Origin of the sequence: Luteibacter sp. 22Crub2.1 (genome assembly GCF_900167995.1) — a bacterium.
In the GTDB taxonomy this organism is placed as follows: Bacteria; Pseudomonadota; Gammaproteobacteria; order Xanthomonadales; family Rhodanobacteraceae; genus Luteibacter; species Luteibacter mycovicinus.
In genome coordinates, this window is the sequence record NZ_FUYT01000005.1 from 169,528 (window position 1) to 225,117 (window position 55,590).

A 55,590-nucleotide genomic window follows, 5' to 3' on the forward strand; every position below is an offset into this window, starting at 1 on the left:
TTCGAGGCTCGCACCGGTTAACAAATGGCTAACGAGCGGGAAATACCCGGCTGATATATTCCGGCCTCCCCGCCCGACAGTCCATCGCCCGGGCGGCCATTTTCTGGGAGTTCGCCCGATGCATTGGGTTCCCGTCGCGGCTCTGAGCGACAACTACATCTGGCTGGTCGCCGATGACGAGGGCAATGCCTTCGTCGTGGATCCCGGTGAAGCCGCCCCCGTCGAAGCCGCGCTGAAAGAGCGAGGCTGGACGCTGACGGCCATCCTGCTGACCCACCACCATAACGATCACATCGGCGGCGTATCGGACCTCGTGCGCAATCACGACGTGGACGTGTACGCCACGGCGGATCCTCGCATCCAGCCGAAGAACCACTTCGTGGAAGACGGCGACACCATCACTCTGGATGCGCCGAAGGCGACCTTCAAGGTCATCGCCGTGCCGGGACACACCAGCTCGCACGTGGCGTATTTCGGTGAGGGCTTTCTGTTCTGTGGCGACACCCTCTTCAGCGTCGGCTGCGGCCGACTGTTCGAAGGCACGCCGGAACAGATGCTCGCGTCGCTGGACAAGTTCGCCGATCTGCCGCCGGAGACCCTGGTCTGCTGCGCGCATGAGTACACCGCGTCCAATATTCGTTTCGCCCTCACGGTGGAACCGGACAACACACCCTTGCGCCGCCGTCGTGACGAGGTAGCGCGCCTGCGCGAGGAAGGCCGGCCGAGTGTGCCGAGCCGCCTCGCCGACGAGTACGCCACCAATCCCTTCCTGCGCGTGGACAGCGAGGCCGTCGCCCGCTGGTCCGAAGCGCAAGGTGGGGCCCACGCCACACGGATAGAGCGGTTCGCCGCTCTGAGACGTGCCAAGGACAGCTTCTGAGCATGAATTCCCTACGCCGGCGCCTGTTACCTTCGCTCATGCCCTTGTTCCTCACGGCATGCGCATCGACCATGACGCCGCGTGTGCCGACCACGCCACTGGCGGCGGCACCGCAGACGGCGCCGGTGAACGACGTGACGATGTCGCCGAAGCTGATGCGCCCCGCCCCGCCCGCGGACTTCTGGGGCAGCATGCGCGACAGCTTCGCCATGCCCGGCTGTGAAGCGGACCCGCAGGTGATGGCCTGGGCTCGCACGTATACGAAAATGCCCAACCGCTTCGAGCAGCAGGTCAACGAAGTGCTGCCGCTGATCGTATACGCGCACAAGTCGGCGATGCAACACAGCGTGGCCGGCGAGTTCGCGCTGCTGCCCTGGGTCGAGAGCCAGTATCGCCACGTGCCCGGCGCGAAGAACCGCCCGGCTGGCATGTGGCAGATCATGCCGCAGACGGCGCATACGCTGGGCCTGCGCGTGGACAAGAATTACGACGAGCGACTGGACATCACCAAGTCCACCGAGTCGGTGATGTCGATGATGCGCCGCTACTACGACGACCTGGGCGACTGGCGTCTCGTGGATGTCGCTTACAACGCCGGCGAGTTCGGTCTGAAGAGGACCATCGACAAGCACGGCGGCCCGAGCGATGACGACGGTATCCCCGACGTCCCGATGAAGGCGAACACGCGCGAGCATCTGGTCAAGCTGATGGCGATCGCGTGCATCGTGCGTGACCCGGCGCGCTTCAACGTGCAGTTGCCCAGGCAGGACAACCAGGACAGCTTGCAGGTCGTCCAGGTATCGAACCCGCAATCCCTCGCGCAGGCGGCGAAGCAGTCCGGGCTGTCGATGGGCGATCTGCGCGACTTCAATCCGGCGTTCCGCACGACGAAGGCTACGGTGTCGTCGTCGCTGCTGCTGCCGAAATCGGCGGCGGATCAGTACAAGCTAGGCCCGGTGGATCCGGTGGCCGATGTGCCGGACCCGACAGCGGATGACGCGGACGTGGCTGCGGCGGATGTGCCGGCGAAGAGCTCGCGCAAGGGCAAGGCGGCGGCGAAGGTGTCGAAAACGGCTACGGCGAAGGCTTCGAAGAACACGAAGACGAAGGCACCGTCCGATGCATCCGCAAAGAACGATGTCGTGATCCACAAAGTGGATAACGGCGAGTCGCTCTGGACGATCGCGCGCCGTCATCAGGTGAGCGTCGACCAGCTGATGAAGTGGAACGGGCTGCAGACGCAGGCCGTGAAGCCGGGCCAGGTGTTGCGGCTTACGGCTTCCAAATAAGCCGGACGGAGAGGGGACCTCGGACACGCCCGAGGTCCCGGCCAGACCTCAAAGCTGCACGACATCCCACTGCACGTCCGGATGGGTCTCGGCGTCGTAATCGACACCCTTCACCTCGAAGCCGAACAGCTTGATGAAGTCGTGCTTGTAACCGGCATAGTCGGTCACCTCACGCAGATTCTCGGTCGTGACGTTCGGCCAGAGCGCCTTGCACTCGGTCTGCACGTCATCGCGCAGTTCCCAGTCGTCCAGACGCAGACGACCCTCGGCATCCGTCTCCGCCGCCTGACCATCCGCGCGGTACAGACGGTCGTGAAACAGACGGTTGATCTGTTCGATCGTGCCTTCGTGAATGCCCTTCGCCTTCATGATCTTGAAGACCATCGACACGTAGAGCGGAATCACCGGAATCGCCGAGCTCGCCTGCGTTACCACCGACTTCATCACACCGACGTACGAGCGCAGCCCCTTCGACGCATAGCGCGTGCCGAGCTCCTTCGCCGTGCGATCGAGATGCTGCTTGGCCTGACCCAGCGTGCCGTGCCAGTAGATCGGCCAGGTGATCTCGGTGCCCACATAGCTGTATGCCACCGTGGTGGCGTTGTCGGCGAGCACGCCGGCTTCGCTCAGTGCATCGATCCAGAGCGCCCAGTCCTCGCCACCCATGACGGTGACCGTGTCCTTGATCTCCTGCTCGGTGGCGGGCTCGACGGATGCCTGGATCACGGCGTCCTTATTCGTATCCACGGACGAGGCGGTGAACGTCTCGCCGATGGTCTTCAACGCGGAGCGCACCACTTCACCGGTCTTCGGCAGCTTGCGCACGGGCGACGCGAGCGAATAGACGACGAGGTCGACGGTGCCGCCCATCTCGGCCCGGATCAGCTCGATGACCTTCGCGCGGGTTTCGTCAGCGAAGGCGTCACCGTTGACCGAGCGGCTGTAAAGGCCTGCATCGGCGGCGAGCTTGTCGAACGCGGCCGAGTTGTACCAGCCGGCGGTGCCGGTCTTGGTGTCGCTCGACGGCTTTTCGAAAAACACACCCAGCGTGGCGGCGCCATGACCGAAGGCCGCGGTGATCCGCGAGGCCAGGCCATAACCGGTGGAAGCACCGATGACCAGCACACGCTTCGGGCCGTCGGCGAACGCGCCGCTGGCCCTGGTGATGGCGATTTGCTCTTCCACATTCTTTGCACAGCCGACCGGGTGGGCGGTAGTGCAGATGAAGCCACGAACCTTGGGTTGAATGATCACGGGTTGTCCCTTTGACGCGATAAGGCGCCCATTGTAAATCGGGCGGCCCACCATGCGCTTCCGCATGGACGGCAGCCAGCCCGGTCGGCGAGAAACAAAAAAAAGGCCTCTCCGGAGAGAGGCCTTCCTTGGGATAGCCGTAAGCGTTACATCCGGTCGGCGGCGACCTTGATCTCGCCCTTCGCCTTCAGGGCGTCGATGTATTCGATCGTGGCGGCCTGAGCCATCGCGTCCATCATCTGACCGCGCAGCGCGACGCGCTGTGCCTTCTCGACCTTGGACGGGTCGCCATCGGTGACCTTGTCGACCGCCACGAGCGCGTAGGTACCGTTACCGGTCGCCACGCTGCTCCAGGCGCTCTTGCCATCGACCGGATGCGGCAGCGAAAACGCCTGCTGCAGGACGGCCGGCGGCGCGTCCTTGATCGTCGCGAGCTTGCTGCGCTCCAGCCCGGTCAGGGTCTGCACCGGTGCCTTCACGAGGCTGGCGACATCGCCACCCTTGCTCAGCTGCGCGGCGAGGTCATCGGCCTGCTTCTTCGCGGCGGCATCGACGCGCTCGTCGAGGATGCGCTGACGCACCGCATCGGTCACTTCGGCCAGCGCCCTGGGCGCCGCTGCCGCATGCTTGTCCAGATGCATGACGACCGCATCGCCCTGCTGCACCTGTACCAGCGAGGAGTTGTTGCCCTGGTTCACCACGTCGTCGCCGAAGGCGGCCGTGACGAACTTCGGGTCCGCGGCGACGCCTTCACCACCCTGGCGACCGAACATCGGGGTCGTCTTGATCTCGACGCCGAGTTCCTTCGCGGCGGGCTCGAGCGAACCCGGGTTGCGCTCAGCCAGATCGGCCAGCTTACCGGCGCGCTCGTTGTAGAGGCGCTCGCCTTCGCTCTTGGCCCAGTCGCCGGCCAGCTGCCCGCGAACCTCGGCGAACGGCTTGGCATCACCCTCGCGCGCATCGCGCACCCAGATGATGTGATAGCCCTCTTCCGGCGAGAGAATCGGCTCTTTGGTGATCTCGCCCTTCTTCAGGCCGAACAGGGCGGTATCGAACGCCGCGTTGGCGACGCCCTTTTCCAGCCAGCCCAGATCGCCACCGGTGCGCTTCGAGCCCAGATCGTCCGAGTTCTCTGCGGCAAGCCTGGCGAAGTTTTCCGGGGTGGCTTCGGCGGCGATCTTTTTCGCCTTGTCGAGCGCGGCCTTCTGCTGCTCGGGCGTGGCGTTCTTCGGAACGTCGATGAGAATGTGCGACGCTTCGCGCTGCTCCGGCTGCGCGTAACGCTGCTTGTTCTTGTCGTACTGCTCGTGAAGCTGCTCGTCGGTCGGCTCGCCGATCTTGAGGTCGGCCTGCTTCACTTCGATGTACTGCACCGAGACCTGCTCGGGCGTGGTGTAGTCGGCGATGTGCGACTTGTAGAACGCGTCGATGTCCGCATCCGCGACGGTGGCGTCGGTCAGGGACGGACGCGGCAGCACGGCGTAGCGCAGATCGCGCTGCTGGCCGTGCAGACGGAAGAAGTTGTCGACGTCGGCTTCGCTGACGATCGTGGTTGCCGAAATCGCTTCCGGGATCATCTGCGTGGCGAGCGACGTACGGACCTTGGTCTCGTACATGGCGGGGCTCATGCCCTGCATGGAGAGGATCGCGCGATAGGCTTCGGGACTGAACTGCCCGTTGACCTGAAAGCCGGGATCGGTGGCGATGGTGGTGCGCACGGCGGCGTCGGAGACGGTCAGACCGAGATCGGTGTTGGCCTGCTGCAGCAGCGCCTGACTGATCATGCCGTCGAGCACCTTCTGCTTGAGCTCGGGCTTCTCGAGATCCGCTGCGGTGAACGGCGAGTTCGGATCCTGTGCGGCCTGCTGGCGAAGACCATTGAGGCGGTCCTGCCACTCCTGCTGCGAGATCTCGTGGTCACCGACCTTCGCGACGTACGTATCGACGCGCGAGACGAAGTACGACTCGATACCGAAGAACGCGACGGCGAAGACGCAGACACCGAGGACGATGGCGGCGGGCCAGCCATGGATCTTGTTACGCAGGGCTTGCAGCATGATGCGACTCGCAAGGTTTACGCCGGAAAAGTCCTCACCGGCGGATAGATAAAGCAAAGGCGCCACGCGGGCGCCTTTGCGGACAATGGCGGAGTGGACGGGACTCGAACCCGCGACCTCCGGCGTGACAGGCCAGCATTCTAACCGACTGAACTACCACTCCACTTCCCGTTGGTGGGTGCTGAGGGGATCGAACCCCCGACCAGCGCCGTGTAAAGGCGACGCTCTACCGCTGAGCTAAGCACCCCTTTACGGGGAAGACTGCTTAGTTTACGTGATCCTTGAGCGCCTTGCCAGCGGTGAAGGCCGGGACCTTCGACGCCGGGATCTTGATCTCTTCGTTCGTGCGCGGGTTGCGGCCCGTGCGGGCGGCGCGGCTGCGCAGCTTGAAGGTGCCGAAGCCGACGAGGGCAACGTCTTCACCCTTCTTGAGGGTGTCCTTCACCGCTTCGATCAGGCCTTCGAGCGCCTTGCCGGCGTCGGCCTTCGACAGTTCAGCCTTTTCAGCAATGGCGGCGATCAGGTCGGTTTTATTCATTACGTAACTCCCTTCAAAGGTAATTCGAATCGCCGGACGGCGATCCTTGGCGAGAAGACGTCAGGTTACGAATCTCACCATGTGGCATGACTCAGCAACCCCGCGATCCAGGGCGCCCTTGCGGCGCGGGCGATGGCGGAGCGGACTTTATACCAGTGCCCTACCCCTACCGCAATACGAGCAATACCAACGCTTTCAGCGGGTATGCATAAAAAAGATTATCGCGAAGCGATCGTGACAGGACGACGAAAAAGAAAAGGGAGCACGGTGACCCGCGCCCCCTTTTCGTATGCGATGAAACACTCAGGCGATCAGTGAGTAAGCGACGGCGAACCCTTGCCCTTACCCTTGCGACCCGGCGCGGGCGCCACGTCGACACCGGCCTCGCCCGCGCCCTTCTTGCTGGGCCCGATCGGACGCTCGAGTGCGAGATCGAGCACTTCGTCGATCCACTTGACGGCGTGGATGTCCAGCGAGCTCGTGATGTTCTCCGGCAGGTCGACAAGATCTTTCTTGTTCTCGTCCGGAATGATCACGGTGGTGATGCCGCCGCGATGCGCCGCAAGCAGCTTCTCCTTGAGTCCACCGATGGGCAGCACGCGACCGCGCAGCGTGATCTCACCGGTCATCGCCACTTCGGAGCGCACCGGCACCTTGGTCAGGGCCGACACGAGCGACGTGGCCATGGCGATACCCGCACTCGGACCGTCCTTGGGCGTCGCGCCTTCGGGAACGTGGATGTGGATGTCGAGCTTCTCGTGGAAGTCGGGCTCGATACCCAGACCCGCGACGCGTGCGCGTACGACGCTGAGCGCCGCCTGGATCGATTCCTTCATCACGTCACCGAGCTGACCGGTATGGACCAGACGGCCCTTACCCGGCACCACGGATGCTTCGATGCTGAGCAGGTCGCCGCCGACCTGGGTCCAGGCCAGACCCGTGACCAGGCCGACTTCGTTCTGCTGTTCGGCGCGACCGAAGTCGAAGCGACGCACACCGAGGTAATGGTCGAGGTTTTCGGCATCGACGCGGACCAGATCCGGCGCGAGGGCCTTGCCTTTCGCCGCCTTGCCGGCCGCCTTCTGCACCTTGGCCTTCGCCTTGGCCGGGACCGTACCCAGCGCGATTTCCTTCACCACCTTGCGGCAGATCTTGGAGATCTCTCTCTCCAGATTACGCACGCCCGACTCGCGCGTGTAGTAACGCACGATGCCGCGCAATGCGCTTTCATCGATACCCAGCTCCTCGGACTTCAGGCCGTTCGCCTTCAGCTGCTTCGGCAGCAGGTACTTCTGCGCTATGTTGAGCTTCTCGTCTTCGGTGTAACCGGGAATACGGATCACCTCCATACGATCGAGCAGCGGGCCCGGGATATTCAGCGAGTTCGCGGTCGCGATCCACATGACTTCCGAAAGGTCGAGATCGACTTCGAGGTAGTGATCGTTGAACGCGCTGTTCTGCTCCGGATCGAGCACTTCGAGCAACGCCGACGACGGATCGCCGCGGAAGTCCATCGACATCTTGTCGATTTCGTCGAGGACGAACAGCGGATTCTTCGTGCCGACCTTGTTGAGGTTCTGCACGATGCGCCCCGGCATCGAACCGATGTACGTACGACGATGGCCGCGAATCTCGGCTTCGTCACGAACGCCACCCAGGCTCATGCGGACGAACTTGCGGTTCGTGGCCTTGGCGATGGACTGGCCGAGCGAGGTCTTGCCAACGCCGGGCGGACCGACGAGACAGAGAATCGGGCCCTTCATCGTGTTCACGCGCTGCTGCACCGCGAGATACTCGAGGATGCGGTCCTTGACCTTCTCCAGACCGAAGTGATCGGCGTCGAGCGTTTCCTGCGCGAGCGCCAGATCCTTGAGCACCTTGCTGCGCTTCTTCCACGGCACGCCCACCACCCAGTCGAGGTAGTTGCGCACCACGGTGGCCTCGGCCGACATCGGCGACATTTGTTTGAGCTTGTTGAATTCCTGGCGCGCTTTCGCGAGCACGGCCTTGGGCATGCCCGCCGCGTCGATCTTCTTCTGCAGCTCTTCGATTTCGTTGACGCCCTCGTCGCCTTCACCCAGTTCCTTCTGGATGGCCTTCATCTGTTCGTTGAGGTAGTACTCGCGCTGGCTCTTTTCCATCTGCGACTTGACGCGGCCGCGGATGCGTTTTTCGACCTGCTGCAAGTCCATCTCGCCATCGACGAGGCCGATGAGCAACTCGAGACGCTCACCGACATCGGAGGTTTCGAGCACACGCTGCTTGTCCGCCATGCGCACGGAAAGATGCGCGGCGATGGAGTCGGCCAGACGCGACGGATCGTCGATGCCCGAGAGCGTCGCCAGAATCTCCGGCGGCAGCTTGCGGCTCTGTTTGACCAGCTGTTCGAACAGCGAGACCAGCGAGCGCGACACGACGTCGAGCTCGCGCTCGTTCTTGCTGTAGATCGGCTCGATGACGCGGGCGCGGCCGCTCATCATCCCGGCCTCGTCCTCGAAGGCGTCGATCTGCACGCGCGACTGCCCTTCGACCAGCACCTTCACGGTGCCGTCGGGGAGCTTCAGCAGCTGCAGGACGCCCGCGAGCGTACCGACCTGATGCAGGTCGCCGATCGAGGGATCGTCGATGTCGGGGCTCTTCTGGGCGACGAGCAGGATCTGCCGCTCGCCTTCCATTGCCCGCTCGAGCGCACGCATCGATTTGTCGCGTCCCACGAAGAGCGGGATGACCATGTGCGGGTAGACGACAACGTCACGCAATGGCAGGACCGGCAATAGGTCCAGCTCGGATCCGCTCGTGGTCTGGTTGCGATTCTTCGCCATGTGCTTAGGGTTTCCCTCAGAGTTTTTTGGGCTCGCCCCGACACTGCGCCGGAGCCGCCATACACGTCAAGTGGTGGTTCGCGAAGGACCGATCAAGAGCGGCACGCCGAAAGAAAAACGGCCCCGGCGTCAGTGACGCCGGGGCCGTCGGTGTACGTAACGCCCGTTACGTCAGGCGGCGTCGCCACCCTCGCCCGCGATCCTCTGCTGCTGCAGGTTCCCGCGGTAGATAAGGTACGGCTCGGCCTGGCCAGCGACCACCGCGCAGGCGACCACAACCGCGCTGACCGCCTCCAGCAACGGAACGGCAAACAGAAACCCAACCAAAACCTAGTCGAGAATGCCACGCACGACACCGGCCCCCAGCACGCCCGGGAGCGCGCCACCCACAACGAAGGACAAGGCTTCCCCGCGGAACGCGAGAACCCCGCCCGCCACACCGAACACAACGAGGAACCACATGCGGACCGCCATCTCAGCCCCGATCAGAAACGCAACCAGGGCAAACGCATAGACGACCAAGAGCACCACCACGAACGGCAAGCCACCGACCAACGCACGAAGCAGACCGAAACGCACCAGAGACAACGGCGAGACCACCCACAACGACGGCCACACCGGCTCGATCCGGTCCAGCGACCGCAACGCGCCCGACAAGCACAGAACCGCGGACTCCGAACACGACTGGATCAACCCGACCAGCACGGCAAAAGCGACACCACAAACGAAAACGACAGCCCGAGCGACGACAACAACGAACACATACACCGCATCCGGACCAACACCCACCGCCACAACCAACGCGACCACACCCACCAGGACATCCAGCAGAGCCTGCTCAACGCCCGCAACCAACACGCCGAGGAGGAGCCACCCCATCACGACCACACCAGACAGCCCGCCGACGGAGAACACCCAGACCACGACGACCTGCGCCAATTCGACCACGGAGTCGAACACCACCAAGACCCCCTCCACGAGGGGGTCGACAACCGCACCGACACAAACGGCATCCACCAGCACCGCGGCAACAACGACGCCGAACAACACAACAACCAACCCAACCAGAGCGAACACCACCAGCAGCAAACCCGAACCCGCAACACCGACCAGGAGAACCTTCGACCGGACCACCACAACAACGCCGTCCTCCGCGACAGAAACCACGCGCGCGAAGTGGCGATAGACCACGACGAAGACACCGTCCACGCCGCCCGGAGCGCACAACACGCACCCGGAAAACGATCCCAGGAGACCCCGCGGCAGGCGAAGCGGGCGCCAACCCAAACACCCCGCTCCTGACAGAGCCCCCCCAATGAGAGCGGCGCAAAGACCAACGCACTCCGCGCAGACGAACACACCGGAACCAGCGACCAACGTGCCCAAGGCATGCAGGCTCCGACCACAGAAACAAAAATAAAGAATCGCTCCCCCGCCGCTCCAACAGCCCTGACGCGAGCCGCCCACCCCCAGAGCACGACTGAAAAGCCAAGCGCCCCGTCACAAAAGCACACCACTCAACCCAACCAAGCAGGGACGAAAGACCGCCTGACGCAAAAGAATAAAGGCAAATCAAGCCGAACACACCCACCCGACGGTACGCCGAGCAGCAACCGAACCGAGCAAGCAACAAGCCGCACATACGGCCCAACGCAACAAACCGTCGCGCCCAGGGTCCCAAGCGACCACGCCGAACGGAAGACCACCGACACGGCCAAGGATGGCAGGGAAACGCACGCCCATCCACAGGAATCCACCGGAGCCAAGATCAAGAACCCCAGCAGCCCCCCAGACACCGCAAGCAAAGAACCGGGGAAGCATCAACCGCCAATGAGCCAACAAGCAACCACGGCCCGCAGCACCAGCCGCAAGCAACAGGCCACCAACAGACGCAGCCGGACACACACACAAGAAGCCGACAACCCCCCACACAAACGCCAGAGCAAAGTAAAGAGCCATACAAGCGCGAACGCAACCACCGGAGCGCCGGAGCTACACATCGACGGCCTTAGCAAGCGAAAAGGAACCCAAGAACAGCAACTCAGCGACGACCAAATAGGCCAACTAGCCGACGAAAGGACCCAACGAGAAAAGGACGCCCGCACTGAGCAAACGCCAACAGAAAAAGAACGAACCCGAAACACCCGAAGTCCGCCCAACAAAGAAACAAACCAGGCGAAGACACTAGACAACAACAACAAACACGGCGAAACCCCTAACGACGCGGCCCCCGCGCCGAAAACAACAGCAATGCTAAAGACCCCACCCCACACACCACAGACGCGAAGAACAGGCCAGGCCCCCGCGAGGTCGAGGAGCCAACAAACCACGCACCCACCGGAACTAACAGAACCCACAGCCACAGCCAAGACAGCAACGCGCAACCACAGTCACACACCGCAAGCACACACAACCCGCCCTCAAAGCGCCAGGCAAACGCCCAAACAAACACAACCAAACCCTCACGACCCACACGAACCCACCGAGAAACGCACACCGCCACCACGACAACACCGGCGACCACGAGCGCCCGAAAAAACGCGAGAGCCTCGCCGACCAACCCCGGAAGCCCCCCCAGCCCAACCCCCAGAACCACGCCGACAAGCCCGCCCGCCGCAGCGTCGCAAACCAGCCCCGCAACCCAGACGCCCAAACAGGCCCAGCACAGCCGCCCCGACAAGTCCAACCACAGACGCGCCACCACAGGCGCCGCCAGAACCCACCCCAGCCTCGCCCGAAATCACCAACACAACATCCCCAGAGCCCCCAAGCACACACCCAACAGCGCGACCAACTCGCAGCACACCGCCCGAAACTGGGCAGCCCGCACCGCGAGGATCGGGAACGCGAACCAAGACGAACCCCCGGCAAACCCAGCAGTGCGCAACTCCCACGGGAAGCCCACCGCCGGCACCAGCCCCACGCCAACCAAACCACAGGAAAACCACCCGTCCAACCCCTGCAACAGCCACCCCCAACCAAGCACGCGACCAGCACGCCAAACACCTGCGGAAGCAAAACGAGAAGCACAGAAGCCGGCCCCCGAGCCCAAAAACACGAACTCCCCGTCCGTCCACGCCCGCAACACTGCGTCCAAACGCCGACGCGGCGCGCGCAAAGGCCCAAGCAACGAACCAAGGCCCCCGTCCGGGACCGCCCCCCCAGCGCCGGCGAGCCCCATCCGCGAAACGCCAACGGACCGAAAACCCCCAATAACTCCAAAACGACCCCGCGACGCCACACCGCCGTCCGCCGCGGCACCCCGGCGCACCACAGAACCATCGGCAATCAGCCGGAACGGACCCCCCGCCACGCCCCGACGAACCCGGCTCCAGACCAGAGACGACACCCCCACAACACCAACACCCACCCAGAAACGCCGCTCGATCACGTCCGTACACACCGAACCCCCAAGGAACAACACCACACGCACCGGGCGAAACATCGCCGCGATCCGCACCCTGACCTCCCACGCGAGACGCTCCGCCGGCAACGCCACCCTGACCGGCCGCCCGAGCTGGCCCACACCCCAAACCAAAACCTGCATCACCGCGCCCGAAACCACGAAAACCAGAGGGAAGCCACCACGAACCTACCCAGCGTCGCCGCGACACGCATCCAACACCCCCAAAAACCCCGCAAACGACCGCCCAGTCGACGAAGCCACCACACACCGAAGCAACCACCGGAAGCCCGGGAGCCACCGCCAAAGGCCACCCACTGCCCAGACCAAAGAATCCCCCAAAGGGCCGAAAACGCATGCCCACAACAAAAAAAACCCCCAACCAAAACAAGACGCCAGTAGGACCCCCAAACGAAGCAGAGGCCAGACGCAGCACAACAGAGCCCCACGCCAACCGGGACAAATCGGAACCCACGACAACCGCCACGGCGTTCGCTCACCCAAGACTATACCGAACGCCTGACGAAAGGCACCCAAGCAGAACCCCACACGAAACACCACCCGAAGAACCAAGACCCGCCGAAGAACGTCCCAGGAAAACAGAAGCTACGGACCCCAACCACGCACGCCCCGCAGCACACCCTCCCGCCCACAGAAACGCAGGGCCCACACAGCAACAACCCCGCCCAGCGCCAATTCCACCACACGAAACACGCGCACCCACTAAACCCAAACGCTAGCTCACGTCACATCCACCGCCTCGACGGCAACACAAAGAAAAAGGCCGACAAGCCCAACCCCCAACGAAGCCAGCACAAACGGGCCAACACCAGACCCCCAAACAACCACAGCCAAAACACCCCCCAAGGGCAACCACACCCGAAGGAAGCCACACAGCACAGCAACACGCGGCAGGAGCGCCCAAAGCGCGAGCACCCCCCTACAGCCGAAACAAATCAAAACCGCCATCCCGACGGGCGCCCGAGAACGAGACCGAAATCCCCCCCACCCCCAAGCCAACCGCAAAGCCCGGCCAACCAGACAAACCCGAATAAAGCAGTCGCGCCCAGGGAAAGAACCGCCGCGGCCGCCGCCCCCCAGGCACACGGGACCGCGCACGCGCGGAAGCGAAAGACCCATCGCCGAACCACCCCAGAAAAGCCAAACGCGACCTGACACACGACGAGCCCAGAGACCGGGTGCCCGCAGACGGCCACCTACCCTCCACCGCAGCGCCGCCCGCCAGCAGACGGAGGACACGCAACACAAAATGCGAGCCCCGCTCCCCCCACCCGCAGGCGTGCCGAAGCACACCCGCCCAGCCGACAGACCAGACAAACTCCAACAAAGCGACGAACCACGGCGGCGACGACCCCGGCAGCGCATCGAACAACCGCCCCCACGCCCAGGACGACACCACCGCCCAGCGCGACCCCAACCCGCCCACACACCACCGAACAACCAACCACCCACGCGCAAGCCGCGCCCGCAGGCCCAGCGCCAGGACCGACCGGCCGGACCGCCCCAAGACCACCCCCAACACCAAGTACCGCCCAGACCGCCGCCACCCGAACTGCTCCTCTACGCACCACCAAGAAGCCGCCAACCCCAAACCGGACGCCCAGCGCGAGGCCCACCGGCCAGCCTCCAACGGAGGCCCACCGCCGCGCCGGCACGCACAGCCCCACAGCAAGCCATTCAACGCCCGCGCGCACACCAGCATGCGCCGTCACCAAGCTCGCCCGCGCCGCCGATCAGACGCCCAGCGAACCGAGCACGACCCCGGACGCAGCACCAGGGACACCACGAAAAAAATCAAAAACAAAAAGGACCCACCAGCGCCACTGACCGCAGAGGCAACGGCAACACCGCCCCCGAGCAAGGCAGAGGCCACACGACCCCTAGGCCCACCCCAAGACCCCGCAAACGAACGACCCGAGCACGCATGGAAAGCCGCTAAGAAACGCGCTCCAAACGCGCACCACCAATGCCCGAGCAACACGAGAAGGCAAACAACAGCGACGCGCCGCAGCAAGGCCACGCGCAAAAGCAAGCGACGAAACGAACGGCCGGACCAAACCACGACCAAGACGACCGCAAACACGCACACACACCGCCAGACACACAGAACGGCCCAAGGACCGGCGGCACGCACGTCCCGGCAACGCACCTCGCGCGCCAGACCCGCACCGACACGGGAAAGAGAGGGTCACCGAACAGAGAACAACCACCACCCAGCAACCCCCAAGCCCATGAATCAACGAACTTCGGACTGGTGCGAGAAGGGGGACTCGAACCCCCACGGGTTACCCCGTCAGAACCTAAATAGAACTGAATCGTATGCGCCCCAATAGCAAAATGCACGTAGGTGCCGCTGGCGGTTACGGCGGGGTGCCGGTGGCACCTAGAAGAAGGTGCCGCTGGGTGCCGCCAGCACGCAGCGAGTGAATAAAAGTCGGAGCATCGAGGGAACGTCAGTTCCCCCCTAAGGGTTCCCTAAGGGTTCCCTAAAGGCTCCTTAAAGAATCCCTAAAGACGCCCTGGTGCCCTCGTGGCTCCGGGGCGTTTTCGTGTGGGCGCTCGCCCACCAGCAGAACAACCCATCGACCCATCCAAGGCCCCCCCTCGTGGGGCCTTTTTCGTATCTGGAGCCCCCGCATGAATATCGTGCAGACCACCGAGCAAGACCTTAGAGCCCGCCAGATCGCCCTGGAGGAGGAATCCCTCACTCTCGGCATCGACCGCTATAAGAAGGAACGCGAGCGCACCGATGAGGCCGACACCGGCCCCGGCAAGCGCCTCGTCCGCGACGCCATCAATCTCGTGGCGACGGGGATTGAGCAGTTCGTCGCCGAGGCCCGCAATGGCAAGCCCGGCAAGAAGCACACCGCCGTTCGCTGGGCCGAGGACTTCCCGGCCACCGAGCTGGCCTACCTGACGTGCCGTACCTGCATGAACGCCGTCTCCACTGGAGAGACCCGCGTGCAGACTGCCGCCGAGGCAATCGCCACGGCCGTCGAGGACTCCATCAATTACTCCCGCTTCCAGCAGGAAGCACCGGGACTCCATAAGCACCTGCAAGACGTCCTGAAGAAGGCCACGTCGAAGCGCCACAGCCGTAACGTCATGGAGGCGGCCATCCGCCGCACTGAGGTTGAGCAGTTCGCCTTCCCCGGCAACGACGGTATGCACTTCGGTATGAAGATGATCGAGCTGTTCATCGAGACCACCGGGCTGGCCGAGCTGTTCAACGACAGCAGCCACGGGAAGACCCGCGAGCGCGTCCTCCTGCGTGGAACCCCTGCCGTTCTCGAATGGCTCGACAAGGCCCACGACGCCGCCGCTCACTTCTCGCCCGTCCGTATGCCCATGCTGGTTGCCCCGAGACATTGGACTGCATCCAAGGGCGGTGGCTACCTGACGGACGCTGGCGGCCTCGTGCCCCTGGTCCGCACACGGAACAAGGCGTACCTGCGCGAGCTGGATAACGCCGACATGCCTAAGGTCTACGAGGCGATCAACGCGATCCAGGCGACTCCGTGGCGCGTTAACTCTGCGGTCCTGGCAGTCATGCGGGACGCGTGGGAGGCAGGTGGCGGCATTGGCGACCTCCCGCACCGCGAGCTTCAGGCTGTGCCGCCACTCCCCTCCGAGGACATGGAGGTCTACAAGGTGGACCACCCTGAGGAGTTCAAGGCATGGAAACGCAGCCGCGCCGAGGTCTATGAGAAGAATGCCCGCTCGGCGTCCAAGCGCGTGGCGGCGGCGCAGAAGATCGCCCTCGCGGCCCGGTTCGCCCCCGAGGAGGCCATCTACTTCCCGCACACCCTGGACTTCCGTGGTCGCGTCTACCCGGTCCCCGGCACCCTGAACCCTCAGGGCGACGATCAGGCCAAGGCGCTCCTCCACTTCGCCAAGGGCAAGCCGCTCGGCTCCTCAGGGGCCAGATGGCTCGCGATCCACGTAGCCAACCTGTTCGGCGTCGACAAGGTTCCGTTCGAGGAGCGCATTGCGTGGGTGCATAGTAATGAGGAACGCATCCTCGACTCGGCGCTCGACCCGCTCGACGGGCAGCGCTTTTGGACGGAGGCCGACTCCCCCTACTGCGCCTTGGCGGCCTGCTTCGAATGGGCGGGTTATAAGATGAGTGGCGAGGACTTCGTGTCCCACCTCCCCATCGCCCTCGACGGCTCCTGCAACGGCCTTCAGAACTTCAGCGCCATGCTGCGGGACACCGTGGGCGGTGAGGCGACCAACCTGATCCCTCAGGTTCGTCCGGCCGACATCTATACGAAGGTCATGCACGTCGCTCAGGCGCGCATCAAAGCCGAAGCGGAGGCGGGCAACCCCTTCGCGATCTCATGGGACGGCACGTTGTCCAGAGACCTCGTGAAGCAGCCTGTGATGACGCTGCCCTACGGCGTCACTAAGTCCGGTATGCGGAACCAGATCGTCGAGAAGTGCAAGAAGCTGGGACTCGACGACTCCAGAGATCGGGCCTCGTACCTGGGCGACATCCTGTGGGAGTCCATCGGTCAGGTGGTCATCGCAGCCCGAGAGGCTATGGACTGGTTGAAGGACGCCGCCAAGGTAGCAGCGAAGGGCGACATGCCTGTGAGCTGGACCACACCCGCAGGCTTCCCGGTCCTTCAGGAGTACCGCGTGAGCACCGGCATCGACATCAAGACCTACGTCTCGGGTCGGGTGGTGAATATAAGTCGGAGCATTGATGGAACAAAACTCGACGGCCGCAGACAGGCCCTCGGCATCTCGCCGAACTTCGTCCACTCGTGTGACGCAGCCCACTTGAAGCTCACCGTCTGCACTGCCCTCGACAACGACATCACCGACTTCGCGATGATCCATGACTCCTATGGAACCCACGCGGCCGACACCGACATCCTCGCTGCCTCGCTAAGAGCAGCCTTCGTTGAACAGTACAGCCGCGAGGTCCTGACGGACTTCCGCGACGAACTCGCCGCCCAGCTCACACCTGAGCTGGCCGAGAAGCTCCCGGAACTCCCGCTCTGCGGTGACTTGGACCTCTCCCTCGTGGAGCAGTCCGCCTATTTCTTTGCCTAAACGATTACCTACTCGTAACTCTTGAGGAAACGCAAATGTCCATCCAGTACAACAGCAGACTGAAGACCCACACCGCCGTTGACCAGTACGGCGTGGTCCTCGCGATCTACGACCCGGCGACCCACGGCACGCTTGCGGACTTCTGCGCGTCCAGCTCGTCGCTCGTGTCGGAGGGCTGATCCATGGCTAAGAAGCGCACCGTCTCCCCGTTCTATGGCAAGCACCACCAGCGCCTCGCAGAGCGTGCTCGCAAGACCGAGAACCTGCTGGAAGCCATCCGCATCCAGACGTACATCCGCCTCGACCTGAAGCACCGCCGCGCGAGTGCCTGACGTCAGCACCCAAGTCGGCTTCCGCGAACCTGTGGAAGCCGCCGATGGCGCGTTCCGTGTCATCCACGCCCTGCAAGACCTTCCCCCGGCGAATCAGGTCATCGCACTGACCACCGCCTTCTATCTCGTTACTGATGCGCTCGGCATCGACCGCTCCCAAGCGCTGCACACCGTGTGGCGCATGGACCGCGACGTCAGCTTCCAGAACGAGGACACGTTCAACGTCGTCCGCGACTACGCACGCGGCGAAATCGAGAAGAAGTTCCTGTGAACCCGAACGACCTCATCAGGGACGCGTACCGCGAACTGGACGAAACCGGTGCGCTGTCGCGTAGCACCCGCCTCCGCTGCATGTACGCCGGGATCGACCTCGGCGTTCTGCACGCAGCAAACATCCCCCTCAACGAACCCGAAGAAACGAATGGCCTTTAAGAAATACGCTCCGCTCCTGACGCCGCCCGGCACAGCCGTCTTCCCGAGCCTTACCGTACCGGACACCAAGTTCAAACCCGAGGGCGAGTACGCCGTCAAGCTGTCGTTCGACCCGACCGACGAGCGCGTGAGCGCCCTGGTCGCCGACCTGGAGAAGCGCCGCGACGAGCTGTTCGAAGCCTTCAAGGCCGAGGAGCTGGACAAGGCTGGCGACAAGCGCAAGCTGAAGGCCAAGGAGCTGGAGAAGTGGGACGTCGCCCCGGTGTTCACCGAGGAGCTGGACAAGGACGGTGAAGAAACCGGCCGCATCCTCATCAACCTCAAGATGAAGGCGAGCGGCGTCACCAAGACCGGCAAGAAGTGGTCGCAGAAGCCGACGATCTTCGACGCAAAGGGCAAGAAGATGGACAACCCGCCGGACATCTATGGCGGCTCGACGCTCCGTGTGAGCTTCGAAACCATCGGCGGCCCGGTGCAGTCCGCGAAGACCTTCTACCTGTCGAACCGCCTGCTGGCCGTCAAGCTGCTCCAGCTCGTCGCGCGTGGCGGCTACAGTGCCGACTCGCTGGGCATGGGCGAAGAAGAAGACGGCTATGAAGCCGACGAGGCCGAGCTGAAGGGCTCCTCGGCTGCGCCGCGTACCTCCGCGAACGACGAGGGCGACGACGCCCCGGCTGACGCTGGCGACGGTGACTTCTGATCCTGTCCTCTCGGGCCTGATCGCGACCATGGAGGGCGCCACGCTTGTGGCGTCCATCCACCTCCCACTCGAACCAGTCCCCGCCTCTCGTCCCCGCGTCACCACGTACGGCACGTACTACCAGAAGACCTACACCGCCTGGATGGCTAAAGCAAAGAAGCTCCTCGGTGCGGGCAACCTGACGTTCCACGCGAAGACCCCGCTGTTCGTCGTAGTCGAGTCGGTTTCGACGAAGGCTCGCACGTCCAAGCTCACGTATCCGCGCTACGACGTCGACAACTCGGCTAAGGCTGTCCTCGACATCGTGACGAAGGTCACCGGATGGTGGCACGACGACGACCAGATCATCCTCCTCACCTCCTCCAAGCGATTCGCCGCCAAGGGCGAAGCCGCGCACAGCAACGTGCACATCTACCGTTGCGACTGAAGAAGCTCACTTCGGTCGACCAGCTCTACGTGACGTGCTCGATGACACCTGACTCTCAGGACATCGGCGCGGACGAGCTGGCCTCCGCTCACCGCCGCACCGGCTACTCGAAGATCGCCGTCCACTTCGTCATCAGACGAGACGGCACCGTCGAGCCCGGCCGTCCCCTGGACGAACCCGGCGCGCTCTCCCGCAACGCCAACTCCCGCTCGTATCAGGTCTGCCTCATCGGCGGACTCAACGACCACTTGGAGCCCTACGGCTCCTTCACGACGGAACAGCGCGAAGCCCTCGCGGCACTCGCTGACGTCTACCGGCTCCCGAAGCACTACGGGCCGGAAAGCCCTCTCAAGACCCTCCACTAGGAATTCGCCATGAACAAGCTGCCCCCGCAGTCCACCATCGTTCTCAATCACCTTCGCGCAGAAGGCTCCATCTCGCAGTGGGAAGCCCACGGCGTCTATGGCATCCGCCGCCTCGCATCGCGTATCGACGAGATCGTGGCTGCGGGCTGGGACCTCGTGAAAGAGGAGAAGCGCGACGCCAAGGGCCAGCGCTACATCCGCTACGACCTCAGTCCCGCGCAGCGTCGCATGGCTTTCCCGCTCCACCCGGTCCGCGTCCGCGAGAGCCGGTTTTCCGAATCGCAGATCGAGAAGTCCATGCAGAAGCTGGGCTTCGACGATGCCGACATCACCGACCTGATCGCCGCACTGAAGGACAACGCATGAACCAGAACGTCAACACCACGATGCGCGAGGCGTTCGCGAACATCACCGTCAAGACCGGCGCGAAGCTCGACGCCACTGCGGACATCATCCTGGGCTCGCTGAAGCGCGGCGTGGGCGTCAAGAAGCGCAAGACGATGTGGTCGATGCAGCGTGGAACGAAGCGAGTCTGAGTTCCTCCGAAAGGAGCCCTGCCCCGACTGCGGTAGCAAAGACAACCTCGGACGCTACAGCGACGGACACGGCCACTGCTTCGGCTGCGGCTATTACGAGAAGGGGGACGGCGATGCCGCCCCTTCCACCACATCCAAACGAGACCGCACCATGACGGACTTCCTTCACGGTGAGGTTACTGCGCTTGCGAAGCGTGGAATCACCGAAGACACATGCCGCAAGTTCGGCTACACGATTGGCGAGCACCACGGCAAGAAGGTGCAGATCGCGAGCTACCGGAACACTGACGGCATCGTGGCGCAGAAGCTGCGATACGCGAACAAGGAGTTCTCGTTCAAGGGCGACTCCAAGAAGTGCGGCCTGTTCGGTCAGCACCTCTGGAGCCCCGGTCGACGAATCGTCATCACCGAAGGCGAGATCGACGCAATGTCGGTATCGCAGGCGCAAGAGAACAAGTGGCCTGTCGTCTCCGTGCCGAACGGAGCCCAGGGCGCCAAGAAGTCTCTGGCGCGCGAGCTGGAGTGGCTGGAGCAGTTCGAGGAGGTCGTCCTCATGTTCGACATGGACGAGCCCGGCCAAGATGCCGCCCGCGAGTGCTCTGAGCTGTTCACGCCTGGCAAGTGCAAGATCGCTCACCTCCCCGCCAAAGACCCGAACGAACTCATCCAGGCCAACAAGGCCCGAGAGATCATCACGGCCATCTGGAACGCGAAGGTGTTCCGGCCGGACGGCATCGTCACCTTCGGCGACATCCGCGAGAGAGCGCTGACCAAAGCGGTGCGAGGCCTTCCGTGGTTCCTGCCGACGCTCAACGACCTGACGTACGGTCGTCGCTATGGCGAGGTCTACTTCTTCGGCGCCGGAACCGGCGTCGGCAAGACCGACTGGTTCACTCAGGAGATCGTCAACACGGCGATCACGCTGAACGAGAAGTGCGGTCTGTTCTATCTGGAGCAGCCGCCTGTCGAGACCGGTAAGCGCGTGGCTGGCAAGCTCGCCGGTAAGCGCTTCCACGTCCCTGACGACTCGTGGCAGGAGCAGGAGCTGAGGGACACGTTCGAGCAGATCGAAGCGAGCGGCAACATCTTCATGTACGACAGCTTCGGCAGCACCGAATGGGAAACCATCCTTGCGAAGATGAAGTACCTCGCAACCGCTGAGGGCGTGAAGCACTTCTTCCTCGACCACCTGACGGCTCTCGCGGCTGCTGAGGAGGACGAGCGCAAGGCGCTGGAGAAGATCATGGAGGAGATTGCCTCGTTTGCGCAGAAGCACAACGTCTGCTTCTACGGCATCTCGCATCTCGCCACCCCTGAGGGCAAGCCTCACGAGGAAGGCGGGCGAGTGATGATCCGACACTTCAAGGGCTCACGAGCTATCGGCTTCTGGTCCCACTTCATGTTCGGCCTGGAGCGAGACCAGCAGGCCGAGGACGAGAACGTCCGTCAGACCACCACGTTCCGCGTGCTGAAGGATCGCTTCACCGGGCAGTCGACGGGCAAGACCATCCCGCTCGGCTACGAGCTGGAGACAGGTCGCCTGTTCGAGAAGCCTGACGCGTCGGACGATCCGTTCGGCGACGAGCCGGGCTACGGCGACACGCCGTTCTGACACCGACAACGCACGTCGTCTACATCCCGAAAGACGCTCCGCTGGAAGCCGCCGCATCGGCCTGCTTCCCCTACCTCCCCAAGTCCGCATCCGCTGCCTCCTCGCAATTCCGCGACGGGGCCAAGCGCGTGCTCGTAACCATCACCGTCGAGGAACTACCCGCATGAAGCTGCTCACCTCTTTCCTGAACCTCATTGCCCCGAAGTCCGTGGACCGCGCCCTGGCCGGTGTGCAGAAGGCCATCGACCAGCTCGATGCCGCCGCCGAACACGCCGTGTCTTCGAAGGACATCATCAAGGGCGCCATCGTTGACCTGAGCAACGAGTGGGACAAGCACAACGAAGATCACCGCCGCGCGGTCGCTGTCTCGACCAAGCTGAAGGACCTTATCTCGTGAAGGTTTCCGTAGGCCCACTTAGCGACTACGCGCTGTCGGTCTACGGGAAGATGCCTGCTGGCCTGAGCGCTCTCGCGTTCTTGGCTGGCGGCACCTTCCGCTCGTTCCTCGACGGCACAAAAGTGAAGGACCACGACCTGTTCTTTGCCAGTTACAACGACTGGCAAATGGCCGTCAACTTCTTCCGTTGGACGCCCGAGTTCGTGGAAACGACCAAGCCGGGCGAGCAGTCCTACCCCTCGTTCCAGCGGGGTGACGAGACGCCGTTCAACCTGATTGGCTTCCGGTTCTACCGCCGCATCGAAGACCTGGCCTCCTCGTTCGACTTCCGCTGCTGCGGCTTCGCGGCCGAGATGGTCGACCCCGAGACCGTGGAGGTCTTCTCTGTTGACGGCGCAGCCACCGATGCCGCCGACCGGGTGCTGACGTTCCTCAACCACCAGCACATCGACCGCGTGATCCGTCGCATGGACCGCTACGTGGACCAGTACGGCTACCGTCGTGGCGAGCAGTTCGAGGAAGGCCTGATCGTCTGTCGCGGTATGCCGGTCGACACCTCCGCCGGAGGCTACTGACCGATGCTGGCATTCGATTGTGAGACCGATGGCCTCCTTGAAGAACTGACCCGCGTCCACTGCATCGCCGTCCGGAACGTCCAGACCGGCGAGACCCTGCGGGGGAACAACCACGGAGCCGCCCTCACAGTCGAGGACGTTCTTCGCATCCTCATGGAAGCGGAGGACATCTGCGGGCACAACATCATCGGGTTCGACATCCCGGCGATTCAGAAGGTGTACCCGTGGTTCAAGCCCAAGGGCCGGGTGTGGGACACGCTCATCATGTCCCGCCTGATCTTCACCGACCTGACCGACCGCGACTTCAAGTTCGCCAAGAAGAACCCGCACTTCGGTAAGCAGCTCATCGGCTCCCACGCTCTCGAAGCGTGGGGCGTCCGCTTGGGCGAATGGAAGGGCGACTATTCGAAGGACATGAAGGCGCGCGGCCTCGACCCCTGGGCCGAGTGGAATCAGGAGATGGACGACTACTGCGTGCAGGACGTCGTCGTCACCGTAGCGCTTTACCTGAAGCTGATGAGCAAGGGCTTCAGCGAGGAGTCGATCCGACTGGAGCACGACATCGCGCCGATCATCTCGCGGCAGGAGCGCTACGGCATCCTGTTCGACCAGACGGGCGCTCGTGAACTCGAAGGTGTCCTGACGATCCGTCGCACGGAGCTGGCCGACGAGCTGCGCGTGGTGTTCAAGCCGTGGCAGGCGAAGGACGGCAAGCCATTCATCCCGAAGCGCGACAACGCGTCGAAGGGGTACGTGAAGGGCGTGCCGATCCAGAAGTACAAGACGGTCGTGTTCAATCCGGCCTCTCGTGCCCACATCGCCAACCGCTTGACTGCCCTTTACGGATGGAAGCCGACGCAGTTCACCGACAACGGTGCGCCCAAGGTCGACGAAACGGTGCTGGAGGGACTGAAGTTCCCCGAGTGCAAGCTGCTGATGGAGTACCTGCTGGTGGACAAGCGACTCGGGCAGCTCAGTGAGGGCAAGGAGGCGTGGTTTAAGGCCGTCAAGAAGGACGGCCGCATCCACGGCCGCGTAACGCAGAACGGCGCCGTCACGGGCCGCATGACGCACTCCAGGCCGAACATGGCCCAGGTGCCGAAGTGCGGGTCTCCCTACGGCGCCGAGTGCCGCGCGCTGTTCCATGTCCCACGTAAGAAGCTGCTGGTAGGCGCTGACGCCTCCGGTCTGGAACTGCGCAACCTCGCGCACTACATGGCCCGCTGGGACAACGGCGAGTACGCCAAGGTCATCCTCGAAGGCGACATCCACTCCGTCAATCAGGCGGCTGCTGGATTGCCCACTCGTGACAATGCCAAGACCTTCATCTACGCCTTCCTGTACGGAGCGGGCGACGAGAAGATCGGGTCGATCACGGGAGGCGGCCGTAAGGCAGGTGCGCTCCTGAAGAAGCGATTCCTTGAGGGCCTACCCGCCCTTGGGAACCTGCTGGCCGCCGTGAAGGCAAAGGCGAACAAGAACGGTTACCTACTCGGCCTCGACGGCCGCAAGGTCCACGTCCGTTCCGACCATGCGGCCCTCAATACGCTCCTCCAGTCCGCTGGCGCCATCGTGATGAAGAAGGCCCTCGTGATCCTCGACGACCGCCTCCAGGGTCTCGGCTACGTCCCCGGCATGAACTACGAGTTCGTCGCCAACGTACACGACGAGTTCCAGATCGAGGCGGACGAGGATATTGCGGAGCGTGTGGGTCAGGAAGCCGTACAGGCAATCCGCGACGCAGGCGCGCACTTCGGATTCCGCTGCCCGCTCGACGGCGAGTTCAAGGTTGGCCGTAACTGGAAGGAAACGCACTGAGGAAACCCGCCACTCCGGCAAGCCGACTCCTTGCGCTGACGAAGCACCGGGCAAAGAAGCGCGGCATCCCGTTCGACCTCCAAGTGGAGGACATCGTGATCCCGCTTCATTGTCCGGTGCTGGGCTTACCGCTCTACCGCAACTCGGGAGGGGCCGCTCAAGGTCCCAACAGTCCGTCACTCGACCGCATTGACCCAGCCCTCGGCTACGTCCAGGGCAACGTCAAGGTCATCTCCTCTCGCGCTAACGCAATCAAGAGTAACGCCTCTCCCGAGGAGTTGCTGCGTGTCGCTGCCTATTACCAAGAGAACCACTAGGAGTTCCAATGCATAGCATCCAACTCGGCGGCTCGCCGTTCGTCACGGCCGACACCTTCTCCATCGGCACGTCGAATGCGCTGCACCACTACCGCGCCGCTGACGGCGCCCTTCTGAAGTTCAAGCCGATCAAGGAACGCTCGCGCACCTATCGCTACCCGGATGGCTCCGAGTACCGCGTCGATAATGCCACTCTCCTATGCGTCCGTGAGACCTCCCATCGACTGGTAACGGCCGACAGGAAGCACATCATCGTTCGCGGCGGCTTCAACGCCATCGAGATCGATTGCGACGGGTGGTCGGCATGAGCGCCATTGCCCTCACCCCGAAGCTCATCGACCGGCTCCAGTCCCTCGCCTCGGAGCGTGTGGCGACCGACAACGACGAGTTCGAAGCCTACAGCTGGTGCGGCGGTAACGCCGACGATGCTGTGTGCCTTGGCGTCGACTGCGGTTACACCGACCTCGCGCGTGAACTGTGCGACGCGCTCGGCATCCCGTACGTAATCGAAGCTGACGAGAACGACGAATGAAGACCTGCACATCCTGCAAGTTCCACGCCCGTGACCTGTACTACCGCGACCTCTGCACACGAAACCACACGTCGAAGATGGTGGCCGATCCCGTCCAGGGAGGAACGAAGGAAGTGGACACCTCGAACATCTTCAAGAAGTGGCTGCGGTGCGAGGACGAACGCCAAGCGCTGTTCTTCGGCTGCGGGAGCAAAGCTCGCTATCACAAGCCGAGGTTCCCGGCATGAGCTGGCTCTCACTCGCCGCCTCTGCTGCCCAATGGGCCTTCACTGGCATCAAATCCTCCGTCGACCAGTCGCGGGCCATCAAGGCCCGTGAAACCGCAGCCGAGCACAACCTCAAGCTCGCCACGCTGCAAGCAAAGATCGCGAAAGCACAGAAGGACGGCGAGTGGGAAGTCGAGGCCGTGAAGAACTCCGGCTGGAAGGACGAGGCGATGTTCGTGATCGTCATGCTGCCGCTCGTCCTCTGCTTCGTTCCTGGCTGCGCCCATTTCGTCGTCGACGGCTTCACCTCGCTGGACGCCTCGCTGCCCGAGTGGTGGCGCTGGATGGTCATGTGCACGGTCGGCGTCTCTTACGGCCTGAAGCCTCTCACCAAACTCAAGAATCTCAGGAAACTGAAATGAACACGAAGACCACGGAGGCCGTTCTTCTCAGCAAGGTGGCTGAACTGACGCGTACAATCGAGATGCTCCAGTGCGTCCCGACTCCGAAGGTCAGGCCGATCTCCAAGCTGCGCCGCCACATCGAAACCCCTGTCGAATTCGGGATCGGCTCGGATCTTGACCTGAATTACGTGGACCACGTGCGTGAATCGCTGCGGCGCCGTGTCGCTAGCGAGCTTGCGGACGAGCTGCTGCGAAGCGGAGCGATCCAGATCAGCGAGACCCTCACACGCGATCCGCATTACTACGGCGCTCGTCTGCGCCTCTCCGCGTCCGTGGACGTCATCGCGGCCTAAGGTGCTGACCCTCATCATCGACGCAGACGTCCTGCGCTACATGCTGGCCTTCCAGAACACCAAGAAGATCAGCTTCGACGATGACGACGAAGGCCCCATCGAGATCATCAATCCCTCGAAGGCCAAGGCAGCACTCGAAGATTACGTCGAGGAGCTGATGGACAAGTTCAAGGCCGACGACTTCCTTCTCCCGCTGTCGGTCTCGACGAACTTCCGCAAGGACCTCTACCCCCTCTACAAAGCCAACCGTGCCGGCAAGGTCCGCCCCGAGCTTTGGTATCACGTCGACGGGTGGATCAAGGAGCTGTGGGCCGACAAGGTGATCGAGCGCGAGTACCTCGAAGGCGACGACATCATCGGCCTGCTTGCGACCAATCCCAACGCCAAACGGGCTCCCGGCAAGAAGATCATGGTGTCCATCGACAAGGATATGCGGACGCTGGTCGGGCGGCTCTACAACCCGAACAAGCCCGAGCTGGGAACCATGACGATCTCGCAGCACGACGCGGACCTGTATTGGATGCTCCAGACCCTGACGGGCGACACGACGGACAACTACCCCGGCTGTCCAAGCATCGGTCCAAAGAAGGCCGACGCGGCGCTCCTGCCCGTCCACGAGAAGTTCCTCGACGCCGACCCTGCCGACCACCTGGCCGCCCTGTGGGCCGCCGTCGTGGACGTCTACGAGTCCAAGGGTTTGACACAGGAGGACGCGATCCTACAGGCCAGGCTGGCACGAATCCTCCGCCACGGCGACTACGACTTCAAGAACTACAAGGTGAACCTATGGCATCCCTGAAAATCATTGGCATTACGGGTCGAGCCCGGTCTGGAAAGGACACTCTCGCGGATGCCCTCATCGACGCGAGCCGCTACGGCGTCAAGATGTCCTTCGCTGATCCGCTCCGTGTCTTCGTCTCAAACATTACAGGCATTCCTTACCCCGAGCTTGTCGACGGACCGGCGAAAGAGGCGCCTCTAGCGGAATTTGGGGGTAAGTCTCCGCGTCAGATGATGCAGACCCTCGGCACCGAGTGGGGCCGCGAACTGATCCACCCGGACATCTGGATCGCCGCTGCCCGTCGGCGGCTGGAGGACCACCTCACTTGGGACGCCCCCCTCCGACCTCATATTGCGGTCTTCGCCGACGTCCGCTTCGAGAACGAGGCCGCGATGATCCGCGAGCTTGGCGGGAGAATCGTGCATCTCTCCCGTCCCGGAGCTGCGATCGTCAGTACCCACGTTTCCGAAGGGGGCATCGAACCGCGCCGAGGTGATGTGCACCATGTCAATGCTGGAACGTTCGCCGATCTCCAGGCTCTCGCGGTTTCCCTCATCACTTAACTGGCAAAATCGGTCACAAACCTTTCGACGCCCGCAATCATGTCAGCCACGTCGTCCTCGTTAAACTCTGATTTTCCGTGAGCAGCTCTGTTCCCAATATCGGCAAGTACGGTGACTTTCTTCTGAACGAGGACGGAATACGCCTGATCCTTTGCAAGATCAGCATTCATCTTGTCGAGCTTACCGGGACTGATTTCATGGGCAGCGCACAGCTCACGTAGTGCAACTTCAAGGACGGTGCGTGCAATGACAGCGGCAGGAAGACGGTAGCCCGATTGTAGAAGCTCGCGGGCCATGTCCAACTCAGTGTCGAAGACTTCGGCACGCGCAAGCGTCCGGGCCGTCGCCATGAAGCCGCTATCGAAGTCGTCGCGGGTGGCCAATAGCACCGCCCGTTGGTTCTCAGCGGCGTCCTTGTTGGTTCCGTAGTTAACCTTGGCCGCTTCAATAAAGTGCTTTTCGTGGGTAGACCCAATCCCAGCGGCCTTTTGAATGGCGTTTAGCGTCTTGACTTTCCATGCCAGATAGTTCTCCCCGTTCACGAACTCACGGTTCCCCATCAGTTCACCATGCTGCCAAATGGTGTTGCGGAGAATTTCGTCAATCTCGTCAGAGAGGTCGGCTAGACGTTTAGAGATTGGATTCATAGGGCACATCCTGAATGGTTTCGCGCATCCTAGCAGCGATTTTCCGGCGCGTAATAAAAGTCGGAGCATAGGAGGGAAACGAAGTTTCCCCCTTATGACTCCCTAGGGAACCCTAAGGGTTCCTCCCGAACCCAAAAGGCCCACCCTGAGCGATTCGATCCCTCTCCACTCCTACGACCTGATCGACGAGCTGGCCGCCACCTACCCCGAGGTCATTTTCGACTCGGCAGAGGACCGCGACGAGTTCCTGATCCGGACGGGGGAGCGCCGGCTGGTCCTGGCCCTGCTTCGCAAGCGCGAACGGGAGCAGAAGGACCGCCATGTGCAGTAAGAAACCCAAGGTTCCTGACAACACGCAGGAAACCCCAGCGGTCCTGATGACCGCCCGTGAGGGCTCCGCGACCCCGGAGGTCAACTCCACCGGCCGCAGGAAGCTCCGCATCGACCTCAATGACAGTACGTCCGTCCCGACGACGGGCTACGGCAGCGCACTCGTAATCCCTAATTGACGACTCAGGCTCCCACCGTTGGAGCGGAGACGAGGTACAACAAGCTCAAGGCGGATCGAAACACCGCAGAGAGCCGCGCGCGTCAGTGCGCAAACCTCACGCTCCCGACGCTCTACAAGGAAGTCTCGAAGGGTAAATCGAGTTCTTCCCGCACCACCCCCTTCCAGGGCACAGGCGCCCGCTGCGTCAATTCGCTGTCGAGCCGCCTGCTCCTCGCTCTGTTCCCGGCCAACGCCAACTTCTTCAAGCTATCCCCGGATGGCATGGACGCCCAGCAGCTAGCCGAACAGGCGGGCATCCAGCAGGGCGAACTCGAAGTTGGGCTGGCTGAGATCGAACGCACGGTTATCAATGACATCGAGACCTCCGGTATGCGTGGTCGCCTCGGCTTCGGCCTGAAGCACCTCGTGGCTACCGGCAATGTCCTGCTCTACATCCCCGACGAAGGCAATGCGAAGGCGTACCCGCTCACTCGTTATGTCGTCGACCGCGATGGCATGGGCAACGTGCTGGAAATGATTACGCTCGACAGCGTGGCCCCGGCTACCTTGTCGGACGAGATGAAGAAGGTTGTCGGCCTCGACAACAAGAACCCTGGCGGCGGCGACGAGAAAGCCACGACCGACGTGGACCTATACACCCGAGTGTATCGAGAGGGCGACCTCTGGCTGGTGTATCAGGAGATCAACGGCGGCGTCGTTCCCGGTTCTGACGGTTCCTATCCCATCGACGCGTGCCCCTGGATTCCCCTCCGGATTCCTGAGGAGGACGCTGAGGACTATGGCGCCGGTCTCGTCTTCGACTACCTTGGCGACTTCGACGCACTTGAGAAACTCAGCAAGGCTGTGCTCAAGGGTGCCGCTGCTGCCGCAAAGGTTCTGTGGGCGCTGAAGCCGAACTCCGAAGCTCGACCAAAGGACATCACGTCCGCTGAGTCCGGCGACGTTCTCCGCTTCAACGCGACCGACCTACAGGCAGTGTCGCAGGACAAGTACGCCGACTTCCGCTTCGTCACCGACACGATCAGCACGCTGACCACGCGTCTGGAGATGGCCTTCGGCGTTCGGACGTCGATCCAGCGCAATGGCGAGCGCGTGACCGCTGAGGAAATCCGCTATCTGGCGCAAGAGCTGGAGGAAGTCCTGGGCGGCATCTACTCCATCCTGGCGCAGGACCTTCTGCTCCCGCTGGTCCGCCGAATCATGGACCGCCTTCAGCGCGCCCATCGGCTCCCTGATCTCCCGAAGGACGTTATCAAGCCTCGCATCGTCGTCGGCGTTGCCGCCCTTGGGCGCGGTCAGGACATGCAGAAGCTCACCGACTGGGCGAGCGCGTCGCAGAAGGTCCTCGGTCCCGAGGTCTTCGCACAGCGTGTCGACGCAGGAGAACTGCTGGCTCGCATGGGCGCCGCAAGCGACCTGTCAATGAAGGGCCTCATCAAGTCCGACGAGCAGCTCCAGCAGGAGCAGATGGACCAGACGACTCATCAGGCGGCCATCCGTGCTGCACCCAACCTCGCATCCGCCGCAATGGCTGGTGCTCAACCCCAAGGAGACCTGAGTGGCTAAGGCTACTGCACAGACCCCGGCGGCCCCCGCTGCCCCGACCGACCAGACACCGGTCGTGACCGACACCACCGAAGTTACCGCAGCGCCCGTCGAGGCGGCTCCGGCACCCGCAGCGCCCCCGCAGGCCCCCAAGGCCAAGGCGCACCCCTGGGATGCCCACAAGATCGAAACGAACGGCCTGACGATCTACAACTTCGCGGCGAAGTCTGAGTGAGCGAGAAGTCCGAGATCACCATGGCTATCGACGCGCCGACGCCTGAAGCCCAGGTCGAGGCTCCGAAGCCCTACGGCGGTTACAGCTCCGTCGAGGAACTGATCGCAGCGCACACCGCGCTCGTCGAGAAGTCCGGCACGGCGCCTGCCGCTGTCGAAACGGAAACCCCGGCGACAGAGACGCCCAACACGGAAGCCAAGCAGGAAGGTCTGGAGATTCCCTCCGACAAAGATGCGAAGGAAACCGTTGCAAGCGCCGGTCTCGACTGGGACGGCCTCAACTCCGAATACGCCGAGCACGGCAAGCTCACCGACGAGACCTACGAGAAGCTCGCCAAGGGCGGCATTCCCCGTGAGGCGGTCGACACGTACATCCGTGGCAAGCAGGCCGAAGTCGCTGCGTACGAAACGGCCGTGTTCGGCACCGCCGGTTCCGTCGAGGACTACGGCTCGCTGGTCGCCTGGGCGAAGGAAGGCTACAGCGACACCGAGAAGAAGGCGTTCAACGACGCCGTTACCTCCGGTGACGTCGCTCGTGCCCAGCTCGCCGTGGAGGCCCTCAAGGCCCGTTACTCCGCCAAGCGCGGCGCACCGCCCGCGAACCTCCTCAAGGGAGGCTCCGACGCTGCGGGCGTCCAGCCCTACAAGTCTCGCGTCGAGATGACGAATGACATGCGCGACAAGCGCTACAAGACCGACCCTGCCTTCCGAGAGCAGGTCCTGAATCGTCTGCGTCAGTCGCAGTTCTGATCCACCGCCCTGGCGCGCGCAACGCCGCCGGGGTTCCCCTATCTTTCCACAGGAAGTCAGTAAGAACTAAATGGCAAACGCAGTACCGAACCGTCTTGGTCAGGTGAAGAACACCGGTGATGACAAGGCGCTGTTCATGGAGCAGTACGCAGGCGAAGTCCTGACCTCGTTCGTCGAGGAATACAAGCTCGCCGGTCACGTGACCGAACGCAATATCTCGCACGGCAAGTCCGCGTCGTTCCCGACTGTCGGCACCATCGGCAGCGAATACCACGTGCCGGGCACCGAGCTGACGGGTATGAACGTCGAGCACAACGAGGTGATCGTGGGCCTCGACCCGATGCTCATTTCGCATGTCTTCATCGCGAACATCGACGAAGCCATGAACCACTACGACGTCCGCAGCGAGTACACCCGCCAGCAGGGTCTCGAACTGGCGAAACGCCGTCAGCTCAACGAGCTGCGCATGGCGATCAAGGCCGCTCGCACGGTGACCGGTCCGGTCACGAGCCAGCCGGGTGGTGGCGTTATCGTCGCCGCGACCATGGGCTCCGACTCGACGGTCCTAGCAAACGCCATCCGCCAGTCGCGCCAGATGTTCGATGAGAAGGAAATCCCCGACGAGGACGTCGTCTGCGCCCTCAAGCCCGCGCAGTGGTACCTGCTCACGCAGAACAAGGACCTGATCGACCGCGACTACAACCCGTCCGCAGGAGCTTCGCTCTCGCAGGCCGTCATCGAGTCGGTCGCTCGCATCAAGCTCCTGAAGACCAACGCGTTCCCGAGCGTCGACGACACGGCCAACACCAAGCTCCAGTCGAAGTACCGCATTGACACCAGCAAGACCGTGGCGGCTGTGTTCCACAAGTCGGCCGTAGCGACCCTGAAGCTGCTCGACCTCGCACTGGAAGACGCCTATGACGCACGTCGTCAGGGCACCCTGATGCTGTCGAAGTTCGCCCTGGGCCACGACTCGCTCCGAGTCGGCGGCGCCATCGAGCTGGCAACGGCCGCTACTCCGTAAGTAGCACCTCCCGAGCCCGTCATGCCCTAACCGGTGTGGCGGGCTTTTTTTCCTTCTGGAGATTCATGGAACTCACGCCCACTACTGAGCTGGAGGCCGTCAACGAGATGCTAAAGGCTATCGGCGAGACGCCCATCAACTCTCTCGACACCATCGGGTTCACCGACGCCGCCATCGCCTACTCGACGCTTCAGTCCAAGACGCGCGAGGTACAGACGCGAGGCTGGTACTTCAATCGGGACACCGACTACTACTTCACCCCGGCCGCTGATGGCCGCGTGGTCCTCCCTTCCAACGTGCTCTCCGTTCGGCCTTCACGGTCCGAGGAGCGCCGTATCGTCCCTCGCGGCGGCGCACTGCGCAATGCGACGGATGGCACCGACATCTTCGACACCGATAACGGCCCCGTGGTCGAGGTGGTCTGGATGTTCGCATTCGAGACGCTGCCGGAAGCGGCGCGTCGATACATCACCGTCAAGGCCGCCACCAAGTTCCAGGCGGACGTCATGGGCAGCGATGTCTCCTACAAGTTCACCAAGGACGACGAGGAGCTTGCCTTTGACGCTCTGGCCTTCGAGGAGCGCCTGTACGAGGAGAAAGGCAATATGTTCAACGACAGCACCGACGTGTCGGAAATCTTCACTCGATGACGCTAGTCGCCGGCACCATCCCGTCGATGATTGGCGGGGTCTCCCAGCAGGACGCATCGGTCCGCTCCCCCTCCCAGCTCGAAGAATCGCTGAACTGCAACTTCAGCCCGTCGCGTGGTGCAGGCCCCCGTGCCCCTGCCCGCTTCGTTCAGGTCCTCGGCTCCGACATCCCCGACACCGCGTTCCTCCACAGCATCGTCCGGGACTCGAAAGAGCGCTACATCGTCTGCATCTACCCTGGCCGAGTCCGTGTTTTCAACCACGAGACCGGCTACGAATATCAGGTGAACGTCGATCCGGCGTCTATGGGATACCTCAACACCCTTGCCGAAACCTGGAAATCACTGCGGGCCGTGACGGTCGACGACTACACACTCATCGCTAACCGCGACGTGATCGTCCGCCTGTCGGGTCAGGTTACGCCCGGCGGTGTTGCGGGTTCCGCGCAGACCTTTCAGGACCTCCCGAAGACCGCACTGGTCGGCACGCCGATCTACGAGATTCGCGGTGACAATTCCAACGCCTTCGACAACTACTTCGTCCAGTACGAGAGCATGAAGGTGTGGCGAGAGGTGGCGAAGCCCGGCATCCGAGGTTTTCTCGACGCCACAACGATGCCGCACGGCCTCAAGCGAATCCCTGACTCCATCAATCCGGACGGCTTCTACTTCTCCTACGGCCCACTGCCGTGGGAGGCGATGTACGCAGGCGACACTGACAGCAGCCCCCCGCCGTCCTTCGTCGATCACCGAATCGGCGACCTGTTCTTCCATAAGGACCGCCTGGGCATCGTCGGCTCGAACGGCAACGTGGTGATGTCCGAGGTGGGCCAGTATTACAACTTCTGGCGCACGAGCGTCACATCCCTGCTCGACTCGGACACCATCGACGTCAACGCGCCCACCTCGGGCGTGGCGGAGATGCTGCACGCCATTCCGTACCAGAAGGCCCTCATGGTTTTCGCCACCGGATCGCACTCGCTGTTCCAGCTCACGGGCGCCCCGACGCTGACCCCCAAGACCGTGCAGATCGATCCCGTGACGACCTATCAGGTCCACCCGATCATTAAGCCGGTACTCGCGGGCTCCAGCCTGTTCTTCGCGGACGACACCGGGGCCAAGCGCTATGCAACGGTCCGCGAATACTTCGTATCGGACGAGCAGGCCACCCCGAGCGCTGCGGACGTCACGGCGCACGTTCCGGCCTATGTGCCGGGCAAGACGCGGTGCATGACCGCTGCCGTGGACGCCGACCTTGTTCTCCTGGCCCACGAGAGCCCTGCCGGTCCCCAGGTGTACGTGCATCAGTTCCGCTGGGTCGGAGACGAGAAGCAGCAGTCCGCGTGGCACCCGTGGAAGTTCACGACCCTCGGGGCCGTGCTGCACATGAACGCAATCGGCACTGACCTCTACATCATCGCGAAGGCCCCGGCCGGTGGCGTGGAGATGGTCGTGATGGACCTGAGCAGCGCACCGGTCTTCCCGGCCGTAAGTGACCAGTTCGACATCTACCTCGACCGTCGCGAGACCGTGACGCCTCGTTACGTCGCCTTCGGGAACTACACGGAGCTGAAGGTCCCCTTCACCCTCCCGACCCTCGACGGCCTGGTTGTCCTGAAGACCACCGACTTCGCGTCCCCCGGCGCACATGTCGAGCTGACTGGAGCAACGCTGGCCGACGGCGGTCAGACGCTACGCCTGCCCGGCAACAAGGCGCAGGGCCGGTACGTGATCGGCTACCGCTACACCCGCCGCATCACTCTGTCCCAGCAGTACGTCCGCGACAACAACAACACCGCCAAGCTCGTCGGCCGTCTCCAGCTCCGCAGGATGACCGTGCGCTTCACGGACGGCGCGTACTTCCGGTGCCTTGTGTATCCGAAGGGACGCGGCGGGGCCATCGACACGCTCGTGCCCCAGCTCACGAACACTTTCACCTCCCGCACGGCGGGTGACGCGGCATTCGTGCTGGACACGCCGAGCATCGTCTCGGGCTCGCACACGTTCCTTGTGGCCTCGAAGGCCGATCAGGTGAACGTCTCGTTCGACAGCGACTCCCCGTACCCCTGCTGGTTCCAATCGGTCCAGTGGGAGGCCAACTACACGACAAAGGTCCGACAGTAATGATGATCCACTTCTCCACGCCGACGACGGCGGCTATCGACTACATCGCCGCCCACTTGTGCGCGGAGGACGTGGCGGAACTTGAGGCATCCGGTTGGAGCGATCCGCTGGATGCCATCAAGGATTCCATCAAGGACTGCGACGAGTGCTTCGTCGCGTCGTGGCACGGCAAGCCGCAGTGCGTGTTCGGCGTCGCCCCGTATCCCAAGGACAACGCCCTCGGCGTCCCATGGATGCTCTCGACCGGCCGGTTCGCCGGAGTCGAGCGCGAGTTCATGCGCGTCTCCCGCAAGTGGATCGCTGACATCGAGCCCGGCTACGGGTGCCTATTCAACTTCGTGGATTCACGACACGTCCGTGCACAGCGCTGGCTTTCGGCCCTCGGCTTCGAGGCGATGAAGGTCCACGAGTTCAACAACCACCAATTCATAGAGTTCGGTCGATTCCCTAAATGTGCGTAGTCGCCATCCCCATCATCCTGGCTGTCGCATCAGCGGCGGCTGCGGTCTATAGCGCGAATCAGCAGCGTCACGCCGTCGAAGACCAGATGAAGCAGGAGCAGAAGCAGACGAACGAAGCTGCCTCCGCCCAAACCGAAGATCGTATGCGAGCCGCGCGGGAACAGCGCGCAGCGGCCCGAGCCGCCTCTGCTGAGTCAGGCGTCACCGGCAACTCCGCCGACGCAGTTATCAGCGACATCCAGATGCAGTCCGGCCGCGACGTGTCGCGCATTGAGAAGAACCGAGAGAACGGCATCGCCGAATCGACGCAGCAGGCTCGTGCCCGTGGCGACGAGATCAACGGTCAGCTCACTCAGAGCCTCATCTCGTCCGCGTCCAGCGCCTACTCCGGCGCCCGCATGGCCTCCAAGTAACCAAACCCACAGGAACCCACTATGCCCCGTTCGACCCCCGAGCAGATCACTGCTCGTCCAGTCGTCGACCCGTCACGCGGGAGCGGCGTCGGCCTCACCGTCCAAGCCAGCCAGCCGCGATCACGCGGGGCAATGTGGGGCGTCGCCTCGGCCCTCCAGGGCCTTCAGGGCGATGTGAACCAGCAGCTCCGCGCAGATGCCTCAGCACGCAAAGAGGCGGACGAGAAGGCTGCGCACGAGCAGAAGATTCAGGACGAGAAGGACGGCAAGGCCAAGGCTGACGAAGCAGCCGTGACCGGCACCGTCGACCACGCGTGGCTCGACAACGCCAACACCGTCGCTCGCAAGAGCTACGAGCAGGTGGACGGCGCCAATGCCGTCAACTCGTTCGAGAACGACATCGCGCCGGAGATGGCCCGTCTGGAACCCGGCGAAGACATCGACAAGTGGTTGCAGACAAAGGTCAACGGCTGGCTGGAGGACAAGAACCTCCCCGAGGAATCCCGCAAGACCTTCATGGTCGGCGCCCAGGAGTCCTTCAAGAACCTCAAGACCAACTACCTCAAGCAGTCGATCAACGAAAGCTTCAAGCGTCAGGAGGAAGGCTTCGGCTCCCTCCTCAACGGCAACCTCCAGAACGGGTCGATCTCGACACCCGAGCAGGTAGCCGAATGGCGCAAGGCCGCCGCACTACACGGCCTGCACGACGACGAGATCGACAAGGCCGCAGCAGACGCGATCACCGCAGCACTGTCGTCCGGCAAGGTCGACATCGCTAAGACTCTGGCGCTGGCCCGCCACCCTGGCGCCGATGGCGTCATCCTGGCCGACCACCCGGAATACAGCGAGAAGTTCCAGAACGCCGCGCAGGCAGGCGAGACCGCGCAGAAGAAGCAGCGCCAGAAGGCGCAGTTCGACTCCGAGGTTGCCATGCTGGACAGCGTGAACGCGCAGGCCGACAAGGGCCTCCTCGGGCGTGCCCAGGTGACGGCGCTCGCCAAGCAGTACGACAAGTCCCCCGAGTGGGCTGCGTCGATGCTCGACAAAGCGCGCACCGCGCGCGAGAAGGCGGCGAAGGAAGCCGACAAGGAAGCGAAAAAGCAGGCAGCGATGTCTGCCTTCCAGTCCGGAGACCGTCTCCATCAGGAAGCTGTCGGCTACGAGGATGTCCGAAAGGCTGGCGAGGAGCTGTTCCAGCAGGTCATCAAGAAGGGAATCGAGAAGAACGATCTCTCCGACGTCCCGAAGTTCATCAAGATGGCGGCAGCAAACAACGGTGACTTCCCGGCCTACGGCCGTGTGATGCAGGGCTTCGCTGACACATCAAACCCTGCTCGCTTCGAGTACGGCTACAAGCTGTTCAAGACCACGCAGAACACCGCGCCGGGCTGGGCGGAGGCCAATATGGATTCCAAGACACTCGCGAAGTTCCACGAGTTCGAACGGCGCACTGAGGTCTACCACGACAACACCCAGCAGGCACTGGAAGCCATCAATGCTGTGAAGGAGATCGACCCGGAGGTCCTCTCCAAGCAGAAGGCCGCTGTCGCGAAGCAGCTCCCCAAGTCCCTGCCCGGCGACTTTGACGACTCGGCGTGGTTCTCTCTCTCCCCGCACGGCGCCACGAAGATCGCGAACGTCGGCTACATGCAGTCCGAAGTGTCGAAGTACACCGAAGACGCCCTGTCGCAGGGACAGTTCTGGAACGACCCCGATGGCGCCATCAAGTTCGGCATCGAAAAGTTCAAGGCCGATCACGTGCGCGTCGGTGATCGCTACGAGCGTTCGTTCGGCAGCGTTACGGGGCAGGAGCAGGCTGCGAAAGTCGGCGAGGCCATGACGACGCTGCAAGAGGCCAAGCACGCCGAGCTGGTCGACAAGAAGGTCATCGATCCCGAGGACACCGTGGGCTTCGCGCCCACGCCGAACGCGCCGAACAAGTGGCAGCTCTGGTATCTGCACGCGGGCACCCGCCGTCCGATCACAGAGACGGTGGACGTCAACGGTCACAAGGAGGACAGGCCCATCGAAGTCACTGCATCCGATATCACGTCCAAGCACGAAGCCTGGAAGAAGCAGGAAGCAGATCGAGACGCCGAGACCGCTCAGTTCTGGCGGAAGAACGGAATCGTCGGCAAGGTCGGCGACACCAAAGCGGCGGACGACTACCTTCGCTCGATCACCTACAACCAAGCGGGTGACCTCGGCACGTGGAACCACATGGGAAGCCTCAATCCCGTCGCCGATTCACTCAACACCCCCAAGGGCCGCGACGCTGCCCGCGAGTTCGTGAATGACCCTGCGCGTCAGAAGCAGAGCTTCACCGACTTCCTGAACTCCACCAAGTAAGAGGACCGCATGGCCGATACGACGAACATCCCGGCTCAAGACACTCAGTTTGTTCCGACCATCGGCCAGCCGACCGCGCTTCAGACGGAACATGCCGAAATCCTAGCGAAGGATGCGGCGAAGCAAACAAAGGACAAGACGACTGTCGGCGACCTCATCGGCGCTACGGCCGTCAATGGCAGCATCGGGCTCATTGATCGGACCATCGACGGCATCGGCGTTAAGCCCGACCCGACCTTCTATGGCAAGGCATTCGCTGCCAAGCGGCAGGAGTGGATCAATCGGGGAATCAATGACGAGCAGCTCCCGCTGCTGGAGAAGGCCATGTCGGCGGAAGACGCCGATAGGCTGTACACGTACGCCCGTGAGAACCAAGAGGCCGAGCAGACGCACGCTCAGTTCGGCTTTGTCGGCAACACCCTTGCTGGTCTTGGTGACCCTGGCGAGTTCGCCCTGGGCGCTCTCTCTGGCGGACTCGGCTACGGCCTGAAGGCCACTCGGCTCGCCAACGCTGTTCGTGCAGGCGCAATCAATGCGGTACAGGGTGTCGGCATGGAGGCGGCAAAGTCCGCTTACGATCCGACAATCGACTCCACCCACCTCGCTGCGGCCGGTGTCATGAGCTTCACCCTCGGCGGTGCCTTCGGGTTCCGTCAGGGCGAGCTGGGCGCCATGATGAAAGCTGCTGACGAGATCGCGCACAAGCCGGAAGCTGTGGGCGCCCCGGCAGGCGTGAAGAATCCTAACGACTCCATGGGCGCCGCGCGCGTGCATGGGTCTGCTGTCGATACGATGGACGGTCCGATCATCGACGACGCGAACTGGCAGCAGCACATCCGCGATGATGCTGCGCTCGTCGGAGGCACGAAGCAGACGAAGTGGGCTCAGGCCCGCACCTCTCTGTCCGCGAAGCTCGGCGCGAACAAGTCCGGCGTGGTCTCAAACGAGTCCAAGAAGCTGCTACGCGATGGCGTCGGTTATGCCGATCGTTCGGTAGCCGTTGAGGAGTCCGCATCCGAGATGAGCCTCCGTCTCCGCGACACTGAGGAGACGAAGTTCCGCCGCGCCGTCGAGCCCCTATGGGACAAGTACAAGGCCGACAACGACCTCCACTTCGATTACGGCAAGGCCGAGTTCATGGAGGAAGCCGGGCGTGCCATGCGTGACCCAGGCCGCAAGGTATCCGCAGAAGCCAGCCAGATCGCACAGCACGTCAACGAATCCACGACTGCCATGTGGAAGCACCTGCACGAAGCAGGCGTCGAGGGCTTCGAAGAATCGAACCCACCCCATAAGAACTGGCTCCCGCGCGTTCACTCCGCCAAGGGTTTCATCTCGCTGCTACAGGAGAAGGCGCTCCGCTGGGATGACGTCGTAGGCAAGCTGGTCAAGCCAGCCATGCGCAAGGCGTGGGAGGCAAAGGGCGTCAACTTCGACGAGGACACACTCAATGAGGTTGCAGAAGCCTGGGCACGTCGTGGCTACGACAAGGCCACTCAGGCGAAGACCGCCAACCCAGGCGGCGCCTACAACGCCCGCGACGTCGACACCATCGAGCAGCTCCTCACCGATGCCGGGCAGACCAGCTCGAAAGCCCGAGCGCTCGTGGAGAAGCTCAGGGCGAAGCAGGACGAGACTGCCCTGCTCCCGCACGCCAAGCGGCGGATCGACATGGACGAGTCCTACTCCACCGACCTCACCGATGAGTTCGGCAACGTCCACAAGGTATCCATCTCGGACCTTCTGGAGAACAACGTCGACAAGCTGACCGGCGACTACATCCGCGAGATGTCCGGCTGGGCTGCGCTGAAGTCCAAAACCGGCGTGGGTACCCCTCGTCGCCTCGCTGAGTACAAAGCGTTCCTGAATCAGGAATCTGTGCGCTCCGGTGGCGGGGACATTTCCCGCAAGCTGGACATCACGCTCAACAGCATCCTGGGTCACTCCACGGAAGACCAGCCCCACGCTGCGCTCTCGCGTGCCTCGCGCGTCATCCGGAGCCAGAACTACCTCACCACGATGCTTCAGGTTGGCTATTCGATGATCGAGGGCCTCGGGACCACAATGGGCGCTGCGGGTTTCCGCAACACCCTGAAGGCCGTCCCGGGCTCCCGCGCGATGTTGCGCCGAATGAAGACCGGCGAGCTGGACCTTGAGGAAGCGCGGTGGCTCGAAGACATCATCGCGCCTGGCACTGACTACATCCGAAACCAGCCCTACCTCCGGATCGACGACGGCGTGTACTACGGCACCGGCTCGACCGGCGTTGGCCGTGCGGTCGACGCCCTGGAGAACGCACAGGCGTACGGCAAGCGCGCCGCGTCGATCCTCTCGGGCATGGCCCCGATCCAGACGTACCTTCAGCGCCTTGCTGGGCGTGCGGTCGCCGCTCGGACCATTGAGCTGGCGAACAAGGTGAAGCTGTCCGAGGCTGAGGTGTTCCGCCTGCGCAACGACGGCATGACCGAGGCTTCGCAGAAGGCGTTGTTCGCTCGGCTCCAGGGCAAGACGAAGATCGACCAGATCGCGAAGGATTGGGACAAGTGGTCGCCCGACGAGCGTGCGGCCTACTCGGCGTACATGTGGCGAGTGACGCACCGTGCGGTCACCGAAGGTGACGTCTCGGACACGGCGCAGATCATGCACTCGTCCATCGGCAAAATCTTCTGGCAGTTCCGCACGTTTATGACCAGCTCCTACGAGCGCTCGCTGCTCAACGGTCTGCACATGCGTGACTGGCAGACGGCGAAGATGTGGTCCGGCTCGACGTTCTTCGCGGGCGTAGGCATGGCCGCGCGTAACTACATCAACACCGTGGGCGACCCCGAGCTGCGACAGAAGCTCCTCGACCCCGCAGAGTTAGGCAAGCAGGCGTTTCAGCAGGCGTCGTACTCCTCAATCATCCCCTTCATGGTGGATACCGTGGCTCGCGACCTGCACGCACGCAAGCTGCTCGGCGGTAAGGACGAGGGCTTCTTCGAGAGCGGCCGGTCCACTGGCCTGGACGCTGGCGTCGCTGGCATCCCGACCCTCAGCACCGTCAAGTCCCTGTACGCCCTCGCGGGCCTTCCCGGCAAAGCTGCGTCCGGCTCCGTCACTCAGAAGGACGTGCGGGACGTAATGAAGCTGGTGTGGTTCAACAACATGACCGGAGTCCGCAACGGACTGTCGCAGTTCTACAAGATGTTCCCCGAAACCGCCGACGAGTAACCCAAGGAGGTTCATGGCACCACTGGTACGAGGCTACTCATTCGTCATGTACTTGGCGAAGCCGGGGGCCTCTTACACCATCCCCTTCCCCTACCTGCACACGGACGATGTTCGTGTGTTCGCAGGGGACGTCGGGGATGCTGTCGAGCAATCATTCAAGTGGAACGGCCCTACAGAGGTCTCGCTGTCCGATGCAGTTCCGGATGACATCCTCATCACCGTTCGACGCTTCACACCACGCGACAAGAACCTTGTCGACGTGAAGGACGGCGCGCTGCTCCCTGCGGCCGACCTCAACCTCAATTCCAAACAGCTCCTTTATATGGTTCAGGAGCAGCTCGACTTCGGCACCTACGGCGGCAGCGGTCTCCCTGGCGGAGGCTCCGGCTGGCCGAACCCTGACGGCAGCACTCCGAGCCTGCCGATCTCTCAGATCATCGACGCGGTAATGCAGTCGCCGATCATGCAGCAGCTTCTAGACCGAATCGAACCCATCGACTCCACGGCCGAGACGTTGCTGGAGGAGATCATCCGAAGCGATCAGCGCTTTAACGAACGCCGCAAGGTCCAGCAGCGAGTCGCTCTGGCGGAGACGAGCATCGTCACCCTGACCGACGACACCAAGTCGCTGGCCCAGCAGACTGAGGAGCTGTTCGCTCAGTTTGACGGCGCTGCGTCCCAGCTCCTTCACGTCCAACAAGCGCTCGCCACTGAAACAGAGGCGCGCACCACTGACATCACTCAGCTCAATGCTGCCCTTGGTGACGCTGAGTCGCACATCACGGACGTACGGGAGGCTGTCGCTACCGAGACGGAGGCGCGCGCCCAGGCCATCACGAAGCTGGAATCGGACTTCAAGTCCGCCGACGACGACGTGACCAAGGCGATCTCGCAGACCCTCACGACCACCTACGCCACCAAGGACTACGCAAAGACCATCTCGACCCAGCAGGTCGAAGCATGGGCGTCCGGGTCGTTTGCGATGCTCCAGAACCGGTTCGAGGCGTTCGTGGACGGCACGGCCGATCCAGGCTCCAGCCCTAAGTGGCAGGCGAACTGGTCCCTGAAGATAAACGCAGGCGTCATCGACGGTCAGCCGGTCGTCGCAGGTATCGGACTCGGCGCTTCCTCCACGGGCGGCAGCACCTTCACCGTCCTGGCGGATCGCTTCGCCTTCGCGTCGCCTATCGGCGGGGGTCTGGTCAAGTACCCATTCGTCGCAGGCACCATCGGCGGCGTGAGCACCATCGGCATTACTGGTCAGCTCATCATCGACGGCTCCGTCACGGCGGACAAGATCAGGGCGAACTCCCTATCGGCCATCTCCGCCAACATGGGCACGGTGAACGGCGGTATTTTCCGCACGTACTCGCTGGACGGCAACGGGAACGTAATCGATCCCAACGAGTTCCGTGTGGAGATCACAAACAACCCGAACGACCCTTGGCCGTTCTGGATTGGTTCCGGCGTAAAGAACGCGAACAACGCTGTCGTATGGTTCGACCGTGGCGGTAACGCCGCTTTCAACGGAACCATCCGCGCCCAGAACATGATCGACCAGTTACAGTCACAAGCGACGGCTTCGTGGTCCGGCGACTCGTCGGGTAGCCCCGGCAACGTCGTCCTACAGTTCGACCTCCCTGCTCCCACACGCCTCGGACAGCAGCACCTTCCGGTGATCCACGTCGAGTGCAAGATTCAGAACCCTTCAGGTAATCCCGCAACGGGTGGTATCTACCTGGAGAAGTTCGCTGGCGGCTCCTGGCAGCAGGTCAAGGTCCACAACCACCTCGTGGGCGGCGGCGCAACCGACTTTGATTCGCTGCTCGCCTTCGACGGGAACACAACCGGAGCCGTGACCTATCGAGTCCGGATCGGCGTCGACCCGTACACCAACAACCGCCCTGAGAACTTTCACGTCACGCAGTGCACTGCGTACGCATTCGGATTGAGGTAACCATCGCTACAAATGATACCCCCGGCTACGTCAGCAATGCTGCCCTAGCCGCCAAGATGTCGGCCATCGTGGACCGATGGGACCGCCGCGAGAACCAGATGATCGCGGTGCTTACGCAGGCCGAAGGAAACGTAACGGTCACCGACGGCCTCGAAGTGGACCACCAGATCCCCTCGTTTCCCTCGCTTCAGGCCGAGGTAGGAGCCATGGTCGACGAGCTGACCGGCTCAGTCGCCGGTGTTCGCGACATTGCAACTCACGTCACCGCGCTGGCGAACGCCGCAGACGAGTCGGCCAGCGCCGCCGCTAGCTCCGCATCCGCATCCTCCACCTCGGCCGACGCCAGCGAACAGTCCAACCAGTCCGCTCTACAGCACGAGCAGGCCGCCGACGCTTCAGCTATCGCCTCTGAGACCTCCCGGCAGGAGTCCGACAGGAAGTCACAGGCATCCGCCGCGAGCGCCGCTGGTAGCGCCCTGAGCGCTTCACACGCGTTCGCGGATGCCAACAGGTCCGCAGCGGAAGCTGACGACTCCGCTTCGAGCGCCTCTGCTGCCCTCGTGTCCCTTGGGGAAGCCAACGACGCCCGCGATCTCGCACAGGCATGGGCGACCAGTCCCGAGAACACTGAGGTCGCTAGCGGCGGCTTCTCAGCCATGCATTGGGCTATCAAGGCCCAGCAGTTCGCTACAGGCTCCCTCGTGTACCTCGGTTCGTGGGACGCCTCGGGCAACGCCCTACCGTCCGGCGCGAAGAAAGGTGCGTTCTACAAGATATCCGGCCAGGGAACCGTCAATGGGGTCACGTACCGCGTGGGTGACAACATCGTCCACAACGGTACCGATTGGGACCTGATCGACAACACTGAGTCCGTAACCGCTGTCGCGGGCAAGGTGGGTAACGTCACACTCAACATTACCGACATCGTAAGCCTTTCGAACGCGCTGGACGGTAAGGCCGCCATCAACCACTCGCACGCTATCGCTGATGTCGTCGGGCTGCAAACGGCCCTCGACAGCAAAGCTTCCAACGCGACGGTGGCCGGTAAAGCTGCGCTGGTGCACACGCACGCTATCGCTGATGTCTCGGGACTCCAGTCGGCGTTGGACAGTAAGGTCGTTCAGGGCATCGGAGTGACGTTCGCAGGAGTGACGTCCAACGCGACCACCGCATTTGCGGGTGGACTTGGGTCGCTCCCTGCGGGGCAGTGGGCACAGTACACGCTCTTGTATGGTAGTTGCCAGGTCAGCAACAACGACCAAATCAGGCTCGGCATGCTGCGCACCTCTGCGGGTAGCTCGTGGGCGAACTGCGCTTGGCGACTCCAGCGCACGGTTGACTCGACCGCTATGGGATACATCCAGCTCGGCGATGACTCCAACACCGGAAGTGACGCACTAATCTTGAACTCCACAGGAGCCCAACTCCGGATGCAGGGTGGTGTCAATCGGTTCACTGGAGACCTCACCACCAACGCCTGGATGTACGCGGCCAATTTCAAGCTCAACTCCGACCTCCGACTCAAGAAACAGCGCGCAATCCTCGACGGCCGCGAGCAACTTGAGAACATCAGGAAACTCATTCCGCTGTTCTATCGGAAGGAGGGCCTGCCAGAGTACGGCTTCGGCGCACAGCATGTCCGCAACGTGTACCCGACAATGGTGAGCGAGTATGACGGCCCGCTCGGGGAAGGAACTCTCACGCTGTCCGTTGGCGAACTCATCGCCCCACTTGTTGCAGCCGTACAGGAACTCGACCGGCGCCTGACTGAGGCCGGTCACTGATGGCGACCGTTCCTGCGAACTGTGGCTTCGCTGATGTTTTTTCGGTATTCGGTGGAAGCGGAAGCTTCGCGGACTACTACAGGGGTGGTCCGATCGTTCCAAACATCGGGGCGAACGCCGCCATCGCTGACAACCCCGGAAGCTTGGAACTTGCGCAGTTCCCCGGCAGCACCAACTACGTCCCGCTGAGCGCGTCCGCTAATGGCGCTTCGAGTTCCGGTAGCCAGAAGGGCACCTATACCATCGGCAGTTCCACCTGTTCCATAGGCGGAGGTAACGGCAACGTGAGCTACCGCCTGGACTGGATCGGCGGCGACACGAACTTCCCGAGTACTGTCTCTGGCAACCGAGCGACCTTCACCGTCACCAACACCACGATCAACACCACCCACAAGTCAGGCACATACCGTTGGACCGTCACCGACGGAATCTCCACTGCAACCGCCGACTTCACTGTTTCCTGGAACTAACAGACCCCTCATGAACCCCGAGACGAAGCTCGCCCTTTCCCTGGCGAGCATCGGCGCTGTCGTGGGCATCGGTAAGCTCCTCGCTTCCACCGAGAAGATCACCGTCCGCATCGTTGCGGCGCGAGCGATCATCTCGGGTGCCCTCGGCCTCTGCGCCGCCGCTGCATCCCTGATGTTCCCCAATATCTCCACGAACGCCACCATCGGTGTCGCGTGCGTCCTGTCGAGCCTCGGTTCGTCCGCAGTGGAGAGCGTCTTCCAGAAGTGGCTGTCGAAGTAATGGCGGCCTCCAAGGAATCTCTCGAAGCCCTGCACACCGCCATCGCCACGAAGCTCACTGAGAGCATCGAGCAGATGCCTGCCGGTGAGAAGGGCCTCGCTGCGCTCCTAAACGTTGCCCGCCAGTTCGTAAAGGACAACGGCATCGAAGCCCTGCCGGTCCCCGGTTCTGCCACTGGCGGACTGGCGGACAAACTGAAGCAGTACCCTTTCGACCCGCAGGCTGACGGGGTGCATTGAGCACCTCGCAGCTTGACGCTGACGAGCTGAGTCAGCGCTTCTGCAACCCTGAGCCAACGCCCCACCCGTTCGACGACTTCCGTAACTTCGTCTTCCACATCTGGCGGCACCTCAACCTCCCGTCGCCTACTCCGGTCCAGTACGACATCTCGTCGTACCTGCAACACGGCCCACGGCGCCGGGTGATCGAAGCGTTCCGTGGTATCGGCAAGTCGTGGTTGACCGCTGCGTATGTGTGCTGGCTGCTATGGAAAAACCCTCAGCACAAGGTGCTTGTCGTTTCGGCGTCCAAGGACCGAGCGGACGCCTTCTCGATCTTCGTCAAGCGCCTGATTGAGACCGTGCCGGAACTGGCACACCTGAAGCCGAGAGGCGACCAGCGCAACTCGAACCTCGCGTTCGACGTCGGTCCCGCCACGCCCGACCAGTCGCCCTCCGTGAAGTCGGTCGGTATCACGGGCCAGCTTACGGGTTCCCGTGCCGACACGATCATCGCGGATGACGTCGAGGTCGTGAAGAACTCCGCGACCGTTGCGCAGCGCGAGAAGCTGTCTGAACTCATCAAGGAGTTCGACGCAATTCTCAAGCCGCTGGCGAACGCCGAGATCATCTACCTGGGCACGCCGCAGACCGAGGAATCGATCTACAACCGCCTGCCGGAGCGTGGCTACGAGATTCGTGTGTGGCCCGCGCGCTACCCGAGGGATGCGAAGCACTACGGCCAGTACCTCGGCCGCTTGGCTCCCTACATCGCGGAAGCGTTTGAGACAAACCCGGGAATCGCGTGGAAGCCTGTGGAGCCCTCCCGGTTCCATGAGAATGACCTGATGGACCGAGAGGCTTCCTATGGCCGTTCTGGCTTCATGCTCCAGTTCATGCTGGACACCACGCTCTCGGACAGCGAGCGCTACCCGCTGAAGCTGTCGGACCTGATCGTGATGGACATCGACCGCGAGGCCGCCCCCATCCGCGTCATGTGGGCATCTGGTCCCGAGCAGATCATCAACGACATCCCGGCCGTGGGGTTCACAGGCGACCGCCTGCACCGGCCCATGTACGTCGCAAAGGAGGTCGAGGAGTTCACCGGCTCGCTGCTCACCATTGACCCCTCGGGCCGTGGTGGAGACGAGACGGGCTACACGGTCACCAAGATGCTGCGCGGCATGGTCTTCCTCCGACGCGCTGGCGGCATCACTGGCGGCTACTCCGATGAGGCCCTGGAGCAGATCGCGCACATCGCACGAGCCGAGAAGGTCAAGGCCATTCTTGTCGAGTCGAACTTCGGCGACGGCATGTTCGTGAAGCTGCTGGAGCCCGTTCTCCGACGCATCTATCCCTGCTCTGTCGAGGAGGTCCGCAGCACGGGCCAGAAGGAGCGTCGCATCATCGACACACTGGAGCCGGTGCTCAACCAGCACCGACTTGTCGTCGATGCTGCGCTGCTCCGTGCAGATCAGAAGTCCGACCCCAAGTACCAGCTCTTTCACCAGCTCACCCGTATCACGCGGGAACGCGGCGCTCTGCGTCATGACGACCGTCTCGATGCGCTCGCCATGGCTGTCGCCTACTGGACCGAATGGCTGAGTCGGGACATCACGCGGGAGGAGGACAAGCGCGCTGAGGAGCTGTTTGACGAGGAGCTGCGGAAGTTCGAGGAGCACGTCCTCGGATTCTCACACTACTCGAACAACTTCTACGACCACTTCTAGCGCTTCTGATAGCCCCAAATGCACTTGGGGCACGTCTGGTCGCTATGGGTTCGTAGCGCATTTGCGATGGCTACGTGGAACGCCACAGGGGAGCTGAATATCTCCCGAAGCTCCTTGAGGTGCCTGTCGTAGATCGGCATGGCTTCCACGGCTGTCCCTGTCGCCCTGTAGTAGACGTCGTGGCGCCCGCAGTGCCTCATCAACCCCGCCATCACCGAGACAGCGCAGGCGACCTCCTGCTCGGTCAGCCCTGGCTTCAAACTCAAAAGAGAGACCATCACCACAACCTCCGACAATCCTGCCCTCATCACCTTCATCGTAAGGGTCGAGGGCGAACGGCTCGTAGCATACAAGGACACCAAGGGTCGCTGGACCATCGGTGTCGGCCACACCGGCCCTGAGGTCCGTGAGGGCCTCACGATCACCAAGGAGACCTCACGACTTCTCCTGGCTAAGGATCTCGCCATCGCCGCGTCTGCGGTCGACCGGCTCGTCCGTGTCCCCCTGACGGAAAACCAGCGTTTCGCGCTGATCTCCTTCGTGTTCAATCTCGGCGCCTCGCGCCTTATGGCCTCCACCCTCCTCCGCCTGCTCAACCAGGGCGACTACACGTCGGTCCCTCGGGAGCTTGCTCGCTGGAACAAAGAGACGCTCGACGACGGCACCGTCCGAGTCAACGATGGCCTGACGAATCGTCGGGCTGCTGAAATCAACCTGTGGAAGACCCCATGACCGAATTCAAATCCACCAAGCTCCAGCGCTTCTACGCCTTCGCCTACACCCGCCCTTGGGCCTGGCTCGTCCTGCGCTACCTCGTGGTCCCTGCGGTCGCGGCGGCGACCATCGTGCGCGAGCACGTCCCTGAGTTCATCGCAGAGGTCCGTGAGGAATGGGCGCAGGTCGAGGCCGAACGCAAGGCCGACCTCCAGGCCCAGGCCGCGCAGTGACGACCGTCTGCTACGACGGGACCTCCCTCGCAGCGGACTCGCAGATCGGCGGCACCTTCAAGCACACCCAACGCAAACTGGTGACGCTCCCTGACGGCTCCTTTGCGGCCGGTGCGGGAACCGTCGCCGACATACAGGCATTCCTCCGCGCGCTCGTCGCGGGGGAGGACCAGCCCGAGGGTGAGTACGACGTCCTCGTGTCGCACCTCGACGGCCGCGTGGTCCATTACGACTCCTACGGGATGCGTCTGGACGTCACCGGTCGCCCTTACGCTGTCGGCTCCGGCGCTCAGTTCGCCATGGGTGCGATGGCTGCTGGCAAGTCCGCCAAGAGGGCCGCTGAGATCGCGTGTGGCCTCGACGAATCAAGCGGGAGACCCGTGCATACCGTCAAGGTCCACACGGCTCCTGAGGAGTCCTGAGGGCTTCCTGGCCATGTTCCCTATCACCTCCTTCCGTGCCCTGTAGCAGGAGGTAGGAGGGGGTGATGGTGGTGACAACCAGGCGTAACCGTGAGGAGTCTTTAGGACCTCCTTAGGTACCCTTAAGAGTCTTAGCTTCTCTCTCCTGTCGCTTCGCTCCTATGCTACGAGTTATAATCTTCCGTCAACAGGAACAGGGACTTAGCATGAAACGCATCGCTGCCGTTGCGGCCGCTGCAATGGTTCTCTCGGGCTGCGTATCCTTCAGCTCGATCCAGAAGAAGCTCGACGGATACAAAGGTCGTCCGCTCGACGACGCGATTGCCCACCTTGGCTATCCCACAGCCGAACGCACGGTCGCCGGTCACCACCTGTTCGTGTGGGGTGATTCGCATGCAATGGCCTTGCCGTCCTACAAGACCTCGACTACGAGCGGCACGGTCGGCGGCACGCCGTATAGTGGAACTACCGGTACCTGGGGAACCGAGACGATCCAAGCCGAGTGCGTCGTGACCATGGAGGTCAACGAGGCAAAGGTCGTCACGAACGTCACCTTCTCCGGCAATCACGCTGGCTGTGACCGATACGGCTCTTGAGGGTCGAAATACTCAGCAGAAATTTCCGTTGGGGTATCTGACAGTCCGCAGGTGCGCGAGTCCCCCCGGTACCCCCTCGGCCCCTGACGGCCCTCGCGCGATCATTGACGCGCCCGCGTAGCCGCGCGGTGCCTATCTCGGCGGCACCCACAGCGGCACCTCGTTACGTAAGTGCCTGATACACATGCATCTGCACCAGATACGGGATGTGGTGCGGCACCTCACGAGCCACCACACGATCACCCTGGGCAACTCACGGCCATCAACGGCCTGCCCAGCGCTGTCGTGTTTGCGCTCGTGTCTGTCCTCATCTGTCGTTTTGCCCACGCCCCCTAACGAACCCTCACGACCTACCGTCGCCCCTCACGAACCCACACGGCCTGCCCGTCGCCCTGCCCGGCCCATGGCCTACCTCACGACCCCTACGGCCTCACAGGGCCACTGACGGCCCGTAACGATTGCTGACACGCAACGCTTGACGATTCGTAATTTGGTGCTAGTATGGGCTCCAAGTCGAGGCACGGACCGCCGCTGACTAGCCCGCCTCTGGCCGGCGCGGTGATGGACCACAGGGCACCACGGGCCGCCCCAAGGGCAAGCGTGGAGCCGCAAGGGAACCGAGGGACTAGCCAGCAGGCCCCCAAGGGAAACGAGCGGCGAACGGTGGATCTTCCACCGCCCTGCCGGGCACTGCACGACGGAATGATTGCTTCATCGCAACACTTGACGAATCGTAATTTGGTAGTAAGCTAGGTTCCACGGTCAGGACAGCGACCGGCACCAACCACCAGCACGAATCCACCGGGCTATTCACTGACCAGCTATGTCCCCAGGGGCGCACTGATGCAGATGCCACGGGCTTATTGCGCCCAAACGATTGCGAGGTCGTAACGGTTACGCCTTGGTGATGCGAGTCATGCCCCTTCAACGAGGGGGCATCACTGGCAGCACTCGGAAGCCGCTGCCTTTCCCCAACGCATCGACAAGGAGACACGCAATGCACCCACTCGACCGCTGGAAGTACCGCAGAAGACCAGCCGGGGACGCACATCGCCTCCCCACGAACCCGAAGGAGTCCTGAGCATGCACCACGTCATCGACACGAAGACGAACGGCATTGCCGGCCGCTGGACCTGCCCCACGAAGGCACGTCAGCAGGCCCGAGCGTTGAACCGCGCCTATGGCGCCATCCGCTACACCACACGTCCGCTGAGGAGCGCGCAATGACCCTTGAGGAAGCCTTTACGGCCCTTGTGAGCCGTGACGAAGTCCTGTGCGAAGTGCGCAAGCACGGCTGTGATGAGAACGAGTTCCTGACCGAGGTCGGGGACCGTGACGAGTACCTGGGCGAAGACGTCCTCGGCTGGCTGGGGTACTGACGATGCCCATTCAGTACACGCCGCCCGACCGGAAGACCGTGGCTCGCATCCGCGACGCCATTACGGCCCACAAGGTCCGAACGAACGCTAAGGACGCCGCACGGCGCCCGTGACCTTCGTCCCTGCCCCTTCAGTCCACCGAGGGGGCAGCAGCGAATGCCACAACCACAGTGATACGCTAGGAGCACATATGGCACCCAAAGCCGAGGCGAGACCCATGACACCCGACGAGCTGGAAAAAGTCCGCGCCGAGATCGGCAAGCTCATGGCTGAAACCGCGAAGATCAACGCCGAGGCGCGTTGGTACCCCTTCGTCGCCGCTGCCGGCGTCTTCGCCGCCGCGCTGGGTCTGCTGAAGATCATCAGCGCCATGTAGCACCCGGCCGATCCCTGCGCGCCACCAACGAACCCGCCGCACTGGCGGGTTTTTTGTTGCCCGCGTTCAGGGGGTCACATGCGCGCTTACCGCGTCGCTGAAGTGAACGGCAAGGTGAAACCTAGCCGAATCGTAGTCGCTGATTCCATGTTCGATGCCGTGCGCCAGTACGCCCGGTGTCGCGTCGTCCATATCGAAGGCCCGTTGTTCGCCTCGTCGCGTGAGAACCCTGTGCGGTTCGCCTGCGTCAACGAGGGGGCACATGCGGGCCGCCATTTCATCGCCTATCAGATAGGCAGGGAGTTCTAACGTGTATTCGATCAAGTGCACCAGCACGGAGTTCAATGCCCTGATCGCCGGACTGCGGCTGCTTGCGGTCGCGATGGACAAGGGGGAGGTCACCCCGGAGGATGGCGACATCGGTTCTATCCTGTCCAGCGACGGCGACGCTCTCGACGCTGACGGCATCTCGGAGTTTTGCGACGAGTTGCTTGAGCCGAGGTTCAGGGCATGAGCGAGACGCGCATCTACATCGCCAGCCTGAGCGACTACAACAGCGGGCACATACACGGCGTCTGGATCGACCTCGACGGCGACACGGACCGCGCCGACATCCATCAGGCCATCCAGTCGATGCTGCTCACCTCGCGCAACCAGCCCGCCGAGGAGTGGGCCGCCCATGACTACGACGGCATCCCGGCCGCCTTCGGAGAACACCCGGACCTCGACGACCTGCTCGAATTCGTCCAGGGCGTTGAAGACCACGGAGACGCCTTCCGCGCGTGGGTCGAGGATCGTGGCGTTACCAACTTCATTCACGAGGACTTCGGCGACAAGTACGCCGGGGAAGCGAACAGCGAACGCGAGTGGATCGAAGAGCACCTTGAGGAAATGGGAGTGCTCAACGGCGTCCCTGAGAACCTTCGGCCGTACTTCGACAGCGAGGCGTTCCTCCGCGACATGAAGCTCGCTGGCGATGTGTCGATGGTCGAGTTCGATGGCACCGTCTACGCGTTCTGGAGCTGACCATGTGCGCCCTGAAAACGATCCGCGTAGACGCGGCGGCAGGCTGGTGGGTCGTTAACGCATACACCGGGCTCGTGATCGAGTCCGCTCAGTGGGAGTTGCGTGATGACGACCTTCCTCCGGTCGTCCGGTTTGACCTGAAGGAGTGGCTGGCGTGGCGCAGGCATGCAGGCTTCGACCACGGCTACAAAAATGTCTACTGGCTCGCCCTCGGCTCCTGGATGCCTGACGGGAGCTTCCGGCCGCCAGAGGACGACTTCAGGGCTGATCTTCTCGTCACCTACGCCGTCGCTTGAACCTAACCTAGCGTGGAGTTGAGAGCGCCTGAGGCTTAAGACTTAAGGCGAATTCGGTGTATCACCGCCACCGTGCTTTAGTTCGTGTATCAGCTTTACGGTGTCAGCAGCCAGTTGCACATATGGCCGAAGGTTACCGATCTTCGCGGCGATGGTTCTAAGCTTCGAGGCCGCATTGAAGAGGATCGACACTTCCTTGGTTTGCAGGGCAGCGGATGCCTCTCCAGTGGAATCCTCCTTAGCCTCGATCAAGAACGCCATCAGCTCTCCAGACATGTCACTGAAGGAATCTTGGAAGGCTCGACTTCCTCTGATCGGATAGGCATCCACGGCCCGCATTAGCAGCCGCAATTGGCGTTCGATTAGCAGCCGTAGGCGGAGACTCAGGGAAGAATGCTCCAACGCCGCACGGAGCTGCGCGATCAAATTAAGGAGTTCTTCAAGTTCGTCTGCATCCACGGGAGCGCCGTCGCTAGGCATCTGCTGGCTTAGCAAGCGAAAAGTAACTCGAGTCCCGTCGGTCAGCTGCTGCCCAATATGGGTACTCGCTGAGGAAAGTAGTCGAGGAGATATGGCCGTCCGGACTTGTCCAGCGGCTTCATGAAAATAGGGCTTCGGAAAGTTCGGCAGTCCGTCGAAGTAAGCAACAAACTCGTCGAGTTCAGTATTCAACCAGATCAAGCGCTGCGAAACCTCTACGTACGCTTCGTTCTTGCCGAATTCCTCGGGAATGTTAAAGACGTCGCGCCACACGCTGTAGACGTGGGGAAGCGGCGAGGCCGCCGCGAGGTCGATGATCTTAGAAATTCGGGACGCGGGGTTACTAAGAGATTCCACAGGCACATCCAAGTCGGCGACGCGCAACTTTAGTCGCTTCCCGTTTGCCCACACAAGCCGCCCTTGAGGCGGCTTTTTCATGCTCAATCACACACAAGGAAACCCTCATGGCCCGCACGACCGCACCGAGAAACGCACGCCGCCAGTACGTCACCACCTTCGAGCACGAGGGCCGGAAATGGGGCGAGAGCGTCGCCGCTGAATCCCTGAAGGCCGCCGAGCTGCACGCCGAGAACCAGGCGTATACGCGCGGCCTCCGCATCGTCTCCACCCTGCCGCTCAATCCAGACGCTTAAGCGGTCCGAGCAGCGGCGGCCCGAGCAGTGCATCCACGTATTCGGTCCCCCAGGCGCGGCCATAAGCCACCGCCGCCTCGGCTGATATCAGCACCACGTCATCCGGTGAGTCCGCAAGCACGGCCTCCTCGGGGCGCCCGGCTGGCATCACTGCGGCCGTGACTGTGTAGCCCGGCCCGCGCGGCTTGGGTTCGCTCATCAATACGAACCCTCGGTACACCCAGCAGTTGTCGTCTTCCACGGGCGGCTCCTCGGCGGCGTGTGCCCCACTCGAAGGAAACCACATGAAGATCACCCTTGCCACCCTTGCGTCCGCCACGGCCCAGCAGGTCTTCGAGCAGTCCGCCAAGCACCTGCTGAAGCAGAACGAGAAGTGCATAAGCGGTTCCTCGTGCGCCTACAGGGGGCCTGCCGGTGCGTGCGCGGCTGGAGCGCTGCTTTCGGATGCCGATGCGGCGCTGGTAAAGGCCGAAGGCATGAACGAAGGCGCCGGTTGGGGGGCGGTCGTCCATCGCCTGGGCGCCTCCTCCGCTCACCTCGAACTGATCGAGGACCTCCAGTATGTCCACGACGGCTCCGCGCCTGCGCACTGGCGTCCGGCGCTGCGCGTCGTCGCAGCCCAGCACCGTCTGGACTCATCCTTCATGGACCTCCTGCCGGTCCCCTACGAGCCCGTCTCGATCCGCGAGACGGCCCTCGCATAATCTCACTACCCAGCGAGACAGTCCGCTCGCTGGGTTCCTTACAGGGGGAATTCCCGATGTCCAAGACCACATTCCGCTGGGGAAACCTCGCGGTGATCTTCATCCTGCTGTCGCTCGCGGGACTTTGCGGCTTCGTCGCGTGCCTTTCCGGCCGTGTGAGCTGGCTCGTGCCCCAGGTGATCGTCTGGATCGCCGCGCTCGTCATGCTGATCCGCAGCGGGAGGCCATGAGTGGCCTACCCAGCGTCGCTGTGGGACGCGTTGAACACCCTCATGGACTCCTGGGACGGCCTGTCCGTGGACGAAGCCATGACTGCCGTAATTCGTCACCTGACTCCCGTGAGGGACGTCGAAATGTGACGCAGTGCGCATATTGAAGGATTCGTGAAAGGGCCGCAGACTTTTGCGCAGAATAAGAACAACTCCCCAGGAAATGAAGATGTTCGTAGTACCCCGCATCGAGTTGGAGTTCGTCCGTAGGAGAAGCGAGCGCGGCTTCTACGTTGACAAGTCGGAAGCGTTGACAACCGTCATTGCTTTCGGTGTCGTAAGGCTATACCTTTCGCGTGGCGACATGCACCCGATCAGGACTCCAGATGAAACACCTCTCTCCGACCGAAGCCTCGCGGATTATGTTCGCATTGCTTCAGAAGGTACGGACCTCGACCGGTGGCGGCGGGC

At 62.8% G+C, this 55,590-nt stretch carries 64 protein-coding genes and 2 tRNA genes (1 of these 66 only partly in view); 55 read left to right on the forward strand and 11 right to left on the reverse strand.

Annotation, left to right across the window (positions count from 1 at the left end; translation table 11 throughout):
- Positions 1-118: 118 nt before the first annotated feature.
- Positions 119-880 carry a hydroxyacylglutathione hydrolase gene (gene gloB, locus B5X73_RS06605; RefSeq protein WP_079521026.1) on the forward strand — a complete coding sequence of 254 codons (762 nt, stop codon included), beginning with the start codon at positions 119-121 and terminating at the stop codon, positions 878-880.
- 2 nt (positions 881-882) lie between these two features.
- The gene (locus B5X73_RS06610; protein WP_079521027.1) at positions 883-2,169 is read left to right on the forward strand and encodes a transglycosylase SLT domain-containing protein; all 1,287 of its coding nucleotides are present in this window, start codon (positions 883-885) and stop codon (positions 2,167-2,169) included.
- Between the two features lie 48 nt (positions 2,170-2,217).
- Here the strand turns inward: B5X73_RS06610 and fabV are convergent, their stop codons facing one another.
- The 8 genes from fabV to B5X73_RS06645 form a co-directional block, all read right to left on the reverse strand.
- Entirely contained in the window at positions 2,218-3,423 is a 1,206-nt protein-coding gene (gene fabV, locus B5X73_RS06615) for an enoyl-ACP reductase FabV (RefSeq protein ID WP_036112063.1), read from the reverse strand.
- A gap of 146 nt (positions 3,424-3,569) precedes the next feature.
- The gene (locus B5X73_RS06620) at positions 3,570-5,480 is read right to left on the reverse strand and encodes a SurA N-terminal domain-containing protein (RefSeq protein ID WP_079521028.1); all 1,911 of its coding nucleotides are present in this window, start codon (positions 5,478-5,480) and stop codon (positions 3,570-3,572) included.
- Positions 5,481-5,566: 86 nt separating this feature from the next.
- Positions 5,567-5,643 (reverse strand) — tRNA-Asp (locus tag B5X73_RS06625).
- Positions 5,644-5,652: 9 nt separating this feature from the next.
- A tRNA-Val gene (locus tag B5X73_RS06630) sits at positions 5,653-5,727 on the reverse strand.
- 18 nt (positions 5,728-5,745) lie between these two features.
- The gene (locus B5X73_RS06635; RefSeq protein ID WP_036112061.1) at positions 5,746-6,018 is read right to left on the reverse strand and encodes an HU family DNA-binding protein; all 273 of its coding nucleotides are present in this window, start codon (positions 6,016-6,018) and stop codon (positions 5,746-5,748) included.
- A gap of 311 nt (positions 6,019-6,329) precedes the next feature.
- Positions 6,330-8,840 carry an endopeptidase La gene (gene lon / locus B5X73_RS06640; protein WP_036112059.1) on the reverse strand — a complete coding sequence of 837 codons (2,511 nt, stop codon included), beginning with the start codon at positions 8,838-8,840 and terminating at the stop codon, positions 6,330-6,332.
- A gap of 171 nt (positions 8,841-9,011) precedes the next feature.
- Positions 9,012-9,167, reverse strand: coding sequence for a hypothetical protein (locus B5X73_RS20930; RefSeq protein WP_176167751.1), 156 nt, complete (start codon positions 9,165-9,167; stop codon positions 9,012-9,014).
- Positions 9,168-9,170: 3 nt separating this feature from the next.
- On the reverse strand, positions 9,171-10,031 hold the full coding sequence (locus tag B5X73_RS06645) for a hypothetical protein (RefSeq protein ID WP_139382682.1): 861 nt from the start codon (positions 10,029-10,031) through the stop codon (positions 9,171-9,173).
- 4,870 nt (positions 10,032-14,901) lie between these two features.
- Between B5X73_RS06645 and B5X73_RS06665 the strand changes: the two genes are divergently transcribed.
- The 21 genes from B5X73_RS06665 (at position 14,902) to B5X73_RS06745 (ending at position 27,675) form a co-directional block, all read left to right on the forward strand.
- Positions 14,902-17,325, forward strand: coding sequence for a DNA-directed RNA polymerase (locus tag B5X73_RS06665; protein WP_079521033.1), 2,424 nt, complete (start codon positions 14,902-14,904; stop codon positions 17,323-17,325).
- 35 nt (positions 17,326-17,360) lie between these two features.
- On the forward strand, positions 17,361-17,504 hold the full coding sequence (locus B5X73_RS20935) for a hypothetical protein (protein ID WP_176167753.1): 144 nt from the start codon (positions 17,361-17,363) through the stop codon (positions 17,502-17,504).
- 3 nt (positions 17,505-17,507) lie between these two features.
- A complete protein-coding gene (locus B5X73_RS20940) occupies positions 17,508-17,657 on the forward strand; it encodes a hypothetical protein (protein ID WP_176167754.1) in 150 nt (49 codons plus the stop codon).
- Positions 17,650-17,928 carry a hypothetical protein gene (locus B5X73_RS06670; protein ID WP_079521034.1) on the forward strand — a complete coding sequence of 93 codons (279 nt, stop codon included), beginning with the start codon at positions 17,650-17,652 and terminating at the stop codon, positions 17,926-17,928. The genes B5X73_RS20940 and B5X73_RS06670 overlap by 8 nt, the downstream gene beginning before the upstream one ends.
- Positions 17,925-18,089: a hypothetical protein gene (locus tag B5X73_RS20945; RefSeq protein ID WP_176167755.1), complete on the forward strand. Its 165-nt coding sequence runs from the start codon at positions 17,925-17,927 to the stop codon at positions 18,087-18,089. The genes B5X73_RS06670 and B5X73_RS20945 overlap by 4 nt, the downstream gene beginning before the upstream one ends.
- On the forward strand, positions 18,079-18,789 hold the full coding sequence (locus B5X73_RS06675; protein ID WP_079521035.1) for a hypothetical protein: 711 nt from the start codon (positions 18,079-18,081) through the stop codon (positions 18,787-18,789). Before B5X73_RS20945 ends, B5X73_RS06675 begins: the two co-directional genes overlap by 11 nt.
- Positions 18,779-19,216: a RusA family crossover junction endodeoxyribonuclease gene (locus B5X73_RS06680; protein ID WP_139382683.1), complete on the forward strand. Its 438-nt coding sequence runs from the start codon at positions 18,779-18,781 to the stop codon at positions 19,214-19,216. Before B5X73_RS06675 ends, B5X73_RS06680 begins: the two co-directional genes overlap by 11 nt.
- A 41-nt stretch (positions 19,217-19,257) precedes the next feature.
- On the forward strand, positions 19,258-19,581 hold the full coding sequence (locus tag B5X73_RS06685; RefSeq protein WP_176167756.1) for an N-acetylmuramoyl-L-alanine amidase: 324 nt from the start codon (positions 19,258-19,260) through the stop codon (positions 19,579-19,581).
- A 9-nt stretch (positions 19,582-19,590) separates the two neighbouring features.
- A complete protein-coding gene (locus tag B5X73_RS06690; protein ID WP_079521038.1) occupies positions 19,591-19,947 on the forward strand; it encodes a helix-turn-helix domain-containing protein in 357 nt (118 codons plus the stop codon).
- A complete protein-coding gene (locus tag B5X73_RS20950; protein WP_176167757.1) occupies positions 19,944-20,117 on the forward strand; it encodes a hypothetical protein in 174 nt (57 codons plus the stop codon). Before B5X73_RS06690 ends, B5X73_RS20950 begins: the two co-directional genes overlap by 4 nt.
- Before the next feature lie 151 nt (positions 20,118-20,268).
- On the forward strand, positions 20,269-21,729 hold the full coding sequence (locus tag B5X73_RS06695) for a toprim domain-containing protein (RefSeq protein ID WP_217699741.1): 1,461 nt from the start codon (positions 20,269-20,271) through the stop codon (positions 21,727-21,729).
- Positions 21,730-21,892: 163 nt separating this feature from the next.
- Positions 21,893-22,126, forward strand: a complete 234-nt coding sequence (locus tag B5X73_RS06700; RefSeq protein WP_079521040.1) for a hypothetical protein — start codon at positions 21,893-21,895, stop codon at positions 22,124-22,126.
- On the forward strand, positions 22,123-22,701 hold the full coding sequence (locus tag B5X73_RS06705) for a Gabija anti-defense Gad2 family protein (protein ID WP_079521041.1): 579 nt from the start codon (positions 22,123-22,125) through the stop codon (positions 22,699-22,701). The genes B5X73_RS06700 and B5X73_RS06705 overlap by 4 nt, the downstream gene beginning before the upstream one ends.
- Positions 22,702-22,704: 3 nt before the next feature.
- Positions 22,705-24,519, forward strand: coding sequence for a DNA polymerase (locus B5X73_RS06710; RefSeq protein ID WP_079521042.1), 1,815 nt, complete (start codon positions 22,705-22,707; stop codon positions 24,517-24,519).
- A 325-nt stretch (positions 24,520-24,844) separates the two neighbouring features.
- Entirely contained in the window at positions 24,845-25,144 is a 300-nt protein-coding gene (locus B5X73_RS06715; protein WP_079521043.1) for a hypothetical protein, read from the forward strand.
- Complete coding sequence (locus tag B5X73_RS06720; RefSeq protein ID WP_079521044.1) at positions 25,141-25,368, forward strand: hypothetical protein; 228 nt, start codon at positions 25,141-25,143, stop codon at positions 25,366-25,368. Before B5X73_RS06715 ends, B5X73_RS06720 begins: the two co-directional genes overlap by 4 nt.
- Positions 25,365-25,595 carry a hypothetical protein gene (locus tag B5X73_RS06725; RefSeq protein ID WP_079521045.1) on the forward strand — a complete coding sequence of 77 codons (231 nt, stop codon included), beginning with the start codon at positions 25,365-25,367 and terminating at the stop codon, positions 25,593-25,595. Before B5X73_RS06720 ends, B5X73_RS06725 begins: the two co-directional genes overlap by 4 nt.
- Entirely contained in the window at positions 25,592-25,996 is a 405-nt protein-coding gene (locus B5X73_RS06730; protein ID WP_079521046.1) for a hypothetical protein, read from the forward strand. Before B5X73_RS06725 ends, B5X73_RS06730 begins: the two co-directional genes overlap by 4 nt.
- Positions 25,993-26,331 (forward strand): hypothetical protein, encoded by a 339-nt coding sequence (locus B5X73_RS06735; protein ID WP_079521047.1) that lies wholly within the window; start codon positions 25,993-25,995, stop codon positions 26,329-26,331. Before B5X73_RS06730 ends, B5X73_RS06735 begins: the two co-directional genes overlap by 4 nt.
- Position 26,332: 1 nt before the next feature.
- Positions 26,333-27,130, forward strand: coding sequence for a phage exonuclease (locus tag B5X73_RS06740; RefSeq protein WP_254857247.1), 798 nt, complete (start codon positions 26,333-26,335; stop codon positions 27,128-27,130).
- Entirely contained in the window at positions 27,118-27,675 is a 558-nt protein-coding gene (locus B5X73_RS06745; protein ID WP_139382684.1) for a deoxynucleotide monophosphate kinase family protein, read from the forward strand. Before B5X73_RS06740 ends, B5X73_RS06745 begins: the two co-directional genes overlap by 13 nt.
- Here the strand turns inward: B5X73_RS06745 and B5X73_RS06750 are convergent.
- Positions 27,672-28,322 (reverse strand): DUF4145 domain-containing protein, encoded by a 651-nt coding sequence (locus tag B5X73_RS06750; RefSeq protein ID WP_217699742.1) that lies wholly within the window; start codon positions 28,320-28,322, stop codon positions 27,672-27,674. The two genes, B5X73_RS06745 and B5X73_RS06750, sit on opposite strands and share 4 nt — an antisense overlap.
- 320 nt (positions 28,323-28,642) lie before the next feature.
- Between B5X73_RS06750 and B5X73_RS06760 the strand changes: the two genes are divergently transcribed.
- From B5X73_RS06760 to B5X73_RS06890, 28 genes are all read left to right on the forward strand, one after another.
- A complete protein-coding gene (locus B5X73_RS06760) occupies positions 28,643-28,831 on the forward strand; it encodes a hypothetical protein (RefSeq protein WP_079521048.1) in 189 nt (62 codons plus the stop codon).
- Positions 28,828-30,399 (forward strand): portal protein, encoded by a 1,572-nt coding sequence (locus B5X73_RS06765; protein ID WP_079521049.1) that lies wholly within the window; start codon positions 28,828-28,830, stop codon positions 30,397-30,399. The genes B5X73_RS06760 and B5X73_RS06765 overlap by 4 nt, the downstream gene beginning before the upstream one ends.
- Complete coding sequence (locus B5X73_RS06770) at positions 30,392-30,613, forward strand: hypothetical protein (RefSeq protein ID WP_079521050.1); 222 nt, start codon at positions 30,392-30,394, stop codon at positions 30,611-30,613. Before B5X73_RS06765 ends, B5X73_RS06770 begins: the two co-directional genes overlap by 8 nt.
- The gene (locus tag B5X73_RS06775; RefSeq protein WP_079521051.1) at positions 30,610-31,362 is read left to right on the forward strand and encodes a capsid assembly protein; all 753 of its coding nucleotides are present in this window, start codon (positions 30,610-30,612) and stop codon (positions 31,360-31,362) included. The genes B5X73_RS06770 and B5X73_RS06775 overlap by 4 nt, the downstream gene beginning before the upstream one ends.
- Positions 31,363-31,432: 70 nt before the next feature.
- Positions 31,433-32,386, forward strand: coding sequence for a phage capsid protein (locus B5X73_RS06780; RefSeq protein WP_079521052.1), 954 nt, complete (start codon positions 31,433-31,435; stop codon positions 32,384-32,386).
- 65 nt (positions 32,387-32,451) lie between these two features.
- Positions 32,452-33,036: a hypothetical protein gene (locus B5X73_RS06785; RefSeq protein WP_079521053.1), complete on the forward strand. Its 585-nt coding sequence runs from the start codon at positions 32,452-32,454 to the stop codon at positions 33,034-33,036.
- Positions 33,033-35,159 (forward strand): phage nozzle protein, encoded by a 2,127-nt coding sequence (locus tag B5X73_RS06790; RefSeq protein WP_079521054.1) that lies wholly within the window; start codon positions 33,033-33,035, stop codon positions 35,157-35,159. The genes B5X73_RS06785 and B5X73_RS06790 overlap by 4 nt, the downstream gene beginning before the upstream one ends.
- A complete protein-coding gene (locus B5X73_RS06795; RefSeq protein ID WP_079521055.1) occupies positions 35,159-35,620 on the forward strand; it encodes a hypothetical protein in 462 nt (153 codons plus the stop codon). Before B5X73_RS06790 ends, B5X73_RS06795 begins: the two co-directional genes overlap by 1 nt.
- Positions 35,611-36,033, forward strand: a complete 423-nt coding sequence (locus B5X73_RS06800) for a virion core protein, T7 gp14 family (RefSeq protein WP_079521056.1) — start codon at positions 35,611-35,613, stop codon at positions 36,031-36,033. Before B5X73_RS06795 ends, B5X73_RS06800 begins: the two co-directional genes overlap by 10 nt.
- Before the next feature lie 21 nt (positions 36,034-36,054).
- Complete coding sequence (locus B5X73_RS06805) at positions 36,055-38,382, forward strand: hypothetical protein (RefSeq protein WP_139382685.1); 2,328 nt, start codon at positions 36,055-36,057, stop codon at positions 38,380-38,382.
- Positions 38,383-38,391: 9 nt separating this feature from the next.
- Positions 38,392-41,592, forward strand: a complete 3,201-nt coding sequence (locus B5X73_RS06810; RefSeq protein ID WP_079521058.1) for a hypothetical protein — start codon at positions 38,392-38,394, stop codon at positions 41,590-41,592.
- A gap of 13 nt (positions 41,593-41,605) precedes the next feature.
- Positions 41,606-43,549, forward strand: coding sequence for a phage tail fiber domain-containing protein (locus tag B5X73_RS06815; RefSeq protein WP_079521059.1), 1,944 nt, complete (start codon positions 41,606-41,608; stop codon positions 43,547-43,549).
- Positions 43,550-43,605: 56 nt separating this feature from the next.
- Entirely contained in the window at positions 43,606-45,333 is a 1,728-nt protein-coding gene (locus B5X73_RS06820) for a tail fiber domain-containing protein (RefSeq protein WP_079521060.1), read from the forward strand.
- Positions 45,333-45,803, forward strand: coding sequence for a hypothetical protein (locus tag B5X73_RS06825; RefSeq protein WP_079521061.1), 471 nt, complete (start codon positions 45,333-45,335; stop codon positions 45,801-45,803). Before B5X73_RS06820 ends, B5X73_RS06825 begins: the two co-directional genes overlap by 1 nt.
- A gap of 10 nt (positions 45,804-45,813) precedes the next feature.
- Entirely contained in the window at positions 45,814-46,083 is a 270-nt protein-coding gene (locus B5X73_RS06830; protein WP_079521062.1) for a phage holin family protein, read from the forward strand.
- Entirely contained in the window at positions 46,083-46,322 is a 240-nt protein-coding gene (locus B5X73_RS06835; RefSeq protein ID WP_079521063.1) for a hypothetical protein, read from the forward strand. Before B5X73_RS06830 ends, B5X73_RS06835 begins: the two co-directional genes overlap by 1 nt.
- The gene (terL, locus tag B5X73_RS06840; protein ID WP_254857248.1) at positions 46,319-48,031 is read left to right on the forward strand and encodes a phage terminase large subunit; all 1,713 of its coding nucleotides are present in this window, start codon (positions 46,319-46,321) and stop codon (positions 48,029-48,031) included. The genes B5X73_RS06835 and terL overlap by 4 nt, the downstream gene beginning before the upstream one ends.
- A gap of 375 nt (positions 48,032-48,406) precedes the next feature.
- On the forward strand, positions 48,407-48,763 hold the full coding sequence (locus B5X73_RS21290) for a lysozyme (RefSeq protein WP_303048753.1): 357 nt from the start codon (positions 48,407-48,409) through the stop codon (positions 48,761-48,763).
- Positions 48,760-48,978, forward strand: a complete 219-nt coding sequence (locus tag B5X73_RS06855) for a hypothetical protein (RefSeq protein WP_079521066.1) — start codon at positions 48,760-48,762, stop codon at positions 48,976-48,978. Before B5X73_RS21290 ends, B5X73_RS06855 begins: the two co-directional genes overlap by 4 nt.
- On the forward strand, positions 48,975-49,400 hold the full coding sequence (locus B5X73_RS06860; protein ID WP_079521067.1) for a hypothetical protein: 426 nt from the start codon (positions 48,975-48,977) through the stop codon (positions 49,398-49,400). Before B5X73_RS06855 ends, B5X73_RS06860 begins: the two co-directional genes overlap by 4 nt.
- A 206-nt stretch (positions 49,401-49,606) precedes the next feature.
- Entirely contained in the window at positions 49,607-49,996 is a 390-nt protein-coding gene (locus tag B5X73_RS06865) for a hypothetical protein (protein ID WP_079521068.1), read from the forward strand.
- 1,083 nt (positions 49,997-51,079) lie between these two features.
- Positions 51,080-51,223 carry a hypothetical protein gene (locus tag B5X73_RS20955; protein WP_176167758.1) on the forward strand — a complete coding sequence of 48 codons (144 nt, stop codon included), beginning with the start codon at positions 51,080-51,082 and terminating at the stop codon, positions 51,221-51,223.
- A complete protein-coding gene (locus tag B5X73_RS20960) occupies positions 51,220-51,375 on the forward strand; it encodes a hypothetical protein (protein WP_176167759.1) in 156 nt (51 codons plus the stop codon). The genes B5X73_RS20955 and B5X73_RS20960 overlap by 4 nt, the downstream gene beginning before the upstream one ends.
- A gap of 190 nt (positions 51,376-51,565) precedes the next feature.
- Positions 51,566-51,751, forward strand: a complete 186-nt coding sequence (locus tag B5X73_RS20965; protein ID WP_079521069.1) for a hypothetical protein — start codon at positions 51,566-51,568, stop codon at positions 51,749-51,751.
- A 78-nt stretch (positions 51,752-51,829) separates the two neighbouring features.
- The gene (locus B5X73_RS06875; protein ID WP_079521070.1) at positions 51,830-52,060 is read left to right on the forward strand and encodes a hypothetical protein; all 231 of its coding nucleotides are present in this window, start codon (positions 51,830-51,832) and stop codon (positions 52,058-52,060) included.
- 1 nt (position 52,061) lies between these two features.
- Complete coding sequence (locus B5X73_RS06880) at positions 52,062-52,265, forward strand: hypothetical protein (protein ID WP_079521071.1); 204 nt, start codon at positions 52,062-52,064, stop codon at positions 52,263-52,265.
- Positions 52,262-52,777, forward strand: a complete 516-nt coding sequence (locus tag B5X73_RS06885; RefSeq protein WP_079521072.1) for an antirestriction protein ArdA — start codon at positions 52,262-52,264, stop codon at positions 52,775-52,777. The genes B5X73_RS06880 and B5X73_RS06885 overlap by 4 nt, the downstream gene beginning before the upstream one ends.
- Before the next feature lie 2 nt (positions 52,778-52,779).
- On the forward strand, positions 52,780-53,073 hold the full coding sequence (locus B5X73_RS06890) for a hypothetical protein (RefSeq protein ID WP_079521073.1): 294 nt from the start codon (positions 52,780-52,782) through the stop codon (positions 53,071-53,073).
- A gap of 42 nt (positions 53,074-53,115) precedes the next feature.
- Here B5X73_RS06890 and B5X73_RS06895 read toward each other — a convergent pair whose 3' ends face one another.
- On the reverse strand, positions 53,116-53,991 hold the full coding sequence (locus tag B5X73_RS06895; protein ID WP_079521074.1) for a hypothetical protein: 876 nt from the start codon (positions 53,989-53,991) through the stop codon (positions 53,116-53,118).
- 26 nt (positions 53,992-54,017) lie between these two features.
- Between B5X73_RS06895 and B5X73_RS06900 the strand changes: the two genes are divergently transcribed.
- Complete coding sequence (locus tag B5X73_RS06900) at positions 54,018-54,206, forward strand: hypothetical protein (protein WP_079521075.1); 189 nt, start codon at positions 54,018-54,020, stop codon at positions 54,204-54,206.
- Here B5X73_RS06900 and B5X73_RS06905 read toward each other — a convergent pair.
- Positions 54,190-54,447 (reverse strand): hypothetical protein, encoded by a 258-nt coding sequence (locus tag B5X73_RS06905; protein ID WP_139382686.1) that lies wholly within the window; start codon positions 54,445-54,447, stop codon positions 54,190-54,192. The two genes, B5X73_RS06900 and B5X73_RS06905, sit on opposite strands and share 17 nt — an antisense overlap.
- A gap of 43 nt (positions 54,448-54,490) precedes the next feature.
- On the opposite strand from B5X73_RS06905, the gene B5X73_RS06910 reads away from it, so the two are divergent.
- The 3 genes from B5X73_RS06910 to B5X73_RS06915 form a co-directional block, all read left to right on the forward strand.
- Positions 54,491-54,910, forward strand: coding sequence for a hypothetical protein (locus B5X73_RS06910; RefSeq protein ID WP_079521077.1), 420 nt, complete (start codon positions 54,491-54,493; stop codon positions 54,908-54,910).
- Between the two features lie 56 nt (positions 54,911-54,966).
- The gene (locus tag B5X73_RS20970) at positions 54,967-55,140 is read left to right on the forward strand and encodes a hypothetical protein (RefSeq protein ID WP_176167761.1); all 174 of its coding nucleotides are present in this window, start codon (positions 54,967-54,969) and stop codon (positions 55,138-55,140) included.
- Positions 55,141-55,505: 365 nt separating this feature from the next.
- Positions 55,506-55,590, forward strand: the 5' portion of a protein-coding gene (locus B5X73_RS06915; protein WP_079521078.1) for a hypothetical protein. Its footprint extends 299 nt past the window's final position; the window shows 85 of its 384 coding nt (coding positions 1-85); its start codon is at positions 55,506-55,508; the stop codon falls past the right edge of the window.

What these genes read in the sequence shown, in the direction of transcription:
- B5X73_RS06695 (WP_217699741.1), top strand. Translation starts at nt 20,269, where the DNA reads ATGACGGACTTCCTTCACGGTGAGGTTACTGCGCTTGCGAAGCGTGGA.
- B5X73_RS06910 (WP_079521077.1), top strand. Translation starts at nt 54,491, where the DNA reads ATGAAGATCACCCTTGCCACCCTTGCGTCCGCCACGGCCCAGCAGGTC.
- B5X73_RS06900 (WP_079521075.1), top strand. Translation starts at nt 54,018, where the DNA reads ATGGCCCGCACGACCGCACCGAGAAACGCACGCCGCCAGTACGTCACC.
- B5X73_RS06855 (WP_079521066.1), top strand. Translation starts at nt 48,760, where the DNA reads ATGACCGAATTCAAATCCACCAAGCTCCAGCGCTTCTACGCCTTCGCC.
- B5X73_RS06810 (WP_079521058.1), top strand. Translation starts at nt 38,392, where the DNA reads ATGGCCGATACGACGAACATCCCGGCTCAAGACACTCAGTTTGTTCCG.
- B5X73_RS06725 (WP_079521045.1), top strand. Translation starts at nt 25,365, where the DNA reads ATGAAGACCTGCACATCCTGCAAGTTCCACGCCCGTGACCTGTACTAC.
- B5X73_RS06835 (WP_079521063.1), top strand. Translation starts at nt 46,083, where the DNA reads ATGGCGGCCTCCAAGGAATCTCTCGAAGCCCTGCACACCGCCATCGCC.
- B5X73_RS20940 (WP_176167754.1), top strand. Translation starts at nt 17,508, where the DNA reads ATGGCTAAGAAGCGCACCGTCTCCCCGTTCTATGGCAAGCACCACCAG.
- B5X73_RS06795 (WP_079521055.1), top strand. Translation starts at nt 35,159, where the DNA reads ATGATGATCCACTTCTCCACGCCGACGACGGCGGCTATCGACTACATC.
- B5X73_RS06750 (WP_217699742.1), bottom strand. Translation starts at nt 28,322, where the DNA reads ATGAATCCAATCTCTAAACGTCTAGCCGACCTCTCTGACGAGATTGAC.
- B5X73_RS06800 (WP_079521056.1), top strand. Translation starts at nt 35,611, where the DNA reads ATGTGCGTAGTCGCCATCCCCATCATCCTGGCTGTCGCATCAGCGGCG.
- B5X73_RS06735 (WP_079521047.1), top strand. Translation starts at nt 25,993, where the DNA reads ATGAACACGAAGACCACGGAGGCCGTTCTTCTCAGCAAGGTGGCTGAA.
- B5X73_RS06685 (WP_176167756.1), top strand. Translation starts at nt 19,258, where the DNA reads ATGACACCTGACTCTCAGGACATCGGCGCGGACGAGCTGGCCTCCGCT.
- B5X73_RS06760 (WP_079521048.1), top strand. Translation starts at nt 28,643, where the DNA reads ATGTGCAGTAAGAAACCCAAGGTTCCTGACAACACGCAGGAAACCCCA.
- B5X73_RS06815 (WP_079521059.1), top strand. Translation starts at nt 41,606, where the DNA reads ATGGCACCACTGGTACGAGGCTACTCATTCGTCATGTACTTGGCGAAG.
- B5X73_RS06865 (WP_079521068.1), top strand. Translation starts at nt 49,607, where the DNA reads ATGAAACGCATCGCTGCCGTTGCGGCCGCTGCAATGGTTCTCTCGGGC.
- B5X73_RS06715 (WP_079521043.1), top strand. Translation starts at nt 24,845, where the DNA reads ATGCATAGCATCCAACTCGGCGGCTCGCCGTTCGTCACGGCCGACACC.
- B5X73_RS06745 (WP_139382684.1), top strand. Translation starts at nt 27,118, where the DNA reads ATGGCATCCCTGAAAATCATTGGCATTACGGGTCGAGCCCGGTCTGGA.
- B5X73_RS06620 (WP_079521028.1), bottom strand. Translation starts at nt 5,480, where the DNA reads ATGCTGCAAGCCCTGCGTAACAAGATCCATGGCTGGCCCGCCGCCATC.
- B5X73_RS06805 (WP_139382685.1), top strand. Translation starts at nt 36,055, where the DNA reads ATGCCCCGTTCGACCCCCGAGCAGATCACTGCTCGTCCAGTCGTCGAC.
- B5X73_RS20935 (WP_176167753.1), top strand. Translation starts at nt 17,361, where the DNA reads ATGTCCATCCAGTACAACAGCAGACTGAAGACCCACACCGCCGTTGAC.
- B5X73_RS06780 (WP_079521052.1), top strand. Translation starts at nt 31,433, where the DNA reads ATGGCAAACGCAGTACCGAACCGTCTTGGTCAGGTGAAGAACACCGGT.
- B5X73_RS06720 (WP_079521044.1), top strand. Translation starts at nt 25,141, where the DNA reads ATGAGCGCCATTGCCCTCACCCCGAAGCTCATCGACCGGCTCCAGTCC.
- B5X73_RS20965 (WP_079521069.1), top strand. Translation starts at nt 51,566, where the DNA reads ATGGCACCCAAAGCCGAGGCGAGACCCATGACACCCGACGAGCTGGAA.
- B5X73_RS06690 (WP_079521038.1), top strand. Translation starts at nt 19,591, where the DNA reads ATGAACAAGCTGCCCCCGCAGTCCACCATCGTTCTCAATCACCTTCGC.
- B5X73_RS06825 (WP_079521061.1), top strand. Translation starts at nt 45,333, where the DNA reads ATGGCGACCGTTCCTGCGAACTGTGGCTTCGCTGATGTTTTTTCGGTA.
- B5X73_RS20950 (WP_176167757.1), top strand. Translation starts at nt 19,944, where the DNA reads ATGAACCAGAACGTCAACACCACGATGCGCGAGGCGTTCGCGAACATC.
- B5X73_RS06820 (WP_079521060.1), top strand. Translation starts at nt 43,606, where the DNA reads ATGTCGGCCATCGTGGACCGATGGGACCGCCGCGAGAACCAGATGATC.
- B5X73_RS06665 (WP_079521033.1), top strand. Translation starts at nt 14,902, where the DNA reads ATGAATATCGTGCAGACCACCGAGCAAGACCTTAGAGCCCGCCAGATC.
- B5X73_RS06790 (WP_079521054.1), top strand. Translation starts at nt 33,033, where the DNA reads ATGACGCTAGTCGCCGGCACCATCCCGTCGATGATTGGCGGGGTCTCC.
- B5X73_RS20955 (WP_176167758.1), top strand. Translation starts at nt 51,080, where the DNA reads ATGCACCACGTCATCGACACGAAGACGAACGGCATTGCCGGCCGCTGG.
- B5X73_RS06635 (WP_036112061.1), bottom strand. Translation starts at nt 6,018, where the DNA reads ATGAATAAAACCGACCTGATCGCCGCCATTGCTGAAAAGGCTGAACTG.
- B5X73_RS20970 (WP_176167761.1), top strand. Translation starts at nt 54,967, where the DNA reads ATGTCCAAGACCACATTCCGCTGGGGAAACCTCGCGGTGATCTTCATC.
- gloB (WP_079521026.1), top strand. Translation starts at nt 119, where the DNA reads ATGCATTGGGTTCCCGTCGCGGCTCTGAGCGACAACTACATCTGGCTG.
- B5X73_RS06710 (WP_079521042.1), top strand. Translation starts at nt 22,705, where the DNA reads ATGCTGGCATTCGATTGTGAGACCGATGGCCTCCTTGAAGAACTGACC.
- B5X73_RS06875 (WP_079521070.1), top strand. Translation starts at nt 51,830, where the DNA reads ATGCGCGCTTACCGCGTCGCTGAAGTGAACGGCAAGGTGAAACCTAGC.
- B5X73_RS06830 (WP_079521062.1), top strand. Translation starts at nt 45,814, where the DNA reads ATGAACCCCGAGACGAAGCTCGCCCTTTCCCTGGCGAGCATCGGCGCT.
- B5X73_RS06895 (WP_079521074.1), bottom strand. Translation starts at nt 53,991, where the DNA reads ATGAAAAAGCCGCCTCAAGGGCGGCTTGTGTGGGCAAACGGGAAGCGA.
- B5X73_RS06675 (WP_079521035.1), top strand. Translation starts at nt 18,079, where the DNA reads ATGGCCTTTAAGAAATACGCTCCGCTCCTGACGCCGCCCGGCACAGCC.
- B5X73_RS06700 (WP_079521040.1), top strand. Translation starts at nt 21,893, where the DNA reads ATGAAGCTGCTCACCTCTTTCCTGAACCTCATTGCCCCGAAGTCCGTG.
- lon (WP_036112059.1), bottom strand. Translation starts at nt 8,840, where the DNA reads ATGGCGAAGAATCGCAACCAGACCACGAGCGGATCCGAGCTGGACCTA.
- B5X73_RS06885 (WP_079521072.1), top strand. Translation starts at nt 52,262, where the DNA reads ATGAGCGAGACGCGCATCTACATCGCCAGCCTGAGCGACTACAACAGC.
- B5X73_RS20960 (WP_176167759.1), top strand. Translation starts at nt 51,220, where the DNA reads ATGACCCTTGAGGAAGCCTTTACGGCCCTTGTGAGCCGTGACGAAGTC.
- B5X73_RS06730 (WP_079521046.1), top strand. Translation starts at nt 25,592, where the DNA reads ATGAGCTGGCTCTCACTCGCCGCCTCTGCTGCCCAATGGGCCTTCACT.
- B5X73_RS06890 (WP_079521073.1), top strand. Translation starts at nt 52,780, where the DNA reads ATGTGCGCCCTGAAAACGATCCGCGTAGACGCGGCGGCAGGCTGGTGG.
- B5X73_RS06785 (WP_079521053.1), top strand. Translation starts at nt 32,452, where the DNA reads ATGGAACTCACGCCCACTACTGAGCTGGAGGCCGTCAACGAGATGCTA.
- B5X73_RS06610 (WP_079521027.1), top strand. Translation starts at nt 883, where the DNA reads ATGAATTCCCTACGCCGGCGCCTGTTACCTTCGCTCATGCCCTTGTTC.